The sequence below is a fragment of the Rhodanobacter ginsengiterrae genome (assembly GCF_050026815.1).
GTDB lineage: Bacteria > Pseudomonadota > Gammaproteobacteria > Xanthomonadales > Rhodanobacteraceae > Rhodanobacter > Rhodanobacter ginsengiterrae.
Genome location: NZ_JALBWO010000036.1, coordinates 1 through 54,769, shown reverse-complemented (window position 1 = coordinate 54,769; position 54,769 = coordinate 1). Strand labels below are relative to the sequence as shown.

The following is a 54,769-nucleotide window of genomic DNA, read 5'->3' as shown; positions in this document are numbered from 1 at the left end:
TCAGGCCGTGCTCGGGTTCGACCACGTCGCCATTGCCGGAGATCAGCAGCGACACTTCCTTGTCGGCCACCGCCAGCATTGCCTCGAGCTTGCCGAAGCGGCGATCGGTGCGCCATTCCTTGGCCATCTCCACCGCGGCGCGGGTGAGGTTGTTGTTGTGCTTCTCGAGCTTCTGCTCGAACAACTCGAACAGCGTGAATGCATCGGCGGTGGCGCCGGCGAAACCGGCCACCACCTCGCCGGTCTTGCCGAGCCGGCGCACCTTGCGCGCATTGCCCTTCATCACCGTGTTGCCCAGCGTGACCTGGCCGTCGCTGCCGATCACGACGCGGCCTTCGCGACGGACGCAGACAATGGTGGTGGCGTGGAAGGATTCCATACAAATCTCCAAGGTTGAACGAACCAGATGGGGACGAGCGACCGAGGCTTCAACGTGCGAGCTGGAAGTGAGTGGAGAGGAGTGAGAAGTGAGAGAAAGCAGGTTGCGCAGCGCGCTCTCCTCTCACTTCTCACTCCTCTCCACTCACTCCTCGCTTTTCGCCCCTCGCTTCATCCGCGCCCGCGGATGGGCGGCGTCATACACCTTCGCCAGATGCTGGAAATCGAGATGGGTGTAGATCTGCGTGGTGGCGATGTCGGCGTGGCCGAGCAGCTCCTGTACGGCGCGCAGGTCGCCGGAGGACTCCAGCATGTGGCTGGCGAAGGTGTGCCGCAGCAAGTGCGGATGGATGTGCCTGGGAATGCCCTGCTGCAGCGCCAATGTCTTCATGCGCAGCTGCACGGTACGCGGATTGATCGGGGCGTCGCCGCGTCCGCGGAAGATCGGTCCGTCCGCCGGCATGCCCTGCTCGGCGCCCAGCGCGCGCAAGGCGGCGATGGCGTGGCGGCCGACGGGCACGATGCGGGTCTTGCTGCCCTTGCCGAGGACGCGGACTTCGCCTTCGTCCAGGCTGAGGTCGATCCAGCGCAGTCCGACCAGTTCGGACAGACGCAGACCGCTGGAATAGAACAGTTCCAGCATCGCGCGGTCGCGCCGCGCCAGCTTGCCGCCGCTGTCGGTTTCGACCAGCGCGCTCGCCTCGTCCACATCAAGCACCTGCGGCAGCTTGCGGCGAACCTTCGGCCCGCGCACGCCGAGCAGCGGATCATGCGCCAGTGCGCCTTCGCGACTGAGCTGGCGGAACAGGCTGCGGCAGGAGGACAGCAGGCGCTGCAGGCTCTTCGGCGCCAGGCCATCATCCTTGCCCGGCGTGCCGCGGTGTTCGCTGGCGATGAAGCTGCGCATCCGGCTTGTGTCCAGCGCATCGAATGAACCCAGCCGCTGTTCCTGCATGTAGCGCAACAGCTTGGCCAGGTCACGACGGTAGCCGGCGATGGTATGCGGCGAGGCATGCCGCTCACCACCGAGGCGGGCCAGCCACGCTTCGACCTGTTGCGCGGGACTCATCGACGCCTCAGGAGACGTCCCGCGAGCGCGCCAGGGCGGCAGTGATCGTGGCGGCGATCATTTTCAGGAACAGGTTGCCCATGCCCGGCTGGAAGCGATCCGGGCTGGCGCTGCCGATCGCCAGGATGCCGCTGTCGCCCAGCCGCATCATCGCCACCGACTGGATCTGCGCGGCATCGGCACCGAACAGGCGCTCGAGTTTCTCGGCCGACAGCCGCCCCGACACCGGTTCGTTCTTGTGCAGGAATTCGGCGAACTCCGGCAAGGCAGCCGCTCCCTCGGGAATCTGCTGCATCCAGTCCGTACGCGGCAACCGGGGTTCGTCGCCGAACAGCAGCAGGCGCACCTGCTCGGTGTGAAAGTCCGCCGACAGCTTGGCGATCACCGTGCGCACGGTCACTTCCATGGTGTTCGCCCGCAGCAGGGCCACGGTCAAAGCATGCACCCGCTCCATCAGCTGTTCATTCTCGGCCGCGATCGACACCAGTTCGGCCAGCTGGCGTTCCAGCTCCGCGTTCTTGTCGCGCAGACTCTGCAGCTGATACACCGCCAGCGACGACACGGCGCCCTGTGCGCGCGGCATGGTCAGTTTGGCGGCAAGCTCGGGATACTCGCTGAGAAACTCCGGATGGCGCTTCAGATAGGCGGCCACCACCCGGGCCTGGGTGGCATCGTCGAGCAGGGTTGCGGTCATGCGCGGGATTCCTCGAACCGTGGCGCGGCGCGCGCAGGATGCGGCCGTCTGGCTGGAGTGTGCGATGGACCGGGGCGCGCTTCAACCGCCGATAGCTGGAACCGGCCACTCGCCCTCGAAAACGAAAGCGGCCGGGCCGGTCATCCGCAACCGGTGGCCGGCGCCAGCCCAGTCGATGCGCAGGCTGCCGCCAGGCAGCTCGACGACGACCGCGTCGTCCACTTCGCCGCGCTGATGCAGTACCGCCATCGCGGCACAGGCGCCGCTGCCACAGGCGCGCGTCCAGCCGGCGCCGCGCTCGTGCACGCGCAGGCGCAGGTGGCCGCGGTCCAGCTGCAACACGAAGCCCGCGTTGACTCGCTCGGCAAAGCGCGGATGGGAGGTCAGCAGCGGACCGAGTTGCTCCAGCGCGGGATCGGCGAGGTCGGAGACCGACACCACCGCATGCGGATTGCCCATCGACACCGCGCCGAACTCGATCGTCCGCTGCCCGGCAACAATCTGGTAGCGATCTGCCCTCGCCGCCGCCGCCAGCGGAACGCGGGCCGGCTCGAACACCGGCTCGCCCATGTCCACGGTGACTTTGTGCGGGCCGAGCAGCGTCACCGACACCGGGCCGGACGGACTTTCGATCAGCACCGGTTCGCCGATCGCCAGCGCGCCGGCGCGGTGCAGCCATGCCGCCACGCAGCGCACGCCGTTGCCGCACTGTCCCGACGACGAACCATCGGCATTCCAGATGCCGTAGTAGAACGCGCAGGCCGGGTCGCGTGCCGGCTCGATGCTCAGCAACTGGTCGAAGCCCACCCCCGTGTGGCGATCGCCCAGCGCGCGGATCTGCTCCGGCTGCAGCGCGAATGCCTGCTGCCGGCAATCCAGCACGACAAAATCGTTGCCGATGCCGTGCATCTTGGAAAAGTGCAGTTGCATGGGTGGGCGCCCGTTCAGCGCGGCTGGCTGGCCGGCACGACTGCTGCCGGGGCGGCAACGGTGGACGCCCCGGCCGGATGGGTCGGCAGCACCAGCGGGCCCTTGTTGCCGCAACCGGCAAGCGCGACAAGGACCAGGCAGGACAAGAACAGCAGGCGGGCTCGGGACATGATCAGGTTTCCTGTTGACGCGCGCAGTATAGCGAGGCGCGGCCGGCCAACCGCGGCGGCGCCCGCTATCATGGCCCGATGATCGCCGTTGGCGACGACGAGGGTGGAGACGATGGACTGGAGCGCACTTCTGCGTCTGCCGACGACCATGCTGCTGGTGCTGGCGGCGGTGCTTGCCCTGATCACCCTGGTGCAGCTGGTGGCCGTGCGGCAGCGTCTGCATGGCGGCCGTCGCCTGGCAGCCAGCTGGCGCGCGCTGCTGTGCCTGGTCTGCTTCGTGCTCACCTTGCTGCTCGCCGGCAGCGGTTACGCCTTGCGCGGCTACCGCCTGCTCGGCGAGGAGGCGCCGGTGGTGGAGATCGACGCGCGCATCCTGTCGCCACAGCGCTGGTCATTGCTGCTCACCTGGCCCGATGGCAGCACGCGCCAGCTGGAACTGGCGGGCGACGACTGGCGCATCGAGGCGGTCGTCTTGAAGTGGAAGTTGCCCGCCTTGCTGGCCGGCGTGCCGCCGCTGTATCGGCTCGATCGGCTGTCCGGTCGCTACGACGACGCAGCCCAGGAGCTGAACGCGCCGCGCACGGTGATCAGTTTCGGCGACACCGGCGCCTTTGATCTGCTCAACCTGAAAAAGCGCTACTCGCGCTGGTTGCCCGAGGTGGACACGGTGTATGGCAGCGGTGCCTTCCTGCCGCTGGTCGACCAGGGACACTACAGCGTGAGCCTGATGCGCACTGGCGCGCTGGTGGCACGCCCCGACGAGGCGACCGAGCGACGCATCGGGCAGCCGTTGGGTGGTTGATCCGTGTGATTGATCCGCGCCGCGCTCAATCGCGTATCCCGACCTCGTTGTCGACGCACCACTGACGCATCGCCTCGCCCTGTCGGCGCTGCTGGTACGCGTGCCACGCGCTCAGCATGTCGCGCCGTTCCAGCAGATGCTTGAAACGCCGATAGGCACCCCGGTGATGGAAGATGTCGCGAACCTGATCCTGCGCATCCGGCAGGCACTCTGCCGTGAAATCGCGCACCAGCTGCTGGCCAAGATCGAGGTCGTGCCAGTGTGGGATCGGAAGGTACTTGTCGGTGTCCTCCACATCGTCCGGCAGCGCCTCCAGGTTGTCGCCGATCTCCGAGTGGAAATGGAACTCCCCCGTCGGCACACAGAGATAGGCCGTGTTCTCGCCAGGCGCGCTGCTACCGACGTACTCGAACGCGTAAAACAGGTCAGCCGTGCGGATGGGGATGCGGTTCATGGCGTCGCTCCATGTGCTTCACGTCAGGCCGGCTGACGTGTCAGTTGCGGCCCGGTCCGATCATGCGCCCGCGCCCGCATTCAGCCCAGCGGCTTCTCGTATCGCCACGCATCGGCGCCGTCCTGGTAGTACTTCGCATAGCGGCCGATCCGATGGAAGCCTTCCCGTTCGTACAAGCCGATGGCAGCGGCGTTCCCGTCGCGCACTTCCAGCCGCAGGGCCTTGCAGCCACGGCGACGGGCAGCGTCGGCGGCGGCTTCGAGCAGCGCAGCGCCGACACCCTGGCCGCGTACCTCGGGCTGGGTTGCCAGCGAGTAGAGACGCGCCACGCTACCGTGTTTGCGAAAGAACAGCACGGCACTGCCGAGCAGGCCGCGATGGTTGCTGGTGGCCACGATCACCACGGCAGAGTCGCTGTCCAGATGGCGGCGATACTGCGCGCGACTGAGCCGGTCGCTGCTGAAGCTGCGCTGTTCCAGAGCCACCAGATCGTCCAGGTCCGAGGTGGCCGCGCGGCGTACGCGCGTGGGTGCGGGCGCTGGCGGCGTGTCCGCAGATTCGGGCAAGGCGCGGCGAGCGTGGGCAGGCGAGGGAGTGGAGGCAGGAGTCGGCACGCACGGACTCTAGCAGCCGACGAGCCGGTGGTGTGCGGGAACACGCTGTCGTCGGCGCCTTTCCCGTTTAATCACCCTTCAGCGCTTTCCCTTGTACCGCGCGGGCGCTGTGCCAAACTGCGCGCCTTGCCTGTCCGCCCAAGCTCCCTTGCGGGGTTCGGACGCCATCGCCACTTCGTCCGAGTGAAGTCATGACCCGTCTGGTCATCGTTGTCGAAAAAGCTTCCGACTGGGGTTCGTACTATCCGTCCGTCGACGTCGTGAGCGCGATGGACTACCTGCGCAAACCGGTCGACAGCGACGACGAGCGCACCCACGTGCTCAACCTGTGCCGCAGCTACAAATACCTCGGCACCGGCTACTACGTGTCGCTGCTGGCCGAGGCGCGCGGGCACAAGGTGATGCCTTCGGTGCGCACGGTGAACGACCTGCGCCGGCGCTCGCTGTACGGCCTGGACATCGACGACCTCAATCAGAAGCTGACCCACTTCCTGCCGGCCGGTGGACGCGACACCACCGATTTCGGCATCCTGGTCTACTTCGGCGAGACGGCGTATCCGGCGCTGCAGGACCTGGCCCGGCAGGTGTTCGAAATGTTTCCCTGCCCGCTGTTGCGCATCGAGTTCGAGCGCGATCGCGTGTGGCAGGTCAGTTCGATCAAGCCGGTCGGTCTGCATACCCTGGACGATGCACAGGAGGATGCGTTCGCCGAGGAGCTGGACCGCTTCTCGCGCAAGCTGTGGCGCAAGCCGCGCGCGCGCCGCCAGTTCCGCTACGACCTGGCGATGCTGGTCGACCCGGCCGAGCAGATGCCGCCATCGAACAAGAAGGCACTGAAGGCATTCGTCGCTGCCGGCAAGGAACTCGGCATCGAGGTCGACCCGATCGGCAAGAACGACTACCAGCGGCTGGCCGAGTACGACGGCCTGTTCATCCGCGAGACCACCGCGTCGGACAACCACACCTACCGCTTCGCCCACCGCGCGGAGAAGGAAGGCATGGTGGTGATCGACGACCCCACGTCGATCCTGCGTTGCACCAACAAGATCTTCCTCAACGACCTGATGGTCTCGCGCAAGCTGGCGGTGCCGCGCACCGAGATTCTGTATCGCGACGACAGCAAGGGGACCAAGGAAGTCGTCGCCAAGCTCGGCTTCCCGCTGGTGCTGAAGATTCCCGACGGCTCGTTCTCGCGCGGCGTGGTCAAGGTCGAGGACGAAGCGGCACTGGCGGCCGCCGCCAGCGGCCTGTTCCAGCACAGCGCACTGCTGCTGGCGCAGGAATATGTCTATACCGAATTCGACTGGCGCATCGGCGTGCTCAATCGCGAGCCGCTGTACGCGTGCAAATACTTCATGTCACGCGGCCACTGGCAGATCTACAACCACGGCGCGAAAGGCACGGCGAAATCCGGCGGTTTCGAGACGATCGCGATAAGGGACGCGCCAGCCGAAGTGGTCAAGCTGGCGCTGAAGGCCACCCAGGCGATCGGCGACGGTCTGTACGGCGTCGACCTGAAACAGGTCGGCAACCGGCCGGTGGTGATCGAGGTCAACGACAATCCGTCGATCGATGCCGGTGTCGAAGATGCTCACCTCGGCGACGAGCTGTACCTGCGCGTCATGCAGGAGTTCCTGCGCCGGATGGAGCGCAAGCGCCAGGGCGGCAACGCCCGCTGACCGGCGTGCCTTCTCCCTTCCGGGTGGGGAGGCGTTGCTGTTTCCGCACTAATGCCAGATCGCGCCGCACATCACGGGCCGACGCGGCCGGCGCAGTGCCAGCAGTTGCCGCGGCAGCGCGGGTTCCAGCACCAGCAGCACAACCAGCGGTGCAGCAAGCAGCCAGAACGCCGGCGTCCAGCCGAGCAGTGCGGTATGCGCCGGCACCAGCGTGCTCAGCAGCAGTGCGCTGCCGGCGAACAGCCACAGCACGGCGGCGCCGAGCAGACGTTGTTGATGCGGTGAGGTCGGGACTTGCGTGCGCATGAGAGGTCTCCTCGGGAAGGTGCCGGCAGCTTGGGCGGCACCTATCTCACCGGTTGCGACCGCCGCCCGCGCCGTGTGTCGAATGTCGCCCGTCCACGGCCCGCTGCGTAGAATGGATACCGGACTTCACTCAAGGTAAGCGCATGCCAGTTGCCCAGTTCGCCGTGTTTGGCCATCCGATCGGGCACAGCCTGTCGCCGCGGATCCACCATGCATTCGCGCAGCAGTTCGGCATCGAACTGGAATACCGCGCGATCGATGCGGCGCCGGCCGACTTCGCCGAGGGGGTACGGGGTTTCTTCGCCGACGGTGGCCGCGGTGCGAACGTCACCTTGCCGCACAAGGCTGCCGCGTTTGCACTGGCCGACCAGCACAGCGCGGCGGCCACCCGCGTCGGCAGCGCCAACGTGCTGACCGGGCTGGCCGATGGCCGCCTGGCCGCGCACAACACCGATGGTGCCGGCATGGTGCGCGACATCACCGAACGCCACGAGCTGGACCTGCGCGGACACACCGCGCTGCTGCTGGGCGCCGGCGGCGCCGCGCATGGCGTGGCGTGGAACCTGCTGGACGCTGGCGTGGAAACCCTGACCATCGTCAACCGCTCACCCGCCGCGGCTGACGTGCTGGCCGATGCGATCGGCGAACCAGCGCGGGCATACACACGTTATTGGGACGACCTGGCCGACATCGGCAGCTACGACCTGATCGTCAACGCCACCTCGGCCGGCGTACTGGGCAAGGCTTTGCAGCTGCCGCTTTCGCTGATCGGTGCGCGCGCGCTGTGCTACGACCTGTCCTACGGCGCCGCCGCCAGCAGCTTCCTGACGTGGGCAAGAGCTGCCGGTGCACGTTACGCGGTCGACGGCCTCGGCATGCTGGTGGAAACCGCCGCCGACGCGTTCGAACTGTGGCACGGCCAGCGACCGGACACCAACCCGGTCTATCAGTCCCTGCGCCAGCAGACAGCGTGACGTCGGCGGTTTGTCGGGTCGGCTGCGGCGCCTGCTGCATCGCGCCGTCGATTTCCTCGCCGATTCCCGGCATGCCGAACGGCAAGCCGGCCGGTGTGCGCTGCGTGCAACTGACTGCGGATAATCGTTGCACGATCTTCGGACACCCCGAACGTCCCGCGATCTGCGGCAGCCTGCGCGCCGAGCCGGTGATGTGCGGCAGCAACCGCGCACATGCGCTGGCCTGGCTGGCCCAACTCGAAGTGGCCACCACGACAGTCTGATGCGGCACGCCACATGGCTGAAACAAAGCGCCGCCAAGATACCGCCAGCCGCCGGGAGCGCGTCGATGACGGAAGCTCCAGCGCGCGGCCATCGTCTGTGCAGCAGGTGTCATGTCCCGCTTTCTTTCCGCCGTATCGCATCGATACGCGCTTGCGATCGTCTCGTTGCTGGTGCTGGCCGCGGCCGTCGGGATCTTCTGGCATAGCCAGGCGGCGGCGAACGCCTCGATCAATGAAACCACTTCGTCCGTGGGCGAGCTGCCTGCGGCAGCGGCCGACGGTGCGCGGAGCGGCAGCGCCATCCTGCTCGGGCTGGCCCGCGACGCGATGCAGGACGGGCGACTGGTCGCGCCGGCCGGCAGCAACGCGTTCGAGTTCTACCTCAGCGTGCTGCAGCTGGAGCCGGACAACCGCACTGCCCAGGAAGCCCTGCGTGAATCGTTTGCACGCGCCTCGGTAGAGATTGAGCGCACGATCAACCACAAGGACCTCGAAGAGGCGAGGCGGGAGATCGATCTGCTGCGCGAGTTCGACCGCAACAATTTCACCCTGTCCCTGCTTGGCGGCAAGCTCGCCGCCGCACGCACCATCCTGACCAGGCAGCACGAGGCCGAAGCCGAACGCATCCGCCAGACCCATGCCGCGGCGCTGTGATCGCAGGTCCAGGATCAACCCGGCAGCGGCCCCGCCTTCTTCAGCAACAACGCGATCAACCCGGGCTGCATGAAGCCGTAGTCGTCGGGGATGTCCAGGCAGAGGATCTTCTTGCCCCGAAGGTGTTTGCGGTGGCGCATCTGCAGCCACCGTCGATGGACCGCTTCCATCACCACGATGAGGTCGGCCCATGCCAGTTGTTCGGCCGACACCGTGACCTCGGCATCGTCGGCGAGACCCGCCGAATCGACCTCAAGCTGCGGCCAGACGCCGAATACCCGTTCGGCGGTGGGACTGCGCAGGCGGTTGCGGCTGCACAGGAACAGTACGCGGCGAGGTGTCGTCACGCGGCCAGGTAGGCGTCCTTCAGCCGTACGTAGTGGTCGGCCGAATAATGCAGGTGTTCGATCTGAGCGTCGCTGAGCAGGCGCACAAAGCGCGCCGGATTGCCCAGCCACAGCTCGCGTTCGCCGACCACCTTGCCCGGCGACAGCAGGCTGCCGGCGCCGACGAAACCGTACTTGTGGACGACCGCGCCATCCATCACGGTGGCATGCATGCCGATCATGCAGTAGTCGCCGATGGTGCAGGCGTGCACCACGGCGGCATGGCCGATGGTGACGCCCTCGCCGATCAGGCACGGATAGCCCGGGCCGTAAGGGCCGGCGTGGGCGACATGCACGATGCTGCCATCCTGGATACTGGTCTTCGCCCCGACACAGATGTGGTTGACGTCGCCACGCAGCACCGTGCCGGGCCAGATCGAGACGTCGTCGCCCAGCACCACGTGGCCGATCACGCTGGCGGCGGGGTCGACATACACGCGCTGGCCGAGGGTGGGCGCAACGCCCTTGAAGCTGCGCAGGGAATTCATTCGCGCATTCTAGCGACGTGGCATCGTCGTCACATCATCGTGCTTGATTTCGCCCCACGTGATCGCCACGCTGATGGTCCGAACAGGAGCCTTCATGAGTCACGACAACCCCCTGCTGGCCGACGACATCCTGCCGGCCTTCTCGCAGATTCGCCCCGAGCATGTCACCCCGGCGATCGACGTGCTGCTGGCCGACTACCGCGCCGGTATCGACGCGCTGCTGGCGCCCGGCGCGCCACGCGATTTCGCCACGGTGATGCTGACCCAGGAACGGCTGGAGCAACGGTTGGCGCGGGCCTGGGCGCCGGTCTCCCACCTGCATTCCGTGGCCGACAATGAAGCCCTGCGCAAGGTCTACGCGCCGGCCGAGGAAAAGCTCACCGACCACGCGATCGAGCTGGGCCAGAACCGCGATCTCTACGCCGCGGTGCAGGCGCTGGCCGATGCGCCGGCATTCCAGGCCCTGCCGCGGCCCGAACGCGCGCTGGTCGAACATGCCTTGCGCGACTTCCGGCTGTCCGGCGTGGCGCTCGACGAACCGGCGCGCTCGCGCTTTCGCGAGATCGGCGTGGAGCTGTCCAGACTCTCCACCGAGTTCTCCAATGCCGTACTCGATGCCAGCGAGGCATGGCATGAACACGTTACCGACGAGCGCGACCTTGCCGGCATCCCGGACTCCGGTCGCGCGGTGCTGCGCCAGTACGCCGAGGACCAGCAGCTGGACGGCTACCTGGTGACCCTGAAGCAGCCCAGCGTGCAGGCCGTACTCACCTATGCCGACAATCGCAGCCTGCGCGAACGGGTGTACTGGGCTTATCAGACGCGCGCGTCCGATCAGGGTCCGGACGCAGGCAAGTTCGACAACAGCGAGCGCATCGAGCAGATCATGGCGCTGCGTCACGAGGCGGCGCAGCTGCTTGGCTTCGCCAACGCCGCCGAGGAATCGCTGGCCACCAAGATGGCCGCTTCGCCCACCGAAGTGCTGGAATTCCTGCACGACCTGGCCGCCCGTGCGAAACCGGTGGCGCAGCAGGAACTGGCCACGCTGCGCGCCTTTGCCCACGCCGAATTGCAACTGGACAACCTGGAGCCCTGGGACGTCGGCTATGCCTCGGAAAAGCTGCGCCAGCGCCAGTACACGCTGGACGAAGAGCAACTGAAGCCGTACTTCCCGCTGCCGGCGGTGCTTGAGGGACTGTTCGGCCTCACCGAAAGGCTCTACGGCATCACCCTGTCACAACGCGATGGCGTCGACGTGTGGCATCCCGAGGTGCGCTATTACGATGTACGCGATGTTGCCGGGCGGGTGTTCGCCGGCGCCTATATCGACCTGTACGCGCGCAACGGCAAACGCGGCGGCGCATGGATGGATGTCTGTCGCGCACGCTTCGACGACGGCACGGAAAACCAACTGCCGGTGGCCTTTCTCACCTGCAATTTCGCCCCACCCACCGACGGCAAGCCGGCCTTGCTCACGCATGACGATGTGCTGACCCTGTTCCACGAATTCGGCCATGGCCTGCATCACCTGCTCACCGACATCGCACTGCCTTCCATCGGCGGCATCGACGGCGTCGAATGGGACGCCGTGGAACTGCCCAGCCAGTTCATGGAGAACTTCGGCTGGAACCGTGCAGCGCTGGACCTGTTCGCCAGACATCACGAAACCGGCGAGCGGCTGCCGGACGAACTGTTCGAACGCATGCTCGCTGCGCGCCACTTCCACGCCGGCCTGTTCCTGGTGCGCCAGCTTGAGTTTGCCCTGTTCGATTTCCTGCTGCATCTGGAGTACGAGCCGGCGCAAGGTGCGCGCACGCTCGCCGTGCTGGAGCGGGCGCGCAAGCAGGTTGCGGTGCTGCATCCGCCGGCATGGCAGCGGTTTCCCCATGGCTTCAGCCACGTGTTCGCCGGCGGCTATGCAGCGGGCTACTACAGCTATCTGTGGGCGGAGCTGCTCAGCGCCGATGCCTTCGGCGAGTTCGAGGAGCGTGCGCAGGAGAGCGGCAGCGTCATCGATCGCGCCACCGGCGAACGCTTCCGTCGCGAGTTCCTGGCCGTGGGCGCCAGTCGGCCGGCGCTGGAAAGTTTCATCGCCTTCCGTGGCCGCAAACCCAGGCCGGAAGCGCTGTTGCGCAGCCACGGTCTGGCCTGACCGGGCCAGACGAGAGCAAGGCCAGGGTCGGGGTCACTGCCGTGACCCTGCTGCACCGGGTCAAACGCCGGGCAAGAAAAAACCCGCCGAAGCGGGTTTCTTCAAGACCGCTCAATTCCCGAGGGAATCAGGCGACCTGGACTTCCTCAGCCTGCAGGCCTTTCTGGCCCTTGGTGACGACGAACGTGACGCGCTGGCCTTCCTGCAAGGACTTGAAGCCCGTGCCCTGGATCGCGCGGAAATGCACGAACAGGTCGTCACCGCTTTCCGGGGTGATGAAGCCAAAACCCTTGGCGTCGTTGAACCACTTGACTGTACCGCTCTGACGATCCGACATGTAACATTACCTTTGAAGCTATGGATGATTTGCGGCTCTTGGCGACATGCGCCGAACCGCAATAGAAGCAGGAGTTCGCCTTTACGCGGAACTCTTGCTCGACCAGCATACACCGGTTGCTGGCGTTTTGGTGGGTTTTTTGCGCAGACGTCCCCGAACCTGCATTCCGGCTCACCGAAAACCGCCCCCGAGTGCCTGAAGGTGGCGCCGTGGCGCCATTTCCGGTCGTTTCGTGGTTGGCTGCCGCGGTCCGCCACAACCCGTGCTGACGCTTGCCTTTACAATGTGGCGATGAAGATCGCCTCGTGGAACGTCAATTCGTTGAAGGTGCGCCTGCCACACCTCACCCAGTGGCTGGCCGATGCACAGCCCGACGTGGTGGCGCTGCAGGAAACCAAGCTGGAAGACGCGAAGTTTCCGGTCGACGAACTGGCTGCCGCGGGCTACCGCGCCGTGTATTCGGGCCAGAAAACCTACAATGGCGTGGCGATCCTGGCTCGCGACGAAGTCCACGGCGGTTTCGGCGACATCGTCACCGACATCCCCGGGCTGGACGATCCGCAGCGCCGCATCCTCGCCGCGACCATCGGCGGGCTGCGCGTGGTGGATCTGTACGTGGTCAACGGCAAGGCGGTCGGTGACGAGAAATACGCCTACAAGCTGGACTGGCTGGCCAGGGTGCGCGAATTCCTGGCGCGCGAGCAGGAGCGCCACCCGAACCTCGTGGTACTCGGCGACTTCAACATCTGCCCGGACGATCGCGATGTCTACGATCCGGTCGCCTGGGGCGAGGATATCCTCTGCTCGCCGCCGGAGCGCGCCGCGCTCAAGGCGATCACCGACCTCGGCCTGCACGACAGTTTCCGCCTGTTCCAGCCCGAAGCCGGGCACTTCAGCTGGTGGGACTACCGGCAGGCAGCTTTCCGCCGCAACATGGGCTTGCGCATCGATCTGATCCTGATCGGCGAGGCTTTGAAATCCGCCGCCACCGCGGCGACGATCGACCGCGAACCGCGCCGCTGGGAGCGACCCTCCGACCACACGCCGGTGACGCTGGAACTGGACTTATGAACGACATGACCAAAGCCGAATGGCCCAGCTCGCTGGATGACAACGAACTGGAAGAATTGGACCGCTACCTGCGCGCGCACAGCGGCGAAGGCGACCTGCTGCTGGATGGCGTGCACGGCCTGCTCAGCGCGCTGACGGTCGGACCGCTGCTGGTGCTGCCCGATGAGTGGCTGCATGAAGTGCTGCACGAGCCGTTCGCCGATGAAGGCGAGGGCAATCGCGTGCTGGCGCTGCTGGCCAAGCTCAACGATTCGATCAGCGCCGAGCTCGACGTCGATGCCTACGAGCCGATCCTTGGCGAAGTGGAGATGGAAGGCGGCCCGATGCTGTCGGCCGCCGGCTGGTGCGAAGGTTTCAGTCGCGGCATCGACCTGCGCGCCGCGCTGTGGGAAAACCGCCTGGCCGAGGATCCGCAGCTGATGGAACTGCTCGGCCCGGTGATGGCGCTGGCGGTGGACGAAGGCATCCTCAGTGCCGACACCGAATTCGAAAAGCTCAGCGAAGAAGAGTACGACGAGTGCCTGGCCCAGGTGCCGGCGGTGCTTGGCGCGGTGAACCAGTATTGGCAGGCCAAGCCCGCCACCGAGGCCGAAGTGGAGACCATGGTGCTGCAGCAGCGCCCGGGCAAGGAAGAAGAGTCCGTGCCACCGCGCCAGCGCAGCGGCCACTGGGTGCACTGAACAGATCCTGCGGGAAGCTGTGAATTCAGGGAGTCGTCGTGTCCGAAGTCGGCCTGTACACCCCCCTCAATACCCTCAAACCGATCGCCACCGGGATCTGGATTGTCGACGGCCCGCTGGTGCAGATGGCCGCGCTCGGCATGCGTGCCCCCTTTCCCACCCGCATGACCGTGGTGCAACTGGCCGAAGGTGACTTGTGGTGCCATTCGCCGATCGCCCCTGATGCAGCGCTGTTCGCCGCGGTCGATGCGCTCGGCCCGGTGCGCCACCTGGTCTCGCCCAATTTGCTGCACTACGCGCATATCGCGGCGTGGAAACGGCGTTATCCGCAGGCAACGGCGTGGGCTTCGCCGGGCGTCCGCCAGCGCGCCGCCAGCCAGCGCATCGAAGTCGCCTTCGACGCAGATCTGGACCATGCGCCGCCATCGGATTGGGCCGTCACGATCGACCAGCTGCGTTTCCGCGGCAGCCGGGTCATGCAGGAAACCGTCTTCCTGCATCGCGCCAGCGCCACGCTGATCCTGACCGACCTGATCGAGAATTTCGAAGCGGAGAAACTGCCGACGGCGATGCGCTGGATGGCGCGACTCGGCGGCGTGATCGATCCCGACGGCAAGGCGCCGCTGGACTTGCGCCTGACCTATGCCGGACGCAAGGCCGAAGCACGCGCCTGCCTCGCGCGCATGCTGGCATGGCAGCCGCAACGGGTGATCCTGGCCCATGGCCGCTGCTATCTCGAAAACGCGTCGGCCGAGCTGGCACGAGCATTCCGCTGGCTCGACTGACCCCGGCGTTGCCCCGCTGGAACGATCCGTTCCCGTGTCGGCGCTTGGACAAATGGCCGAACGGGGCCATCTTGGTGGCCATCCTTCCCTTGCCGGAGCACGCCATGAACGACCGCCACATCACCCGCCGCATCCGCGGCACCGACACCTCCGACGGCGCCGGCGTGAAGCTGAAGCGCGTCATCGGCCAACCCGGGCTGGACATGCTCGATCCGTTCCTGCTGCTGGACGAGTTCCGCTCCGACCAGGCCGGTGACTACATCGCCGGCTTTCCCGAGCATCCGCACCGCGGCTTCGAGACGGTGACCTACATGCTCGCCGGCCACATGCAGCACGGTGACAACCACGGCAACCGTGGAGATCTGGTGCCGGGCAGCGTGCAATGGATGACTGCCGGCCGCGGCATCCTGCATTCGGAAATGCCGCAGCAGGAAGACGGCCTGATGTGGGGCTTCCAGCTGTGGGTGAACCTGCCGGCGAAAGACAAGATGACCGCGCCACGCTACCAGGACATCGGCCCGGAGCGCATTCCGGTGGTGCATCCGGCCGAAGGCGTCGAGGTGAAGGTGATCGCCGGCGAACTGGCCGGTGCCACCGGTCCGGTCGAAGGCATCGTCACCGCGCCGGTCTACCTCGACATCAGCCTGCAGCCCGGCGCGCAACTGACCCTGCAGTTGCCCGCGGGCCACCACGGTTTCGCCTATGTGTTCGAGGGCGATGCGGCGCTGGTCGGCGGCGAGCTGCTGCAGCGCAGTGAGCTGGGCGTGTTGTCCGAAGGCGGGCAGCTGCAACTGGCCGGCGCGGATCAGCCGTCACGCCTGCTTGTGGTGGCCGGCAAGCCGCTCAACGAGAGCGTGGCGCGCTACGGGCCGTTCGTGATGAACACGCCCGAGCAGATCCATGAGGCGATCGCCGACTTCCGCGCCGGCAAGTTCTGAGCACAAGTACCTCGCCGTCCTGGTTGTCGCGACAGGACGGCAAGGCCACCTATTCGCCGCGCAGATCCTTTCCGGTGAGGCGCAGATTCCGTTGCAGATACTCGCGCAAGGCGGCGTCCGGCGGCGCCGCACTGGCGCCGGCCAGGTGACGTTGCAGCAGCCGCTCGATCAGATAGAACATCGCTTCCTTGGCCAGCGGGTCCTCGTTGCTGTGACCCGCTTCGGCGTCGACCAGCAGACTGACATCGCGGCCCAGCAACTGCAGCTGCGCGGCATAGGCGATCACGCCACGGATCGCCACCCGGTGATCCTCGCCGCCGGCAATCAGCAGCAGCGGGCGCTGCATGCTTGCTGCGTTGGCCAGCGGCGACTGGGCATGCAGGCGCGCCATCGTGGCATCGTCGCCAAGGTCCAGTGACAGGGTGCGCAACCAGGCCGGAAACGGGATGTAGCGCGACAGGTTCAGCACCTCCTCGCTGCGCGCAACCCAGCGAACGAGAGTGTGCAATTCGACGGGAAGGTGATCGGCAGGGTGCGGCGCAGGCCGGGACCGCCCGACACACCGTTGAAGTTGAAGTCCAGGCAGATCGCCTTGCCGTGCGGGCCCTGGCTGGGGCGCAGGGTGGCGCTGATGTCGTCGGTGGCGATGGCTTGCCAGGCCGACGGTTGGGTGAAGTCGTCGAGGGTGTGGGGGACGGTGGCGTGTACGGGGTTGAGCATGAAGAGCAGTGCGAGCAGGGCTGCACGGCAAGAGCGAACCCCCGCCCGGCCTTCATTCGGACCATCCATGGCCCTCACCCTTCGGGCGGCGGGCGCCGTGCAAATCGGCATTCCTGCCGATTTGCCCCCTGCACGCAGGGAGAGGAGCGCATGGCGGTACCCGTCGGGGCTCACGGCGTCATGTCCTCAACCCTTCACGCTGCCCAGCAGCAGCCCCTCGAGGTAATAGCGTTGCAGCGACAGGAACAGCAGCAGCACCGGCAGCACGGTGACCACCGAGCCGGCCATCATCAGTTCGCTGTCCTGCGAATGTTCGCGGGCCAGCGAGGCCAGTCCGATCGGCAAGGTGTAATGCTCCTGCCCGGTCAGCACGATCAGTGGCCACATGAAATCGTTCCAGGCGGCGAGGAAGGTGAAGATCGCCAGGGTCACGACGATCGGCTTCAGCAGCGGCAGCACGATCTGCAGGAAGATGCGGCCCTCGCCGGCGCCATCGATGCGCGCCGCCTCGAGCAGTTCGTCGGGGATGCCGCGCGCGTACTGGCGCACCAGGAAGATGCCGAACACGGTGGCCAGCGCCGGCACCACCACGCCGGCATAGCTGTTGACCAGACCCATGTACTTCAGCAGCAGGAAAAGCGGCAGCATCGCCACCTGGGCGGGAATCACCAGTGCGCCAAGCAAGGCCTGGAACAGCCGCTCGCGACCGGCGAAGCGCAGCTTGGCGAAGGCGTAGCCGGCCAGCAGGTTGCAGGCCAGCGACAGCGCGGTGATGGTGCCGGCGACCAGCAGGCTGTTGAGCAGGTAGCGGCCCATGCCGGCATGCACGAACAGCTCGAGGTAGTTGCCCCAGCCGGCATGGCGCGGCAGCAACGGCGGCGGCAGCGCGCTGGCGGCGCCGGGCGCCATGAACGACACCGACAGCATCCACAGCAGCGGGAACAGCGCGACGGCGGCCACCCCGATCAGCAAGCCGTTGATCAACGCCCTGGCCAGCCGCGGGTTCATGCCTGCCCTCCGTCAGAATGCTCACCCTGGCGCGACAGCTTCAGCATCAGCAGGGTCGCCGCGAACATGATCAGGAACAGCAGGAACGCCACCGCCGACGCGGAGCCGAGGTTCCACCACTTGAAGCCCTCGTCGTACATCAGATACAGCACGCTGACGGTGCTTTGCAGCGGGCCACCCTCGGTCATCACGTAGGGTTCGGCGAACAGCTGGAAATAGCCCGACACGGTGAGGATGCCGACCATCAGCATGGTCGGTTTCAGCATCGGCAGGGTGATGTGGCGAAACTGCCGCCAGGGCGATGCGCCGTCGATGCGCGCGGCTTCGTACAGATCCGGCGGGATCGCCTGCAGGCCGGCGAGGAAGATGATCATGTTGTAGCCGAAGTTCTTCCACACCGCGAACGCGATGATGGTCGGCATCGCCCAGTGCGGATCGCCCAGCCAGTCCACCGGATGAATGCCGAGCAGACCCAGCACATAGTTGGCCATGCCGTACTTGGTGTTGAACAGGTAGCGCCAGATCACCGCGGTGGCGACCACCGTGGTCACCACCGGCGCGAACAGCGCAGTGCGGAAGAACGGCTTGGCCTTGGCCAGCGGCGAGTTGAGCAGCAACGCCGCACCCAGCGACGCGCCCATCGACAGCGGCACACCCACTGCCACGAAATACACCGTATGCCCCAGCGCCGACCAGAACAGCGGTCGATGCAACAGCTCCCAGTAGTTGCCCAGCGCGACGAAGCGCAGGTTGCGGATGTCGGCCAAGGCGTAGAGGTCGTAGTCGGTCAGGCTTAGCGCCAACGCCGCCAGTACCGGCAGCAGGAAGAACACGCCCAGCACCACCAGCGCCGGCGCCAGGAACAACCACGCGGTGCGCTGCCCGTTCATCGCGCGGGCGCCTTCGGCTGCGCGCCGTGATCGAGCACCCAGCGCCGCTTGGCCAGGATCGCGTCGGCGCGGCGATCGATCTCGGCGGCGGCCTGGTCGATCGTCAGCCGGCCGGCGATCGCCTCGGCGGCTACCAGCTGCATCTCGTTGGCGATGCGCTCCCACTCCGGCACCGCCGGTGCGGGCTTCACCTGTTCCAGTTGCTGGCGGAAGGCGCGTGCCTGCGGATCGTCGCGCAGCGCGCCGCCTTCCCATGAGCTGCGCCGCGGCGGCATGTCGCCAAGCAACTCGTAGAACTGCTGCTGCACCGACGGTTGCGACAGGTATTCGATCAGCTGCCAGGCGGCATCCTTGTGCCTGGAGCGGCGAAAGATCACCAGGCTGGAACCGCCGGCCACGCCGATCCCCGGGCCGTCCGGACCGGGCAGCGGGGCGGTGGCCCAGTCGGCCTGTTGCGCCGCCGACAGGCGCGAGCGGAATTCGCCGATGTTCCACGGGCCGGACAGGTAGAACGCGTACACGCCGCGGCCGAACTCCGTCCACGGATTGCCGGCCTCGACATTGGTGATCGCCGGCGCCTGCTGCAACCGGAAGGTGTCGACGTAGAACGCCAGCGCGCGCTTGAAACCGGCGCTTTCGAAATTGCCGTAGCGACCGCCATCGCGAAGCAACGGATCGGCCTGTTGCAGCGCCAGCGACATCAGCTGTTCGTATTCGTTGGTCGGCAGCAGGATGCCGTAGCGATGCTGCGCCGGATGGCTCAGCGCGGCGAGCTGTTGCCGCCACTGCGCCCAGGTACGCGGCGGCGCATCGAATCCGGCCGCCTTCAGCAGATCGCGGCGATAGAACAGCAGCCGCGTGTCGACGTACCACGGCACGCCGACCAGGGTGCCGTCGATCACGTTGGTGGCCCAGATGCTGACGAAGTAGTCGTGCGGTTGCACCACCGCGGAATGGTCGACCCGCGTTTGCAGCGGCTCCAGCGCATCGAGTGCCGCCAGTTCCGCCAGCCAGGTATTGCCGAGTTGGCTGATATCCGGCGTGGACCCGCCGGCGAAGGCGGTGAGCAGCTTCTGGTGCGCGGCCGTGAGCGGTAGCTGCTGCACTTTCACGCGAATGTCCGGATGCGCGCGCTCGAACGCCGGCAGCAGCTTGGTGATGGCTTCGCCTTCGCGGCCGATGGTCCAGAAGGTGAGTTCATGGCTGTCGGGCGTCCGCGCACAACTGCCCAGCAACATGCTGCACAGGGCAAGGCTGGCCAGCCATCGTCCACGCTGGCCAGCCTGCAGGATCATGGCGTCGGCGCCGCCGCGTCCAGCCAGCCGCCTTCGAAGCCGGCGCGCTGAAGTCCCTTGCGGATGTACGGGTTCTTCTTCATCACCTTCCACACGAAGTCGCTGCGCCAGTTCTCGATCATCAGCACGATCGGCCCCTGGTCGATACCCAGTTGCTCGCTGTCGACCCAGCCCATCGGCAGCACTTTGCCGGTGCGCAGCTGCGTTTGCACGTGAAAGCTGGGGTTGAAGGCATCGACGAAGCCGTGCCGGTTGTAGATGGCGCTGCCGTAGCGGCGCTTCATTTCCTCCAGTGCGGGAATCACCAGCTCCGGCGCGAACGCGATCGAGCCGGCGGCGGCGGTCGGCACGATGGTGCCGTCGTCGACCAGGTAGCCGAGCCCGGCGCCACGCGCGGTATAGCCGTAGAACTGGCGCCGTTGCCGGCCAGCCACCACGATGCCGCCCGGTCCGTTGCTGGCGGTCAGTCCCCACACGTTCGGCCCGTAGCCGGTCCAGCCACCGGGGTTGTCGATCGCGTATTGCCGCTGGGCGATCACCGCGCGGCGGCTGTTCTCGAAATAGTCCAGATCATGCTGGCGGTTCCACGCGTCGCGAATGCCGCGAAAGTCGATCCACACATGGCTGTACTGATGGCCGAACAACGGGCCGAAGTTCAGCAGCTGCTGGCCGCCGAACTCACCCCAGCTGCGGTCGTAGGTGCCGGTCCACGCGGCCCATGCATCGGCGCCGACCGGGTGGGTGGGCGAACCCAGCGCCAGCACGTAGATCAGCATGCCCTCGTTGTAGCCCTCCCAGTCGTGCGGGATGAACTTGCCGCCCGGCGTCCAGCCCATGCTGATCAGCGGCGGACGCACCTGCGCCCACGGCCAGTCGACGCGGCGGTAGATGCGGTCGGCCAGCGTGCGGATTTCCTTCTCGGCCGGCGTGTTGCGATCGTAGTACGACTGCGCGAACAGCACGCCGCCCAGCAGCAAACTGGTGTCCACCGTGGACACTTCGGTCCAGCGCGCGAAGCGCCTGCCGCTCTTCATGTCGAGGAAGTGATAGAAGAAGCCGTGGTAGCCGCTGTCGTCGTCCTCGCTGTCGCCTTGCGGCGCGGTATCGAAGAAGCGCAGGGTGGCAAGCGTGCGCTCGACCGCCTGCTCACGGCTGATGTAGCCACGCTCCACCCCCACGCCATAGGCGGTCAGGCCGAAACCGACCGCGGCGATGCTGGAGAACGATTCGCCCGGGTAGTGATCGGGCACCAGACCATTGGCGGGATCGGCGCTGTCCCAGAAGAAGCGGAAGGTGCGTTGTTCGAGATCGTTGACCAGCGCGGGTACGTGGTGCGCGCTGCGGGTTGCGGTGGTGGCGGGAGCGGGCCGGGCCTGCCAGGCCGGGCTGGCGGGAGCCGCCAGCGCCAGGGTCAAGCCGAGAAGAAGCGAGGAAAGCCATGCGGGCCGGTGGGGAAACATCATGATCGGTCTGCTGTACCTGGTGGATCGACGCCACCTGAACCTGCTGAGGGAGGCAGGTTCAGGTGGACGTCTGGACGTCCGTCCGCACGGGGTGGACGGGTGAAGCGGTCATGCCATGGTTGCGCGTGGATCAGAACGAATAGCGGGCACCCACCTGGAAGCGACGGGTCTGGTTCGGGTCGGCGCTGGTGGCCTTGCCGAAGTCCGGATTCGGGTTCAGCGTGCCCCAGTTGTACTGATTGTTGATGTAGCCGTTGTCGACATCGCGGTTGAACACGTTCATCACGTCGAAGCGCAGTTCCAGCGCCTGGCTTTCGCCCCAGCGGAAGGTCTTGGCCACCGACAGGTCGAGGTTCAGGTACTTCTGGCCGTACTTGCCGTTCTTGTAGAAGATGCAGTTGTAGTCGCAACCCGGCACGTTGGCGAAGTAGTCGTAGGGCAGGCCGGAACCGTAGGTGAAGATGCCGCTGAGGCGGGTATCCCACGGGCCGCGCACGATGCCGTTCAATACCAGGTGCTGCTTCTCGCCCACATGGTCGGCGTAATAGCCGGCCGGTGCGACATAGTCGAGCGAATAGTTGTCGCCGCCTTGCTGGCGCGCGCGCTGGTAGGTATAGGCCAGGCCTACGCCCCAGCCCGACGCTTCGGTGTAGGGCTTGTCGATGCTGACCAGCACGCTGCTGGACTGGGTCTTCTTGTTCGTGTTGTGCAGCACTACACCGTACGGGCTGCCCGGCATCTGATTGAGCACGAAGCCGGGTTCCGGCAGGCGATTCCAGATCCAGGTGAACTGGTCGTAGCCGAGCACGCGGGCCAGCGTCAGCGAGGCGTTCCAGTCACCCATCACCTGGCGGATGCCGAGGCTGAACTGGTCGGTGTGCGGTGGCTTGGTGTTGTTGTCGACCACGTCGATTTCCGAGCTGAAGCCGGCCGCACCGGACGCCAGCAGGCCGTTCAAGCCTTGCGCGGTGAAATAGCTCGGATCCCACGCGATGGTGCCCGGAGTGACACCGCCCGGGCTGAACCTGAAGGTGTAATTGGGTACCAGCGAATGCAGTTCCTCCTGGCTGATCCAGTCGAACGGCGTGCGGTCGTAGTAGCGACCGGCGCCACCGAAGATCGTGGTGCTCTGGTCACCGTCCTTGCTGACGTCCAGCGAGAAGCCCAGCCGCGGCTGGATCGCCCCCTTGTAGGCGTCGCGGTTGTGGCCGTTGCTGATGTAGTTCTGCAGGCCCAGGTATTCCAGCGTGGGGATTTGCGCGTCCGGCGTGACGTAATCCTTGTTCAGCGCATTGGTCTCGTAGTCCCAGCGCAAGCCAAGGTTCAACTGCAGGCGTTCGGTGATGTCCCAGTCGTCCTGCACATACAGGCCCAGCTGGTTGGTGTGCAGGTTGGCGCTGGCGCCGGTGGGCGAATAGACCGCCTGGTACGGGCTGTTGAAGCCACCGGGGTAGGCCGCATCCTCACTGAAATAGTAGGTCGGCACGGTCGCGCTGTTCTGTTCCAGCGTGATGCCGTAGGCGGCGTACTTGATGCCGGCCTTGATGGTGTGGTTGGACAGGCCGAACCAGGTGAAGTCGTCGCGGAAGGTGCGCTGGTTCTGGCCCTTGTCCTGCTGGTCGCTGCCGGCGCCGATCACCGCGATGCCTGGGTCGTAGATGGAGCGCACGCCGCCGGACACGGCCGAGGTCGGATGCCATTTCGCGTTGCCAGCGTCGAGCAGCAGGTCGTTGGTGTAGTTGTCGCCACGCGTCTGCCATTTCAGCAACAGGTCGTCGACGTTGTTCTTGCGGTTGCTGCGTGCGGTATAGGCCGTATTGCCGCCGAAGCCGAGCTGCTCGCTGTCGCGCCGGGTGGTCAGGCTGAGGTCGATGTTGTTGTCGTGGTTCGGCTGCCAGCTCAACTTGCCGAAGAAGGTCCTCTCGTTGAACGGTGCCGAGAACGTGCCGTTGTATTGCGCGAAGCGTGGGTCGTTGATCTGCACGGTGTTGTTGGCGGTGTCCTTGCGTTCCTCGTAATTGATGAAGAACTGCGCCACGTCCTTGATGATCGGGCCGCCCAGGGTGAAGCCGCGCTGCTCGCGCTTGTAGTCGGGCTTCTTGACGTGGTTTTTCTTGTCGAACGAGTTCTGCGCGATCATCGACTGGTTCTGGTAATAGTCGTAGGCCGAACCATGGAAGTCGTTGGTGCCCGACTTGGTGACCGCGGTGATGATCGCCGTGCCGGCCTGCTCGTACTCGGCCTTGTAGTTGTTGGTCAGCACGCGGAATTCCTGCACGGCTTCCTGCGAGAACGGGTTGCCGCGGGTGGAATCCTGCCCGGCGATGCCGCCCTTGAGCACGTTGTTCTTGAGGCTGGCACCGTCGATGAAAACGTTTACATTCTCGGCCGATTGACCGCCCGCAGAAAAGGTTTTCAGGTTGGGGTCACGTGAGGTGGTCACGCCGGGAACCAGCTTGGCGAAATCGAGGAAGTTGCGCTCGTTCTGCGGCAGTTGCTGGATCTGCTTCTGGCTGATGTTGGTGGCCACTTCCGAGGTGCGGGTTTCGACCAGGGTGGTGGCGCTCACCGAGACGCCCTGCAGGTTGGTGGCGTTGCTGGTGCTGGGTCCAGCCGTGCCGGCGCTGGCATCCAGGTTGAGGCTGAGCGCCTGGCCGACCTGCACGGTGATGGTGCGGCTGGCGCTGCTGCCGTTGCCGCTGGCCACGATGGTGTAGCTGCCCGGCGCCAGGCCGGCCAGGGTGTAGTTGCCGTCCGCACCGACTTTGGTCTTGCTGACGAAGCCGTTGGCGGTATTGGTGGCCACCACCTGGGTGGGCATTTCTCCCTGTGGTGCGCTGACATGCCCGCGCAGGACCGCCGTGCTGGTCTGGGCGTGGGCGCCCGGCAGCGTGAGCGCGGTGACCAGCAGGCCGGCGAGTGCCAGCGAGATGTGCCTGGATAACGTGCGTTGATTGACCATGACCTGACCCTCTCCCGTAATCGTTGCAAGATGGTGGAACGCTCTGCCTTCATGCTGCCGTGCTGGTGCGGGCGAACCGCCATCGGGGTTGCCTGCGTCGAACCGACCTTGTCGGGTACGGTTCCTTCCGGCGCGATCCAGCGCCGATGTTCGATGTACCGGTCAGGCCGGCGGCAGGGCGGAAGACGCCCGCACCACCAGTTCGGCGCCGACCAGGCGACGGGTGCCGGCACGCACGCCGTCAGGGTTGTCGAGCTGCTCGCCCAGCCAGGCCATGGCCTGGCTGCCGAGTTCCGCGATGTGTACCTGGATGGTGGTCAGCGCCGGCGTCACGTAGCGCGCCATCGGCACGTCGTCGAAACCCGCCACGGCGACGTCCTGCGGCACGCGCAGGCCGGCCTCGCGCAACGCCGCCATGCAGCCGATCGCCATCATGTCGTTGGCGGCAAACACCGCATCCGGCCGCGGCTGCATCGCCAGCACCTGCTGGCCGGCGCGAAACCCGGATTCCTCGCTGAAGTCTCCGCGCAACATGCTCACCGGGCTGTCTGGAGCACCGCTGGCCAGGGATTCGCGGTAGCCAAGCTCGCGCTGGGTGGCGTCGCGGTTGCCGGATGGCCCCTGGATGAACACGATGCGCCGTCGACCCAGCGCCAGCAGGTGCTCGACCATCAGCCGCGCACCGCCATCGTTGTCGACCGACAAGGCGCAATAGTCGGTGCCGGACAGCCTAGTGTTCATCAGCACGGTAGGCAGGTTTTGCGGCAGATTCTGCCGCAGGAAGTCGGCATCGGCGTGCGGCGACATCAGCAGCAGGCCGTCGACCCGCCCCTGCATCGCGCGCAGCGCCGCGGCCGCCTCCGCCGCGTCATCGTGGGAACTGGACACCAGCAGGTGCAGCCCGCGCGCCCGCGCGGCCAGGTCGATGCCACGGATCAGTTCGGAGAAGAACTCGCCATACAGGTCCGGCAACAAGGCGCCCACGGTGTTCGTGCGGCGGGTAATCAGCATGCGGGCGGCCGCGTGCGGCACGTAGCGCAGCCGCTGGGCGGCGGCGAGAATGCGCGCGCCGGTCTCGGCGGTAACTCCCTGGCCTCCGTTCAACGCACGCGATACCGAGGCCACCGATACCCCGGCCTCGCGCGCCACATCTTTGATGGTTGCTGTCGACATGAAGGTTGCCCCACAGACACGGAAACCGTGTCGCGGCGCCAACGTAAACGTTTTCATGGAGCATTGTAAAGAGCTTGTAAAACGTGAAGGTCTGCTGCGCTGCGGCAGGCCCGGCCAGTTGCCGGCGCCGGTCTTTGGCAGAGGCCTTGTGCCGGGCGGCAAGCGAATGAGCCGTTTGTTTGAGCAGTGCAGCAATCGACGCGTTGGCACGATCCAGGCATGTGTTTTCAGGGACCTGGTGATTCTGTGACCGGCGTCCGCCGAGCGCCGCATGCTGCCACTTGTTAAGTTTTGCGTTACGCCGTTAAATGAAGGTTAATCTTTGTGGACTCAGGCAGCTGTATCCTGAAGCTTCAAAACTTTTCAACAAATCATAGACAACTTGCTGTTTTTCCAGATCATGACCACCCTTCTGACCCTGCTGCTCCTTGTTTCCGCCGTGCTGGCCGCCAGCGCGGTGCGGCATGTGCCTGCGGGTCAGGTCTACAGCCTGTATCGCCGCGGCAAGCTGGTGCGGGTGCTGCAGGCGGGTACGCATCTGGTGCTGCCGCTGCTGGATCGGGTGGCCCACAAGATCAACCTGGCCGGGCAGACGCTGCGGCTGGACGCGCCACTGGAAGATGCCGGCGACCTGCGCGGCACCGTGTACTGGCAGGTGCTGGAGCCGGAACGGGCCGATGCGGTGTTCGAGCAGGTCGATCAGCTGATTCGCCGCGGTGCGCGCGAAGCACTGCGCAACGAGCCGGCCGCCGATGGCGCGAATCGTCGCGACCTCGGTGCACGGGTGAAACAGTCCTTGAACAGTGCGCTGCGCGAGCGCGGCATGATGGTCACGCGGGTCGAGTTGGACGCGGCCTGAAGTCGGGGATGGCGCCAGGGCGTCCGAGAACGCCCGCGCCGCAGGGGAATTGCTGCTATTGAGCCCGCTTCGGCGGGTTTCTTTTTTCCGGCGGGGTTGGCACGGCGGCCGCCGGCCGTCGATACTTTGCGGCCCCACGTCACCTGAGTGAACCGATGACCAGCCGCGACGCCCTGCAGGCACGACTCGAACAAGGCGTCGCCGCGCTGGGTCTGCAGCTGCCCGACGAGGCGGTGTCCCGGCTGCTCGACTACCAGGCCTTGCTGCAGCGCTGGAACGCCGCCTACAACCTCACCGCCGTGCGTGACCCGGCCGAGATGGTCACCCGGCACCTGCTTGATTCGCTGGCGATCCTGCCGTACGTGCAGGGCCAGACCCTGGCGGATCTGGGCACCGGTCCCGGCCTGCCCGGCATCGTGCTGGCGATCGCCGCGCCAGGTCGGCAGATCCTGCTGGTCGATTCCAATGGCAAGAAGGTGCGCTTCCTGCGCGAGGCGATTCGTGCGCTGAAGCTGGAAGGTGTTCGCGCGGAACAGTCGCGCGTCGAAGACGTCCAGGGTCAATTCGACTGCGTCACCGCGCGGGCGTTCGCCAGCCTCGCCGACATGCTCGGCTGGGGCGGCCATCTGCTGGCGCCGCAGGGGATCTGGCTGGCGATGAAGGGCAAGCGGCCGGACGACGAATTGCCGGGCATTCCAGCCGGATTCGAAGTGCGCAGCACGCACGAGTTGGCCGTGCCCGGACTTCCGGCCGAGCGTCACCTGCTGGTGCTCGGTCGCGCCTGATTCACCGGATCAATCGTCCAGAATGGCGCCGTTGCTTTCGATCACCTGGGCATACAGCTTCGCGGTGGCCTTGGGCGTGCGCTGCTGGGTGGCGAAATCGACGTGGTACAGGCCGAAGCGCTTGGAGAAACCCAGCGACCACTCCAGGTTGTCCATCAACGACCAGGCGTAATAGCCCTTCAGGTCCACCCCGGCCTCGATCGCCTTGTGCAGTGCCTTCAGGTGCTTGCGCAGGTAGTTGCTGCGCAGCGGGTCGTCGAGCTCGCCGTTCTCGGCCACCGGCGGGTCGTAGAACGCGGAACCGTTCTCGGTGATGTACAGCGGGATGTCGCCGTAGCGCTGCTTGAACCAGGTCAGCGTGTCGGTCAGGCCCTGCTCGAACACCTCCCAGCCGGTTTCGGTATAGGTCTTGTTCGGCTGGCGCACCGGCACCGCCTGCAACGGATAGGCGTTCGCGTCGTGCTTCACCACCGCGCGGGTGTAGTAGTTGATGCCGACGAAATCGACCTTCTGATGGGTCAGTTTGAAATCGTCTTCGGGGAAATCCGGCCAGGCGTCGCCGAAGATTTCCTTCAGCTCCGGCGGGTAGCTGCCGAGCAGCGCCGGATCGGCGAATTGCTCATTCATGTAGGCGTGCGCACGGCGCGTGGCGGCGAGGTCCTCGGCGCTGTCGGAGTGCGGGTATTTCGGCTCGATGTTGAACACCACGCCGATCTCGTGCTTGCCGTGGGCGCGATAGGCCTGCACGCCGGCGCCGCTGGCGCGCATCAGGTTGTGCGCGGCGATCGGCGCCTCGTATTTGTTGCGATGGCCCGGCGCCAGCGCGCCGTGCAGGTAGCCGCCATCGGTGACCACCCAGGGCTCGTTGAGTGTGGCCCAGCGCGGCACGCGGTCGTCCAGCGCCTTGAACATCACCTCGGCGTATTCGGCAAACCAGTGCGCGACGTCGCGATTGAGCCAGCCGCCACGGTCGTCCAGCGCCGCCGGCAAGTCCCAGTGGAACAGCGTGGCGTTCGGCACGATGCCGTTCTCCAGCAGTTCGTCGACCAGCCGCGAGTAGAAATCCAGCCCCTTCGGATTGACCCGGCCAGTACCCTCGGGCAACACCCGCGCCCAGTTGATGCTGAAGCGGTAACCCTGCAGGCCGAGCGCCTTCATCAGCTGCACGTCGCCCTTGTAGCGGTGGTAGTGGTCGCAGGCCACGTCGCCGGTGTCGCCGTTGGCCATCATCCCCGGCGTGTGCGCGAAACGCTGCCAGATGCTGGGGCCGGCGCCATCGGCCAGCGGCGAGCCTTCGATCTGGTAGGCCGAGGTGGCGGCGCCCCAATGGAAGCCGTCGGGAAAGCGGAAGCTGGGGCGGGTCATCGGGATACCTGCAATCAAAGTGCTTGATGTAAACGATTACATGGGCAGAATAGCCGAATGTTTCGCCGCTGTGCAGGGCAGTGCATGCTGTGGCGGCAGCAGAAGACGATTCCCGGTCGTGATGGCCGCCCCCACCGGAGATACCCATGGCGGTCGTGCGTCTGGACCAGTTGCGCAAGGTCTACCCCAACGGTCACGTCGGCGTGGCCGGCGCCAGTTTCGAGATTGCCGACGGCGAACTGCTGGTGCTGGTGGGGCCGTCGGGCTGCGGCAAGACCACCTTGCTGCGGATGATCGCCGGCCTGGAAACGATCAGCGGCGGCACGCTGTCGATCGACGGGCGCATGGTCAACGAGCTGGCACCGAAGGACCGCGACATCGCCATGGTGTTCCAGAACTACGCGCTGTATCCACACATGACGGTGGCCGAAAACCTGGGCTTCGGCCTGAAGCTGCGCGGCCACCCGCAGGCCGAGATCGACCGGCGGGTGGCCGCTGCGGCGAAAACCCTCGAGCTGGAAAGCCGGCTGGCCGCGCGCCCGGCCGGCCTGTCGGGCGGACAGCGCCAGCGCGTGGCGCTGGGCCGCGCCCTGGTGCGCGATCCGAAGGTGTTCCTGCTCGACGAACCGCTGTCCAATCTGGATGCCAAGCTGCGGCTGTCGATGCGGGTGGAGATCGCGCGACTGCATCGCCAGCTCAAGGCCACCATGGTCTACGTCACCCACGACCAGATCGAGGCGATGACCCTGGGCCAGCGCATCGTGGTGCTCGATGGCGGCGTGATCCAGCAGATCGACACCCCGATGAACCTGTACGACAAGCCGGCCAACCTGTTCGTCGCCGGCTTCGTCGGCAGCCCGGCGATGAACCAGTTGCACGGCACGCTGAGGCGCGAGGCAGGCTGGACGCTGGTCACCGCCCACGGCACGATTCCGCTGGGCGAGCCGGCGCAGGCCGCCGCCTGGCAGCCCTGGCGCGACCGCCCGGTGGTGCTGGGCATCCGCCCGGAAGACCTGCAGCCGCCGCCGGCCGGCACGCCGGCGTTCACCGCGCTGCTGGAAGTGCTCGAGCCGGTCGGCAACGAGGTCTTCCTGAATCTGCGCTACGGCGGTCAGGCACTGGTCTCGCGGGTGTCGCCGCGAACCCTGCCCGAACCCGGCAGCCAGGTGCCGTTGAGTCTGGTCGCCGAACGGCTGCACCTGTTCGACGCCGAGAGCGGCAGCCGGATCGGCGCCTGAGGCCGGCCGCGCCCGGGCAGGCAAGCTGCGGCGGCAATGCTAATCTAGCCGTCCTTCGCGAACGGTAGCTATCCATCCATGGCCCGCATCATCGCTGTCGCCAACCAGAAAGGCGGTGTCGGCAAGACCACCACGGCCGTCAACCTCGCCGCGGCGCTGGCCGCGGCGAAGCGCAAGGTATTGCTGATCGATCTCGATCCGCAGGGCAACGCCACCATGGCCTCGGGCGTCAACAAGCGCGACATCCAGGCCAGCGGCTGCGAAGTGCTGCTGGAGGAAGTGACGCTGGCCGCCGCGATCGTGCCCACCGAGGCGCACTACGACCTGCTGCCCGGCAACGGCGACCTCACCGCGGCCGAGCTGAAGCTGATGGATGCGCTGGCGCGCGAGCATCGGCTGAAGGACTTGCTGGCCACGGTGGCCGACAACTACCACACCATCCTGATCGACTGCCCACCCTCGCTGAACCTGCTGACCCTCAACGCGTTGACCGCGGCCGACGGCGTGCTGATTCCGGTGCAGTGTGAATATTTCGCGCTGGAGGGCCTGTCCAGCCTGCTCGACACGGTCAAGGCGGTGCGCCACCGGCTCAACCCGAAGCTCGAGATCGAAGGCCTGCTGCGCACCATGTACGACGTGCGCAACAACCTCGGCAACGAGGTGTCGGCCCAGCTCACCCAGCATTTCGGCGACAAGGTGCTGCGCTCGATCATCCCGCGCAACGTGCGCCTGGCCGAAGCGCCCAGCCACGGCCAGCCGATCCATCTGTACGATCGCAGCTCGCGTGGCGCGATCGCCTATATCGGCCTGGCCGGCGAGATGATCCGCCGCGAGCGGGGGCTGTCGCGTGCGACGGCGGCCGACCCGATCGACGACCTCGAACTGCCCGCGCCCGCGCCGGCGAACGAAGACAGCGGCCCGACGCTCAAGGCGCCGGCCGCCAATCACCAGGATTAAGGCATGGCTGCTGCGAAGAAACGTGGATTGGGACGCGGGCTCGATGCCCTGCTCGGCGGCGACGGTGAGGGCACGCCGTCGGTGCTGAGCCAGGAAGGCGAGTTGCGCATGCTGCCGATCCAGCAGATCCAGCCGGGCAAGTACCAGCCGCGGCGGCACTGGAACGACGAGGCGCTGGACGAACTGGCCGCCTCGATCAAGGCGCAGGGCCTGATCCAGCCGGTGGTGGTACGCGAACTGGGCAAGCACAGCTACGAGCTGATCGCCGGCGAGCGTCGCTGGCGGGCGGCGCAACGCGCCCAGATGAGCGAAATCCCCGCGCTGATCAAGCAGGTGTCCGAAGCCGCCGTGCCGGCGATGGCGCTGATCGAGAACATCCAGCGCCAGGACCTCACCCCGCTGGAAGAGGCCGATGCGCTGAAGCGGTTGATCGACGATTTCGACCTCACCCACCAGCAGGCCGCCGACGCCGTCGGTCGTTCGCGCGCGTCGGTGTCCAACATGCTTCGTCTCACCGAGATGCCGGAGTCGATCAAGAAGCTGCTCGACGAAGGCAAGCTGGAGATGGGCCACGCCCGCTGCCTGCTCACGCTTGATGAAGCGATCGCCGTGCCGTTGGCGCGCCAGGCCTCGACGCTGGGCTGGTCGGTGCGCGAACTCGAAGAGGCGGCGCGACGCGCGCAGACCGCGCCCAAGGGCAAGGCAAAGAGTGCGCCGGCACAGGATCCGAACATCGGTGCGCTGGAACGCGAGCTGGGCGAGCGCTTCGCCACCCGCGTCGAGCTGGCCCAGGGCCGCGGCGGCCGCGGCAAGCTGGTGATCCACTACCACAGCAACGACGAACTGGACGGCATCCTCACCAAGATCCGCTGATTAAGAACAGGAGTGAGTTGAAGAGGAGTGAGAAGTGAGAAAAAGCGTTGCGCTGCCCCGGCTTCTCTCTCGCTCCTCACTCCTCTTCACTCACTTCTCTGCCCGCCGAAGCTGCCAGGCAACACCCCGCACCACACCGCAAGGTTATCGACATGCCGCAACTTTCCGTCGTCGTCCCCGTCTTCAACGAGCGTGACAACATTCCGCCGCTGCTGGCCGAAATCGCCAGCGCCCTGCGTGGCCAGGTGGATTACGAAGTCATCTACATCGATGACGACTCCAGCGACGACAGTCGTGCCGTGCTGGCCGCGCAGAAGTCGCTCCATCCGGAACTGCGCGTGTTGCACCATGTGACCCGCAGCGGCCAGAGCACGGCGGTGTGGAACGGCGTGCGCGCCGCGCGGTCGCCGTGGATCGCCACCCTCGATGGTGATGGCCAGAACGATCCGGCCGACATTCCGAAGCTGCTGGCTGCGCGTGACGCGGCGCCGGCCGAGGTGCGCCTGTTCGCCGGCTGGCGGACTACTCGTCGCGACAGTTTCAACAAGCGGATTTCCTCGAAGGTCGCCAACGCGGTGCGCTCGCGCATGCTGCGCGATGCCACCCCGGACACCGGCTGCGGACTGAAGCTGTTCGAGCGCGAGGTGTTCCTGCGCCTGCCGTATTTCGATCACATGCACCGCTACCTGCCGGCGCTGGTCAAGCGTGCCGGCTTTGCCAACCAGAGCGTGCCGGTGGGTCACCGCCCGCGCACCGCCGGCGTGTCCAAGTACGGCATGCTCGACCGGCTGTGGGTTGGCCTGGCCGACTTGCGCGGCGTGGCGTGGCTGATGCGTCGCGGCAAGGTGACCGGGGTCGAGGAACTCTGATCCAGATCACCTCGGCGGAGGCCGAAGCTCGTATGCTGGGCGGTGTCCCCGGCTGATCCGGAGCATCGGGAGCGCGCCCATGAGCATTGCCGTCAAACGCGTCTACGAGCTGGCCACCGCGGCGGACGGTTATCGCGTGCTGATCGATCGACTGTGGCCGCGTGGCCTGAAGAAGGATGCCGTGCCGCTGGACCTGTGGGCGAAGGAGCTGGCGCCGTCGACCGCCTTGCGGCAATGGTTCGGGCACGACCCGGCGCGGTGGGACGGTTTCCGCCATCGCTACGCCGGCGAACTGGACCGGCTCGCCGAGCACTGGCAGCCGCTCGCCCAGCGCGCCACGCGGCACCCGCTCACCCTGCTCTACGGCGCGCGCGATGAGGAACACAACAACGCGGTGGCGCTGAAGGCCTATCTGGAAAACTGGCTGCACTCGCACGGTCCGCGCTGACCCGCCGCGGCTCAGGGCTCGCGCTGGGGTGTGCCCGCCCGTGGCCAGCTGGCCAGCGTGGTGCGTGCCTGCAGGCGGCCCATCTCGATCAGTTCCCGCGCCCGATAGAACTCGTAGGCGCTGGCGATGTTGCGCGGCAGTTCGATCAGCAGGTCCGGCTCGTAGGCGGCCAGCCGCAGCCGCGCCAGGTTCGCCTGCATCAGGTCCATCGCCTGGGCCAGCAGGTCGAGCGTGCCCGGCTCGCGTGGCTGGTTCTCGCCGTGCGGAATCATCCGTCCGATGAACTCGCCGATACGCTGGCGATAACCGGACTGCGCATGGGCGTCGCGGATCGGCGGTTCGGGCGGGGGGCGGGTCAGCGCCGGCCCGTCCACGCTCACCGCAATCGTGTAGTCGGCGTTCTCGCGGATCAGCGGCGTCACCGGCACCGGGTTGAGCAGGGCGCCATCGACCAGTCGCCGGCCGTTGATCAGGTGCGGCCGAAATACCGTGGGAATCGAGATCGATGCGCGGATCGCATCGAACAGGCAGCCCCGGCTGAGCCACACCTCGCGCCCCCTTTCGAGGTCGGTGGCGACCGCGGTGAAGGCCAGCGGCAGTTCCTCGATCTGCACGTCGCCGATCAAGCCGCGCATGGTCTCGATGATCTTCTCGCCCTTGATCAGTCCGCCGCCGGTGAAGGTCCAGTCGACCAGCCGAAGCACATCCAGCTTGGCCAGCGCGCAGACCCATTCGCGGTAGACCGCCAGCTTGCCGGCGGCATGGATGCCGCCGATCAGCGCGCCCATCGAGGTACCGGCAATCGCCACGATCTGGTAGCCCTGCGCTTCGAGCTCCTCGATCACGCCGATATGCGCCAGCCCCTTGGCGCCGCCGGCGCCCAAGGCCAACGCCACGGTGGGCTTGCGCGTTCCGGCGTGCGGCTCGCTGACGCCGGACGGGCCATCGATGAGTTGTGCTTTCATGGCAGGCATTCAATCACGAAATACAGGCGTTGCCGTGGGCAAGCTGCGCGGACGGCGAGCGAGCGTGGCGACGGCTGGTTAGTATGAACAAGGCCGCGGCAACAGATTTGCGGCAACGAACCCGGAATCCTGCATGACCCATTTCCCATCCCGCGCGACACGTCTGCCGGCCCGCACATGCGCGCCAAGGCGCGCCGCATGAGTTGGCAGGCATGGGCGACCGTGGCGGTGATCGTGCTGGCGATGGCGCTGTTCGCCAGCGAGAAACTGCGCATCGACCTGGTCGCGTTGCTGGTGCTGGCGACCCTGGTGATCCTCGGCATCGTCACCCCGGTGGAAGCGCTCAGTGGCTTCAGCAACGAAGCCACGGTAACGGTGGCGGCGATGTTCGCCTTGAGCCTGGGCATCGAGCGCTCCGGCGCGCTGGATCCGTTGAGCCGCTGGCTGATGCGGATCAAGCGGCCCTGGGTGCTGACCCTGGCCTTGATGCTGGCGATCGCGCCGCTGGGCGCCTTCGTCAAGAACATCGCGCTGGTCGCCACCTTCCTGCCGCTGGCCCTGCGCGTGTGCCAGCGCACGCACACCTCGCCCGCTCGCGTGCTGATGCCGATGGCCTACGCCGCGCAGATGGGCGGCGTATGCACGCTGATCGGCACCTCGTCCAACCTGCTGGCCGACACGCTGGCGCAGAAGCACGGCATGGACGCGATCGGCGTGTTCGAGTTCACCCGCATGGGCGTGATCCTCGCGGTGGTCGGCATCGTCTACCTGATGCTGGTCGGGCGCTGGCTGCTGCCGCGCGAAGTCGACACCCAGATGCCGGTGCAGGAAGACATCGGCAAATACGTCACCGAGCTCGAAGTGACCGAACAGTCCTCACTGCTCGGCGGCAGCATTGCCGATGCCCGGCTGGGCGAGCGCTATGGCGTCTATCCGCTGGAGCTGCTGCGGGGCGAGAAGCGCATGTGGTCGCCGCGCAGCCAGGAGATCACCGTCGGCGACGTGCTGCTGGTGCGCGGCGACTGGGAAAAGATCGAGGACTTCCAGCGTCGCGCCGGCCTGCGCAATGCGCCGGACCGGCGTTATGCCAAGGGTGACGGTCGCTCGCGGGTGATGGTCGAGTTGATGATCGCGCCGGCCAGTCCGATGGAAAATCGTCGCCTCGACGAGACCGGCCTGAAATGGCGTTACGACGCGGTCGCGCTGGCCATTCACCGGCGCGGCCAGCTGCTGCGCGACAAGCTCAGTGACGTCAGCCTGGCGGTGGGCGACGTGCTGCTGGTGCTGGTCGACGACGAGGCCTTGTCCAACCTGCGCAACGACGAGGCCTTCATCGTGCTGAGCGAGCGCGAGGAAGCCCATCGCACGCCGCGCAAGGCGCTCTACGCCGCGGCCATCATGGCCGGCGTGGTGGTCGCCTCGGGCTTGCGTTGGCTGCCGATCCCGATCGCCGCGATCTGCGGCGCGGTGGCGATGGCGCTGACCGGCTGCTTTGGCCGCAAGGACGTCTACGAAGGCATCGACTGGAAGATCATCGTGCTGCTGGGCGCGATCCTGCCGCTGGGCATCGCGATCGAGCGCAGCGGCCTGTCGCAGCAACTGGTGCAGATGGGACTGGGCGCGGTCGGCGACCACGGTCCGCTGGCTGCCTTGCTGATGATCTACCTGCTTACCGCCCTGCTCACCGAGTTGATGGGCCACAACCCTTCGGTGGTGCTGATGGTGGGCATTGCGGTGTCGGTTGCCCACGCCATGCACGTGGACCCGCGGCCGTTCGTGGTCGCGGTGGCGTTCGCCGCCGCCACCTCATTCGCCACCCCGGTGGGCTACCCCACCAACACCATGGTCTATTACGCCGGCGGTTATCGCTTCACCGATTTCATGAAGGTCGGCATCCCGCTGATCCTGATCTTCTGCGCGCTGTCGATGTGGCTGATTCCGCAGTTCTGGCCGTTTCATCCGTAGAAGCGGGGAACGGGGAACAGGCAGAGCGTGGAGCTGCAAAGCTCTTGTTCCCCGTTCCCCGCCCTATTGATATCCGCCCAGCGCCAGCTGCAGCAGGATCTTCATCTCCTCGCGCAGCGACATCGGCGCCATCACTTCCGCATCCGGGCCGTACTTGAGCACGTCCATCAGCAGCTCCTTGGAGTTGGAATAGGGCAGCTTCAGTTCGTACCTGCCGTCGGGCAGCCACTCGCCCTTCTGCTGCGAATGCCAGTGCTCGTCGGCCACCCAGCGCGCCGCGTGCGATGAGAAACGGATCGTTGCCCAGGCCTTCGGCTTGCCGGCGAAGATGCCGTAGCTGGAGGCGAGCAACTCGTTGAGGTCGGCATCGGTGACGTCGATGGCGGTTGCCTCCAGCGTCTGCGCCTCGACGATGCGGTCGACCGCGAAGCTGCGCAGCGCCTCGCGATCGTGGTCCCACACGTCCAGATACCAGTTGTCGCGGTAGTGGGTCAGCCGCTGCGGCGACACCGTGCGCCGGCTGTCCGCATTGGTGGTGCGTGCGCGGTAGCGGAAGCGCAGCTGCTTGCGCTGCAGCACCGCCCCGGCCACGGTGCGGAACACTTGCTGGTCGAGCTTGCGCTCGCCCCAGGGAATCACCCGGATCCGCTCGATCGGCAAGGCCTTGCCGTTGTCGTGGTTGGACAGCAGGCCCTCGATGCGCGACTTGAACGGCGCCAGCGCACCGGCCAGCACGCCGGGTCCGGTACGGCCGATCAATTCGTTCAGCGCCAGCAGTGCGGCCAGTTCATCGGAGGTCAGCCACAAACCTGGCAGCTCGAACTTCTCGCCCTCGCCCAGCTCGTAGCGGAAGGCCGCCTGGTCGTTGCCGGCGCTTTCGATCGGCGCACGCAACGCATCGCGCAGGAAGGCCACGTCGCGATACAGCGTGGCGCGCGAGCATTCCAGCTCGCCCAGCAGTCGCGACAACGGAATCGGGTAGTGCGCCGATTTCAACAACCGGTGCAGGGTCAATATGCGTTCGTAGCGATCCATGGGGCGGCATTTCGTCTGGATAAGGCCTTGTGTAGCATGGTGGCGGCCTGTGCTGCCCGCAAGTCATCGCGGGCGCTGTCGAAACCCTTACCGGATGCCCCATGCTGCCCAGCCGCGAATCGCCATCCGACATCACCCGCGAGCACGCCAACGCTCCAGCCGTGGGGTTGCTTCCAGCCTGCGCCGAGATCCTTCTGCGGGTGCTGGCGATCAGTGGCTACGGCTTGTGGATCTGGCTGGGGATGGGCCTGGTGCTGGGCATGAACCGGATCGGCAATGGCGCCATGCAGATGCCGCTGCTGCTCGGCACCGCGCTGGTGTGCGCCGGACTGGGATTGGGCCGCATGCGCCTCTCGGCCACCACGGAATGGTATGGCGGCCCGTCCGCCGAACGCCGCTGGCCCAGGCGCGCGGCAGGGATGGCGCTGGCGTGCTTCCTGCCGGTGCTGCTGCTGCTCGCGCTGGGCGATGGCCATGGGCATGTGCTGGCGATGCGTCTGGCCGGAGTGGCCTTGCTGCTGTGCAGTCTGGCGAGCCTGGTGCACAGCGCGTACCGTTTCCGCAGCCAGCTCACGCCCGACCTGCAGCGGATGGCCTCGACCTTGCCGGTGAGCCGGCTGGTCACGGCGTGGTACTGCGGCGGGCTGTGGCTGTGGCTGTGCATCATGGTGCAAGGTGGCCCGGAACCCGGCCAGGGCGCTTCGGTCTGGATCCTGTTGCTGCTGGCGCTGGCCCTGCTGCTGGGCTTGCTTGAAGGCATGCGCTGGCAATCACTGGGACCGTCCCGCGACGACGACCATGACATGCACTTGTCGCCGCTGCGCCTGTTCGCCGCGCTCTTCGTCTACGTGCTGCCCTGCGCTGCCCTGCTGCTGACCGACCGTTTCGGCGGAGGCCTGCTGGCCGCCGCACTGGCCGTACCGAGTTGCCTGCTGGGCAAGATGCTCGAGCAGCATGTCTATGAAACCGCGCTCGCCGGTGGTTTCCCGACGATCGGCTGAGCCGGCCCGGTTGGCCCGGCGGCAACGTTCATTGGCAGTTCAAACCGGGGCGTTAAGGTAGCGGCCTCACCATCTTTTAACAAATGGATTGTCCCGATGAAAAAGACCCTGATCGCCGGCCTGCTGCTGGCCGCTTTCGCGAGCTTCGCCGTCCAGGCCCAGGACACTGACACCCAGGCTGCCAACAACGGTGGCTGGACCGGCTCGGGTGAATTCGGTTTCGCCTCCTCCACCGGCAACTCGCGCTCGGAGAACATCAACGCCAAGCTCGGCTTGAGCCAGGAAAACGACCAGTGGAAGAACAATTTCTTCCTCGATGGCCTGCGCTCGAAGAGCCAGCAGACCGTGGTCGACACCAACGGCAACACGCTCAAGCAGTTCAACACCACCGCCAACCGCTATGACGGCGGCGCCTCGGTCGGCCTCAAGCTCGACCCGCGCAGCTACATCGTGGGCGCGGCGCGCTACGAGCACGACGACTTCGGTGCCAACCTGTGGCAGGGCATCGTCTCGCTGGGCTACGGCTACATCGCGCTGAAGGACGGTCGCAACGAGCTGTCGTTCGAAATCGGTCCTGGTTACAAGCGTTACCGCCCGGCCGATGTCGACGTGGTGGTCAACAACGCGGTGGTACACCAGCAGCAGCCCACGCAGAGCGAGATGGTCGGCCGTGGCCTGATCAACTACAAGCTGAAGCTCACCGAGAACACCGCGTTCGAAGACACCTTCCTGATGGAAGCGGGCTCCAAGAACACCTACCTGCAGAACGATGCGGGCCTCGCCGTCAGCATGACCAAGAAGCTGGCCTTGAAGGTCGGCTTCCAGGTGCGCCACAACAGCGACGTGCTGGCGGCCACGAAGAAGACCGACACGCTGACCACCACGAATCTGGTTTACAGCTTCTGATTGGAGAGCGGGAACGGGGAACAAAAGCGCTGAGCTTCGCGCTCTTGCCGTTCCCCGTTCCCGCTGTTACCCCAGCATCTCGCCCGCGCCCAGCGCCAACAGCGCGGCGGCCACCTGTTGGCCAAGCGCAACCGCCTGGTGCCCCGGGCCGCTGGCTTCGGCGTGCAGCAAGCGGCCGCTGCTTGCGTCGCCAACCATCCCGCGCAAGTGCAGGCCGTGCTCGCCGAGCATGCACCACGCCCCCACCGGCACCGTGCAACTGCCGCCCAGCGCGTGGTTCATCGCGCGCTCGGCGGTGATCGTGAGCCGGGTGTCGGCATCGTCCAGTGCGCCAAGCAGAGCCAGCACGCCGGGTTGATCGCCGCGCGCCTCGATCGCGATCGCTGCCTGGCCCGGCGCCGGCAACCAGTCCGGTGCGGCCAGCCGCGAACGGATCCGCGTGGCCAGGCCCAGTCGCTCCAGGCCGGCACAGGCCAGCACGATCGCGTCGTAATCGCCGGCATCGAGCTTGCCCAGCCGGGTGCCCACATTGCCGCGCAGGTCAAGCAGCTGCAGATCCGGGCGCAGGGCGCGCAACTGGGCCTGCCGCCGCAATGAGGATGTGCCCACGCGCGCGCCGTGCGGCAGCGTCGTCAGGTCCGCGTAGTTCTGGCTGACGAAGGCGTCCGCCGCGTCGGCACGTGGCAGGATTGCCGGCAGCACGAAACCGGCTTCCAGTTCCGCCGGCACATCCTTCAGCGAATGCACGGCCAGATCCGCGCGGCCTTCCAGCATCGCCACTTCCAGTTCCTTCAGGAACAGGCCCTTGCCGCCGATCGTGGCCAGCGGCTTGTCCAGGATCTCGTCGCCGCGCGTGCTCATCGGCACCAGTTCCACCATCAACCCCGGATGCGCCGCACGCAGCAGCGCCGCGACATGCTCGGCCTGCCACAGCGCGAGTGCGCTCTTGCGGGTGGCGATACGCAGGGTGGATGGGTTCATCGGGGCTCCGCAAGGTTCAACAAGCCGCCATTGTCGCGTAGTTTCCACGCCGCGGCGCAACGGCGAATTGGCGCAGGCGGCTGCAAAACCGTCAGTGGCCCGGCTACGATGGGACAAACTCACGGGAGCAGACCATGCAAAGCGGCAATCCGGCGCTCAACAAGAACACCTTCCTCGACGCAGCCAGCGGCGCGGTCTTCACCCGCAGCGACGATGCAATGACGATCAATGGCACGGTCAACAAGACCGGCTTGCTGTTGCTGCTGGTGCTGGTCGGCGCCTTCGTCAGCTGGAGCCGGTTCAGCGGTCCGGGCAGTCTGCCGACGATGATGCCGCTGGTGCTCGGTGGCTGCATCGGTGGTCTGGTGCTGGGACTGGTCACCGTCTTCAAGAAAACCTGGGCGCCCTATACCGCCCCGTTGTACGCCGTGGCCGAAGGCCTGTTCATCGGCGCGCTGTCGGCGATCTTCGAAATGCGCTATCCCGGCATCGTGATCCAGGCGGTCGGCCTGACCTTCGGCACCATGGCGGCGATGCTGCTGGCCTATCGCAGCGGGCTGATCCGCGCCACCGAGAAGTTCAAGCTCGGCGTGGCCGCGGCCACCGGCGGGATCCTGCTGTTGTACCTGGCCAACTTCGCGATGGGCTTCTTCGGCCATTCGATGGGCTTCATCAATGGCAGCAGCGGCCTCGGCATCGCCTTCAGCGCGGTGGTGGTGGTGATTGCCGCGATGAACCTGATTCTCGATTTCGACCTGATCGAAACCGGCGCGCAGTCCGGCGCACCGAAGTACATGGAGTGGTACGGCGCGTTCGCGCTGGTGGTCACCCTGGTCTGGCTGTACCTGGAGCTGCTGCGCCTGCTGTCGAAGCTGCAGTCGCGCAACTGATCCTCTGAAAGCCACCAGGCCGGCGGATCATGGCGATCCGCCGGCCTGTTCGTGTCTGCGGTCTTACTTGCCCAGCAATGCCTTCGCCCGCTTCACCACGTTGTCCACGGTGAAGCCGAATTCCTGCAACAGCTTGTCGGCCGGGGCGGACGCACCGAAGTGGTCGATGCCCAGCACGTCGCCGTGGGCGCCGACGTAACGGTCCCAGCCTTGTGTCACGCCCATCTCCACCGCCAGCCTGGCGGTGACATCGGGCGGCAGCACGACATCGCGGTAACCCTGCGGCTGCTGGTCGAACAACTCCCAGCTCGGCATCGAGACGCAGCGCACCGCCACGCCGTCCGCTCGCAGCTTGTCGGCGGCGGCCAGGATCAGGCCGACTTCCGAGCCGCTGGCGATCAGGATCAGCTGCGATTTGCCGCTATCGGCTTCACGCAGGACATAGGCGCCCTGGCGCAGGCCATCGGCGCTGGCGTGTTGCGTGCGGTCCAGCGTCGGCACGTTCTGGCGGGTCAGCGCCAGCAGCACGGGGTGCTTCTTCGATGCCACCGCGACTTTCCACGCCACCGCGGTCTCGTTGGCGTCGGCGGGGCGAATCAGGGTGAGGTTGGGGATCGCGCGCAGGCTGGCCAGTTGCTCGATCGGCTGGTGGGTGGGGCCGTCCTCGCCCAGCGCGATGCTGTCGTGGGTGAATACGTGCACCACGTGCAGCCCCATCAGCGCGGCCAGCCGGATCGACGGGCGCATGTAGTCGGAGAAGATCAGGAAGGTGGCATCGAACGGAATGAAGCCGCCGTGCGCGGCCAGCCCGTTGCTGATCGCCGCCATCGCGTGCTCGCGCACGCCGTAGTGGAAGTTGCGCCCGGCGCGACTCCAGCCGCCGCCGTCGGAGCCCTCCATGTCCTCGCCCGGCGTGGCCGGCGGATTGAAGTCGCCCAGACCCTTCAGCGCGGTGAACGTGGACGGATCGAGGTCGGCCGAACCGCCGCACAGCGCCGGCAGCTTCGTCGCGAACGCATTCATCACCTTGCCGCCGGCCACGCGGGTGGACAGCCCCTTCGCATCGGCGGGAAACACCGGGATGTCGGCATCCCAGTCTTGCGGCAGCTCACCCTGCAGGCGCGCCTGCAGCTCGTTCGCCAGCTCGGGGAAGGCGGCCGCGTAAGCCTTGAAGCGTTCGTTCCACGCCGACTGTGCCTGCGCGCCGCGATCCTGCGCTTCGCGCATGTGCGCCAGCGCCGGCGCCGGCACCAGGAAATCCGGCTCCACCGGCCAGCCCAGGTTCTGCTTGGTCTTCTTCACATCCTCCACGCCCAGTGGCGAGCCGTGCGCTTCGTGGCTGTCCTGCTCGGGCGAGCCGAAGCCGATGTGCGTGCGCACCAGGATCAGCGATGGCCGACTGGTGTCTTCGCGGGCAGCGCGCAACGCAGCGTGGATCGCCGCGACGTCATTGCCGTCGTCGACGTGGATGGTCTGCCAGCCATAGGCGTCGAAGCGTGCACCGCGATCTTCGGAGAAGGTCATGTCGGTGCCGGCGGACAGCGTCACGTAGTTGTCGTCGTACAGGCAGATCAGCTTGCCCAGCTTGAGATGGCCGGCCAGCGAGGCGGCCTCGCTGGCGACGCCCTCCATCAGGTCGCCGTCGCTGACGATGGCAAAGGTGTGGTGGTCGATGATCGCGTGGCCATCGCGGTTGTAGGTCGCGGCGAGTTGCGCTTCGCCCAGCGCCATGCCCACCGCATTGGCCATGCCCTGGCCGAGCGGACCGGTGGTGACTTCGACGCCGGGGGTGTGGCCGTACTCGGGATGCCCGGGCGTCTTGCTGCCCCACTGGCGGAATTGCTTGATGTCATCCAGCGACACGTCGTAGCCGGTGGCAAACAGCAGGCTGTACAGCAGCGCCGAGCCGTGCCCGGCGGACAGCACGAAGCGATCGCGGTCGGTCCAGTGCGGATCGGCCGGGTGGAACTTCAGGTGCTTCGTCCACAACACGTAGGCCATCGCCGCCGCGCCCAGCGGCAGTCCCGGATGGCCGCTGTTCGCCTTCTGCACCATGTCGACCGAGAGGAAACGAAGCGTGTTGATGCATTGCTGGTCGAGGTCGTTGGACATGGTGTTCTCCGATGGTTGAAATGTGTAGGAGCGCACCCTGTGCGCGATGCTCTCCGTGAATCATCAAAAGCTCGCGCGCGACCGCAGGAACTTCCATGTGGACAGGATGCGCTCCTACGCGAGTGCGCTGTCGACGATCTTTTGCGCTTCGGTCAGCAGCGCCTGCAAATGCTCTTCGCTCTTGAAGCTTTCGGCGTAGATCTTGTAGATCGCCTCGGTGCCGGACGGCCGCGCGGCAAACCAGCCGCTGGCGGCGATCGCCTTGATGCCGCCGATCGCCGCGCCATTGCCGGGCGCCTTGTCCAGTACCTGCTCGATCTTCTCGCCGGCGAGCCGGTCGCTTTTCAGTTGATCCGGCGACAGCTTCGACAACTTCGCTTTCTGCGCCGGCGTGGCAGCGGCTTCGAGGCGGTTGGCGTACGGCTTGCCGAGTTCAGCGGTGAGCCCATCGAACAGTTCACCCGGGTCCTTGCCTGCACGCGCGGTGATCTCGGCGGACAACAGCGCCGGCACCAGGCCGTCCTTGTCGGTGGTCCACACCGAGCCGTCGTGGCGCAGCAGTGAGGCGCCCGCGCTTTCCTCGCAGCCGAAACCGAGCGAGCCGTCGAACAGGCCCTCGGAGAACCACTTGAAGCCGACCGGCACTTCGTACAGTTTGCGTCCCAGCCGTTTCACCACGCGGTCGATCAGCGCGGTGGTGACCACCGTCTTGCCCACCGCCGCCTGGTCGCTCCACTGCGCGCGGTGGCGATACAGGTAGTCGATCAACACCGACAGGTAATGGTTCGGTTCCATCAGTCCGCTGGAGCGGGTGACCACGCCGTGGCGGTCGTGATCGGTGTCGCAGGCGAACGCCACGTCGTACTGGTCCTTCAGCCCGATCAGTCGCTGCATCGCGTACTTCGACGACGGGTCCATGCGGATCTTGCCGTCCCAGTCCACCGTCATGAAGGCGAACTGCGGATCGACTTCCGCGCTGACCACGGTGAGGTCGAGCTTGTAGCGCTCGGCGATCGGCGCCCAGTAATGCACGCCCGCGCCGCCCAGCGGATCGACGCCCATGTGCACGCCGGCGCTGCGGATGATGTCGAAGTCGATGATGCTGGCGAGGTCGGCGACATACGTGTTGAGGTAGTCGTGCTGGTGCGTGGTCGCCGCCTTACGTGCCTGCGCGAACGGCACCCGCTTCACTTCCTTCAGCCCGCCTTCGATCAGCGCGTTGGCGCGATTCTCCACCCACTTGGTGATGTCGGTGTCGGCCGGGCCGCCGTTGGTCGGGTTGTACTTGAAGCCGCCGTTGTCCGGCGGATTGTGCGACGGCGTGATCACGATGCCGTCGGCGAGCCCGTTCCGGCGTCCCTTGTTGTAACAGAGGATCGCGTGCGAAATCGCCGGCGTCGGCGTGAACTCGTCGCCGCTGGCAATCATCACGGTGACATCGTTGGCCGCCAGCACTTCCAGCGCGCTCTGGAACGCCGGCTGCGACAGCGCGTGCGTGTCGAAGCCCATGTACAGCGGACCATCGATGCCCTTGGACTTGCGGTACTCGCAGATCGCCTGGCTGATCGCCAGGATGTGCCACTCATTGAAGCTGCCGTCGAGCGAGCTGCCGCGATGACCCGAGGTGCCGAAGGCCACGCGCTGCGCCGGTACGGAAGCGTCGGGCCGGATGTCGGCGTAGGCGGCCAGCAGTTTCGGGATGTCGACCAGGATCGACTTCGGTGCCGGCTTGCCGGCAAGCGGACTGATTTTCTGACTCATGCCTTTCCTGCGCTCGCGCCATCGCGCAGTTGGCGATAGCGGCGAATCAAGCGATTGGTGGAGCTGTCGTGGGCCAGCTTCGGTTCGTCGCTGGCGATCAGCTCGGCGATGGTGGTCCTGGCCAGCTGCTTGCCCAGCTCCACGCCCCACTGGTCGAACGAATCGATGCCCCAGATCACGCCCTGCACGAATACGCTGTGCTCGTACAACGCGATCAGCGTGCCCAGTGCGTGCGGGGTCAGCTTCGCCGCGAGAATCGTCGTGCTGGGCCGGTTGCCCTCGAACGTGCGATGCGCCACCAGTGCCTCCGGCGTGCCCTCGGCGCGCACTTCGTCGGCGGTCTTGCCGAACGCCAGCGCTTCGCCCTGGGCGAGCAGGTTCGCCATCAGCAGGTCGTGCTGGTCGCCGCCACCTTGCGCGGGAATCGGGTTCAGCGTCTGACCGAAGCCGATGAAGTCGCACGGCACGATGCGCGTGCCCTGATGCAGCAACTGGTAGAACGAATGCTGGCCGTTGGTGCCCGGCTCGCCCCAGTAGATCGGGCCGGTGTGGTAGTCGACCTGCGCGCCATCCAGCGTCACGTGCTTGCCGTTGCTCTCCATCGTCAACTGCTGCAGGTAAGCGGGAAAGCGCTTCAGGTATTGCTCGTATGGCAGCACCGCGACGGTGGCGGCGTCGAGGAAGTTGCTGTTCCACACGCCGAGCAGGCCCATGATCGCCGGCAGGTTGCGTTCCAGCGGGGTGTGGCGGAAATGTTCGTCCATCGCATGGAAGCCGGCCAGCATCTCGCGGAAACCGTCCGCGCCGATCGCCAGCATGGTCGACAGGCCGATCGCCGAATCCATCGAATAGCGGCCGCCGACCCAGTCCCAGAAGCCGAACATGTTGGCGGTGTCGATGCCGAATTTCTCCACCCCCTCGGCGTTGGTGGAGACCGCCACGAAATGCTTCGCCACCGCCTTGTCGTCGCCCAGCGCAGCCACGCTCCAGGCACGCGCGGCATGCGCGTTGGTCAATGTTTCCAACGTGGTGAAGGTCTTCGAGCAGACGATGAACAGGGTCTCGGCCGCGTCCAGGTCGCGCACCGCCTCGGCAAAGTCGGTGCCGTCGACATTGGAGACGAAACGGAAGGTCATGTCGCGCCGGCTGTAATCGCGCAGCGCCTCGTAAGCCATCACCGGGCCGAGATCGGAGCCGCCGATGCCGATGTTGATCACGTTGCGGATCGGCTTGCCGCTGTGACCCTTCCACGCACCACTGCGTACCTTGTCCGAGAACGCGGCCATGCGGTCGAGCACGGCGTGCACGTCCGGTACCACGTCGTGGCCGTCGACCAGAATCTTCTCGCTGGGCGGGGCGCGCAGCGCCGTGTGCAACACGGCGCGGTCCTCGGTGGTGTTGATCTTGCGGCCGCTGAACATCGCCTCGATCCGCTGCGGCAGCTGGCGTGCTCCGGCCAATTCGCTCAGCAGGCGCAGCGTGTCGGCATCGACGCGCTGCTTGGAATAGTCCAGATAGAGCCCGACGGCTTCCACCGCCAGCGCTTCGCCACGCTTCGGGTCGGCGGCGAACAGTTCACGCAGATGCCTGTTGCCGGTCGCGGCAAAGTGCTGCTGCAAGGCCTGCCACTGCGGCAGGCGGGTCAGGGCGCCCTGGCTCATTTCAGCTCGGCCCCATTCGACTTCGCGGCCAGCTGCCGCGCCTTGTCGGCGATACCGTCGAGCAGGTGATGCCAGGACTTCACGAACGACTCGGCGCCTTCCTGCTGCAGGGTGAGGGCCAGCTGGTCGATGTCGACGCCGGCCTTGCTGATGCGCGCCAGCATGACGTCGGCGTCGCCGCCATCCACATCCATCACTCCATGCAGTTCGCCATGGTCGGCAAAGGCGTGCAGGGTCTTCTCCGGCATCGTGTCGACGGTGTCGGGCGCGGCGAAGGCGCTGATGTACAGCGTGTCCGGTGCGGATGGATCCTTGGTGCCGGTGCTGGCCCACAGCAGGCGCTGCGGCATCGCGCCGACAGCGGCGAGTTTCTGCCAGCGCGGCGAAGCCAGCATCTGCCGATAGGCGCGGTAGGTCTGCCGGCCCACCGCAATGCCCAGCTTGTTGTGCAACTCATCCGGCAGCTGCTTGTTGCTGGCCACGTCCCAGCGGCTGATGAACAGCGAGGCGACCGAACCCACCTTGGGATCCAGTCCGGCGGCAAGCCGACGCTCGATGCCGCGCATATAGGCATCGGCCACCGCCTGGTACTGCGCGCAGGAAAACAGCAAGGTCACATTGATCGGGATGCCGAGGAAGATGGCCTCCTCGATCGCCGGTACACCCTCGGGGGTACCGGGAATCTTCACGAAGAGATTCTCGCGCCGTGCCTGCTGGTGGATCTGCCGGGCCGCGGCGATCGAGCCGGCGGTATCGGCGGCCAGCAGCGGCGAGACTTCCATCGAGACCCAGCCATCCACGTGACGGGTGGATTCGAACACCGGCTTGAACAGGTCGGCGGCGCGACGCAGGTCTTCCAGCGCCAGCTCGGTGAACAGCGCTTCGCCTTCCAGGCCGGCCAGCGACTTGGCATGGATGCCCGCGTCGTAGGCATCGCCGCCGCTGATCGCCGCGTCGAAGATGCTCGGGTTCGAGGTCAGTCCGGTGATCGAGTCCTCGGCGATATAGCGCGCCAGCGTGCCGTCATCGAGCAGGGTGCGGGTGATGTTGTCCAGCCACAGGCTCTGGCCGAGTTCGTGCAATTGTCGGGTCGCTTTCATGCTTGCTCCATGACTCCAGTTCGATTCGAGGCGGTGGGTTTCAGTCTGCCGGAAGGTTGATGACGGGCGCGTCGGGCAGGAAATCCCCAAGCTTACGCTTGCGCAGATCACCGATGCACGCGATGCGCATGTCGGCCGCCGCGCGCACCTCTTCCGGCGCCTGCGCGGCGTAGTGGCCCTGCTCGACGAACACCGTGGTCAGCCGCGGGCCCAGCCGCTGCTTCATCTCGGCCAGGATCTGCGGCTTGTCGTCCACCATCACGTAATGCGCGGCCGGGTAACGCTGCTGCATCGCCACCAGCATCTGCTGCTTGTGCACGTAGACCAGCACCTCGCCACGCAGCGCCTGCCACAGGCCGGCGCGCTGGATCTTGCGCGGCTGGAACACCACGTCGCCATCGGACAGGATCGCCGTGGTGCCCAGCGTGCGCAGGTGCGCCACGGTTTCCAGCGCGTGCGGATACAGCCGCTGGGCGAACGGATACTCCAGCAGGTAGTTCGACATCTGCAGCAGCGACGGGTCGTTGTCCAGCCCGCTGCGGAAGCGCTGCAGCGCGCCCAGGTAATCGGCGAAGCCGGTCTGCTGGCGCAAGTCCTCGTAGATCGCCCAGTAGCGCTGGCGTTCGGTTTCGCCGAAGGCTGCGTCCAGCGTGTCGCCGAGGTCGGCGCCGAAGCGGTCGTTGTCGAGCAAGGTGTTGTCGACATCAAGCAGGAACACGATGCGGGCGGCGCTCAACACGACGGGCTGTCCGTCATCACCGGCTGGTGCCAGCCACCGTCGGCCGCGATCAGCGCATCGGCCTGCTTCGGACCCCAGCTGCCGCGTCGGTAGGGAATCGCCGGATGATGATTCAGCAACACCGGCTCGACCACCACCCACGCCGCTTCGACCGCGTCCTCGCGGGTGAACAGCGCGCCGTCGCCGGCCATCGCATCACCGAGCAGGCGCTCGTACGGCGACTCCGCGCCGCTCTGCTGCTCCATCAGGTACAGCTCGCGCTGATCGCCGACGAATTGCTTGCCCGCGCGCTTGACCCGCGCCGCCAGCGCCACCGCGGTGTTCGGCGAAAGCCGGAAGCGCACATAGTTGGCGCGACCGGCCTGCGTGGCCGCATCGTCGAACAGCTTCTGCGGCGGCGGCTTCAGCTCCACCACGATCTCGGCGACGGTCTCGGGCAGGCACTTGCCCGAGCGCAGATACCACGGCACGCCGCCCCAGCGCCACGAATCGATGAACAGCCGCAGCGCGCAGTAGGTCTCCACGTCCGAATCCTTGGCCACGCCGGGCTCCTTGCGGTAGCCGCGGTACTGGCCGCGCACCACGTCGTCCGGCTGCAGCGGGCGCATCGCCTGGAACACCTTGGCCTTCTCCGCATGCACCGCGCCGAAGCCCTGGTAGGCCGGCGGCTCCATCGCCAGCAGTGCCACGATCTGCAGCAGGTGATTCTGGATCACGTCGCGCAGGCAGCCGGTGTTGTCGTAGAACGAACCGCGTTCCTGCACGCCGAACTGCTCCGCCAGCGTCACCTCCACGCTGGCCACGTTGTTGCGGTTCCAGATCGGCTCCAGGAACGAGTTGGCGAAGCGGAAGTACAGGATGTTCATGATCGCCTCCTTGCCCAGGAAGTGATCGATGCGAAAGATCGCGTCGTCGGGAAACACCGAGCGCAGCGTGCGATTGAGCTCCTGCGCCGAGGCCAGGTCATGCCCGAACGGCTTTTCCACCACCACCCGCGCATCGTTGGCGCAACCGGCCTGCTGCAAGCCCTGCACCACCGTGCCGAACAGGCTCGGCGGGATCGCCAGGTAATGCAGCGGCCGTCGGGCCTTGCCGAGCGCCTGTTTCAACTTCGCAAAGGTGGCGGGGTCCTTGTAGTCGCCATCGACATACTGCAGCCGTGCCGCGAGCTGGTCGAAGCTGGCTTTGTCGAATTTCTCGCCGCTGTCCTTCGCCGCCTGCCTCACGCTGTCACGGGCGCGCTGCCGCAACTGCTTCACGCTCCAGTCCGAATGCGCCACGCCGATGATCGGCACGTCGAGGTCGCCATCGCGCGTCATCGCCAGCAACGCAGGGAAAATCTTCTTGTAGGCCAAGTCGCCAGTGGCGCCGAAAAAGACCAGAGCGTCCGAACGAGGAGTCGGCATGGTGGGGTGTGTCTCCGTGTGGCTGAAGGGCAGATCATGGCTGGCGAATCGGTGCGCACGACACAGCTCGTCGCGGCACTGGCGCACAGCTTACTTTTCAAGCCTGCCCGGCGACAGGTTAAGTCGATGCATAAAGCGCGCCCCGACCGGGTTGATGCCGGCATCGCAGAAACTTGCAGTTCGCCAGGCCCCGGCCCCCACCAGGGTGCCCGCCGAGTGGCAAGACGGAAGCGCCGCAACTAGCCCGATGTCTGACGAAACTGCAGCACATTGCCTTCCGGATCGTGACCGTCACAGACGACAGCCTGCTGAAATCGCCACTCCTGCTCACGGGGATTCAGCTGCCCGCCAAGTCTGGCCGCCGCCTCGCGAACTGCCGCGATGCTGGGCACGTAAAAGACCGGCTTGATGGCAACGTCCGTCCGTCGCATCGGCGGATCGGCCACCTCGATCGTGGACCCGATCGCCGACGGAATGGCCAGCACCACCAGCTGGAAAACCGGTGACTCCAGAACCAGGTGATCCGCTTCCGCGTGCACCACCTCGAAGTCCATGGTGCCTGCGTAGAACTGGCCGACCCGCAAGATGTCCTTCGCGTAGATGACCGCACCGGCCTTCGGTTGACTGGGCATGGATGCTCCCTGTGCTCGACGCACGCAGAGATGGTGCAGTGGCAAGCGGTGACTGTCCGCTAGCCGTGCGCGGGCCACGGCCGCAGCCGCGGCTCAATGCCGTGCAACGGCACCCTGGTCTTGCAAGGCTTTGACAAAGTTCAGCGTCACGTCCTCGACCACCTGCCCGAAGGCCAGCGCCGCCGTGGTGGGCGTGCTGCTCACCGGCGCCGATGCCTGCCCCACGCTGGTATAGATGGCGTGGTGATAGCTCATCCGCTGCTGCTTGCCGGCGGCATCGCGATAGATGAAGGTGAAGTCGTACAAGTCCGGCACGTTGGCGCCGCTGGCACCAAACGTGAGCCCGGCACTGAAGCCCCTGGAACGTGCAGCCTTGATGTCCGCAATGTTGTTGGCGACCACTTCGACGACAGCGCCTCCGGTGGATTCCGCTGGCGCGGTGAACACCCCGGTGGCGCGAAGCGTGCGCTCCACGAGGTCATGAAGCCCGGCATCCACCGCCGGGAAAGCTTGTCCGTTGCGCTCGAACCGGGCCAGCACCCGCACCGGCACCTGCCCGGCGGGGTGCTGGATCTGCGCATAGCTCGCCACGTGGTACTGCGGGTCGACATAGCTCCTGGTGGTGATGCACGCGCTGAGCATCACGCAGGCAGTGATGGGAAGGGCGAGTTTCCAGATGAACTTCATGTGTGCTCCCGGTTCATCGCAGTCTTGTGACATCTGCGGCAGGAGTCAAACCTCGGCACGGACGGCAGCTGCGCCCGGGGAACGGGAACAAGCCGTCAGGCGTCCGCCATCGTCGCTCAGGCAGGCAACTCACTGCCCCGGGGGCGGCTCCCAGAGTTCGACCTTGTTGCCCTCGGGATCCATCACCCAACCAAATTTTCCGTACCCGGAGTCGTCCACCTTCTCCAGCACGTCGCATCCTTCGTCGCGAAGCGCCTGCAGCAAGCCGGCCAGGTCCTCGACGCGATAATTGACCATGAAGCTCGACTTGCTCGGTGCGAAATGCCCACCGTCCGTGGCGCCGATGGACCACGCGGTCGTTCCCCCGGTCGGATTTCCCGCTGCATCGGTCCAGCTGAACGCGGCGCCTCCCCACTCCTGCACGTCAATGCCCAGATGCTGCTTGTACCAGGCGCGCAGCGCGACAGGATCGTTCGCGTTGAAGAAGATCCCTCCGATACCCGTAACTCGTTTCATGGGAGCCTCTCAAGTGCAGGAAAGTTGGAGCGAGCGGCGCTTGCGACGCCTTGGGAACTATCGGTTCGGCTTGAATGGAACTATCGGTTCGGCTTGAATGAATGAGTAAAAAGAGACTTCCTCCCCTTTCGGCCGCGAGGGCCATGATGGTGATGCTGGTCAACCGTCACTCGAAGAGGAAGTCTCCATGAGCACTATAACCATCGGCGTGGATTTGGCGAAGAGCGTGTTTTCGGTGTGCGAGGTGGATGGCAGCGGCCGTGTGCTGCGCCGGTTCGATCTCAAGCGGGATGCCTTTGCGGCGTGGCTGGCGCAGGTGCCGGCGGGCAGCGTAGTGGCGATGGAGGCGTGCAGCGGGGCGCACCATGGGGGGCGGCGTTGCCTGGAATATGGCCTGCAGCCACGCTTGATGGCGGCGCAGTTCGTCACGCCATTCCGCAAGAACCGCACCGCGAAGAACGACCGCAATGATGCCGAAGCGATCGTCACCGCCGCCCGTCAGGGCAATATGCGCTTCGTGCCGGTCAGGACCGTCGAACAGCAAGCACGGCTGTCGTGCCATCGGGTACGCGAGGATTACAAGGCGGAAGGCTTGTCGATCGGCAACCGCCTGCGTGGCTTGCTGGCCGAATTCGGGATCGTGGTGGCAAAAAGCGATCTGGCCCTGCACCGTGTACTGGCGGACCTGGATCAGTGCACGGCGGTGCCGGGAGAGATGCGCGAGCTGCTGCGTGACCTCAGCGCACACTGGGCGCAGGTCCGCACGGCCGTCGACACGTGCGGTGCACGCATCGACGCCCATGCGCGGATGGACGAGCGGTGCATACGGCTGCGCGCCATCGTCGGGATCGGTGCGATCACCGCCGACGCAGCGATCGCCACACTCGGCGATGCCAAGGATTTTCGCAATGGCCGACAGGTGAGTGCGTGGCTAGGACTGGTGCCGACGCAACATTCCAGTGGCGGGCATGCTCGCCTGGGGGCAATCAGCTGTCGCGGCGATGGCTATCTGCGCACGCTGCTGATCCAGGGTGCGCGCAGCAGTTTGAATCGTGCCAAAGCGGTCACCGTGGAAAAGTCCACGCCTGAACAGATCTGGATACGCCAGTTGGCCAGTCGGATGCCGTTCGGCAAAGTGCTGGTGGCCATCGCCAACAAGCATGCCCGGCAGCTATGGGCGATGCTGGCGCATGGCGAAACCTACGACGCCGACGCGTGGCTGAAGCATCCGATGGTGCAGCGCCCGGCCGGCAAACACGCGATCAGGATGACAGCCGTGGTGTGAGCACAAGGATACCTTCAACCAGTTCAACGTCAGCGCGAAGAGGTAGTAACGGGTCAGACCCACCCGGAGAGAACCTGGCTAACATTCTGGACGTCTAAACGTGTTCTGGTTGATCGCCATACACCGACGACACCGCTGAATGAATGAGGTCTCCGGGCGCGGTTTATACCCAGGTCCGCGTCAGCACCATCGACGCAACAAGACCGTTTACGGAAATGCAGTCTGGCAACGTTCAACGCCACAAGCACTGACACGCACAACGCAACACCCAGGACAACATCATGACCAGCGAAAGCCTGAAAGCTCAAGGCAAGAGCATCAAGCGCGCGGTATTGACAGGAAGTCTCTTACGGAACTGTTAGACGCTTACCTTGGCACGCCTGCTTTTTCGCAATCTTGAGCTTCGGTACGTTTTGCAGACTGATAATTAGCCTCGTCCTTGGCCTGCAAGTACGCGGCACTAACAAAGCCTGCTTGTACGCAAATTTGCATAGCATCGCCTTGGCGTTTGGCGATGTTGTATTGATTTACAGCATCGACAGCTACCTGATCTTCAATTTTCGCCATGCTAGAAGCAGTTTGACTTTCTAGGCCGCCACCGGCGAACCACCAGATAGCCGCGGCACCTAGGGCAAGTGCGCCGAACACTTGGCCTGCGGACGAGTTGTTGGTTTGTTTATTGGGTTGCCCGCATTTGGGGCATGCAGTCGCTTCTTTCGCGATGTCAGTTCCGCATGCTTTACATTTAATCAACGCCATGATTCCCCCTGCAGCGTCTAACGCTTGAGTTGAGCGGCGGCGGAGCCGTCCGCCTCGAACGAGTGGTTAAGGCTCACCCGCGGGGTCGCCACCGGATAAGACTTGGAAGTTCGCGCGACGGCCTTCTGGCGTAGTACGAGGAGCAGATGTGGCTGCTGCTTGCCACGCCTGAACCAATTGTTGGAACGTTTCGTTTTGCACTGCCTCAGGCCGAGCAAGCATTTGCGTAGTTGCGTTGCCGATAAATTCTTTGACAGCTGGATTAGCTGCCATAACTAGCTCGGCAAAAACCTGGAACGCCGCATGGAAACCTTGAAGGCATTGTTGAGTATGTAGCCCGAGGTTGGCTTGTGCCAAATTTGCTTCAGTTAGCGCGTTGAACTTTGTGGCCAACTCCGCCAACTGCCGCTGCTGGGCCAAGACATGTTCAGCCAGTTGTTCGTTGGTCACCGTGACTATCTCCCTGTGAGCCCTAACGTAGCTGTAGAAAAACTCCCTCGCAGCCTATCATTCGCGATGCCCGCAAAAAAGGCGGGAAACGAGGCGAAGCGACGATGGCGCGATACCGACACTACGACCCCGATCAGACCAAGATGATCCCGGTGAGCTACGGGAGGCAGTTGCTGCCTGGCACCTTCGAACACGCGCTAAGTTACCTGATCGACCACGAGATCGACCTTGGGCGATTTGCCGCGCGCTTCAAGAACGACGAGACCGGGGCGCCGGCCTACGATCCGGCGGTACTGCTCAAGGTGGTGTTGTTCGCCTATTCGCGCGGCATCACCTCGTCGCGCACGATGGCGCGGGCGTGCACGGAGAACGTGCAGTTCATCGCGCTGGCGTGCGACCAGCAGCCGCACTTCACGACGCTGGCGCACTTCATAGCGACACTGGGTAAGGAAGTGGAAGCGGTATTCCGCGACGTGCTGATGGTGTGCAACGCCCAAGGGCTGATCGGCAAAGCCATGTTCGCCATCGACGGTTGCAAACTTCCGTCGAACGCGTCCAAGGAGTGGAGTGGCACGCGCGCCGACTTCGAGCGCAAGGCGGCGAAGATGGAGCGGGCCGTTGCCCACCTGGTCAAGGCACATGCCGAGCAGGATGCGAGCGAGGCACTCGATCCGAATGAGGATACCCAGCGTCGTCACGAGGAACGCACGCTGGCCACGTTGCGCCGTCATGCCGAGAAGTTGCGCGAGGCGCTGGCTACCACCACCGAACGGATCGGTACCAAAGGCAAGCCGATCAAGCTAAACCTGACCGATGCCGAAAGCGCCACACTCAAGAGCGGTCGAGGCGTGCTGCAAGGCTATATCGGCGTGGCGGCTGTCGATGACGAGTGCCAGGTGATCGTGGAGGCGCAGGCGCACGGCACCCCGCAAGAACACGATCTGCTCAAGCCGGTGATCGACGGTGTGCGCGAGCACTTGGCGGCGATCGGCGAGGCTGGTGCCGCCGATGAGTCCGCCTTCCTGGCGGACGCGGGCTACCACAGCGAGCGTGGCCTGAAAGCCTTGGCGGCTGACCGTATCGACGGCTATATCGCGGACGGCAACATGCGCAAGCGCGACCCGCGCTACGTCGACGCCGCTGTGCACAAGCCGGCGAGCCAGGCGAAGACCTTCCAGCCCAAAGACTT

57 protein-coding genes (1 of these 57 cut by a window edge) are annotated in these 54,769 nt (G+C 65.9%); 23 read left to right on the top strand and 34 right to left on the bottom strand.

All coding sequences use genetic code 11. From position 1 onward, the window contains the following. From hslV to lptM, 5 genes are all read right to left on the bottom strand, one after another. On the bottom strand, positions 1–379 hold the 5' portion of the coding sequence (hslV, locus tag ACQGNJ_RS02065; RefSeq protein WP_281013844.1) for an ATP-dependent protease subunit HslV. It extends 158 nt beyond the left edge of the window; only the first 379 of its 537 coding nucleotides appear in the window; its start codon is at positions 377–379; the stop codon falls past the left edge of the window. 144 nt (positions 380–523) lie between these two features. Beyond that, positions 524–1,447: a tyrosine recombinase XerC gene (locus ACQGNJ_RS02060; RefSeq protein ID WP_426687569.1), complete on the bottom strand. Its 924-nt coding sequence runs from the start codon at positions 1,445–1,447 to the stop codon at positions 524–526. Between the two features lie 7 nt (positions 1,448–1,454). Continuing rightward, positions 1,455–2,141 (bottom strand): DUF484 family protein, encoded by a 687-nt coding sequence (locus ACQGNJ_RS02055; protein WP_426687568.1) that lies wholly within the window; start codon positions 2,139–2,141, stop codon positions 1,455–1,457. An 81-nt stretch (positions 2,142–2,222) separates the two neighbouring features. After that, a complete protein-coding gene (gene dapF / locus ACQGNJ_RS02050) occupies positions 2,223–3,071 on the bottom strand; it encodes a diaminopimelate epimerase (RefSeq protein WP_426687567.1) in 849 nt (282 codons plus the stop codon). A 14-nt stretch (positions 3,072–3,085) separates the two neighbouring features. Further along, positions 3,086–3,241: an LPS translocon maturation chaperone LptM gene (lptM, locus tag ACQGNJ_RS02045; protein WP_426687566.1), complete on the bottom strand. Its 156-nt coding sequence runs from the start codon at positions 3,239–3,241 to the stop codon at positions 3,086–3,088. Between the two features lie 112 nt (positions 3,242–3,353). On the opposite strand from lptM, the gene ACQGNJ_RS02040 reads away from it, so the two are divergent. After that, a complete protein-coding gene (locus ACQGNJ_RS02040; protein ID WP_426687565.1) occupies positions 3,354–4,043 on the top strand; it encodes a hypothetical protein in 690 nt (229 codons plus the stop codon). 25 nt (positions 4,044–4,068) lie between these two features. Here the strand turns inward: ACQGNJ_RS02040 and ACQGNJ_RS02035 are convergent, their stop codons facing one another. Both ACQGNJ_RS02035 and ACQGNJ_RS02030 read right to left on the bottom strand, forming a co-directional pair. Then, complete coding sequence (locus tag ACQGNJ_RS02035; protein WP_426687564.1) at positions 4,069–4,497, bottom strand: UPF0158 family protein; 429 nt, start codon at positions 4,495–4,497, stop codon at positions 4,069–4,071. Positions 4,498–4,577: 80 nt separating this feature from the next. Further along, positions 4,578–5,063 (bottom strand): GNAT family N-acetyltransferase, encoded by a 486-nt coding sequence (locus ACQGNJ_RS02030; RefSeq protein ID WP_426687563.1) that lies wholly within the window; start codon positions 5,061–5,063, stop codon positions 4,578–4,580. A 239-nt stretch (positions 5,064–5,302) separates the two neighbouring features. On the opposite strand from ACQGNJ_RS02030, the gene ACQGNJ_RS02025 reads away from it, so the two are divergent. After that, on the top strand, positions 5,303–6,790 hold the full coding sequence (locus ACQGNJ_RS02025) for a RimK family protein (protein ID WP_426687562.1): 1,488 nt from the start codon (positions 5,303–5,305) through the stop codon (positions 6,788–6,790). A 48-nt stretch (positions 6,791–6,838) separates the two neighbouring features. On the opposite strand, the gene ACQGNJ_RS02020 is transcribed toward ACQGNJ_RS02025, so the two are convergent. Beyond that, positions 6,839–7,096 (bottom strand): hypothetical protein, encoded by a 258-nt coding sequence (locus ACQGNJ_RS02020; RefSeq protein ID WP_426687561.1) that lies wholly within the window; start codon positions 7,094–7,096, stop codon positions 6,839–6,841. 143 nt (positions 7,097–7,239) lie between these two features. Between ACQGNJ_RS02020 and aroE the strand changes: the two genes are divergently transcribed. The 3 genes from aroE (at position 7,240) to ACQGNJ_RS02005 (ending at position 8,987) form a co-directional block, all read left to right on the top strand. Next, complete coding sequence (gene aroE, locus ACQGNJ_RS02015; RefSeq protein ID WP_426687560.1) at positions 7,240–8,070, top strand: shikimate dehydrogenase; 831 nt, start codon at positions 7,240–7,242, stop codon at positions 8,068–8,070. Beyond that, positions 8,067–8,333 (top strand): YkgJ family cysteine cluster protein, encoded by a 267-nt coding sequence (locus ACQGNJ_RS02010; protein ID WP_426687559.1) that lies wholly within the window; start codon positions 8,067–8,069, stop codon positions 8,331–8,333. The genes aroE and ACQGNJ_RS02010 overlap by 4 nt, the downstream gene beginning before the upstream one ends. Before the next feature lie 111 nt (positions 8,334–8,444). Next, on the top strand, positions 8,445–8,987 hold the full coding sequence (locus tag ACQGNJ_RS02005; protein ID WP_426687558.1) for an energy transducer TonB: 543 nt from the start codon (positions 8,445–8,447) through the stop codon (positions 8,985–8,987). A gap of 14 nt (positions 8,988–9,001) precedes the next feature. Here ACQGNJ_RS02005 and ACQGNJ_RS02000 read toward each other — a convergent pair whose 3' ends face one another. Both ACQGNJ_RS02000 and ACQGNJ_RS01995 read right to left on the bottom strand, forming a co-directional pair. Continuing rightward, the gene (locus tag ACQGNJ_RS02000; RefSeq protein WP_426687557.1) at positions 9,002–9,334 is read right to left on the bottom strand and encodes a low molecular weight protein tyrosine phosphatase family protein; all 333 of its coding nucleotides are present in this window, start codon (positions 9,332–9,334) and stop codon (positions 9,002–9,004) included. Then, on the bottom strand, positions 9,331–9,861 hold the full coding sequence (locus ACQGNJ_RS01995; RefSeq protein ID WP_426687556.1) for a gamma carbonic anhydrase family protein: 531 nt from the start codon (positions 9,859–9,861) through the stop codon (positions 9,331–9,333). Before ACQGNJ_RS01995 ends, ACQGNJ_RS02000 begins: the two co-directional genes overlap by 4 nt. 94 nt (positions 9,862–9,955) lie before the next feature. Between ACQGNJ_RS01995 and ACQGNJ_RS01990 the strand changes: the two genes are divergently transcribed. Beyond that, positions 9,956–12,013 carry a M3 family metallopeptidase gene (locus tag ACQGNJ_RS01990; RefSeq protein WP_426687555.1) on the top strand — a complete coding sequence of 686 codons (2,058 nt, stop codon included), beginning with the start codon at positions 9,956–9,958 and terminating at the stop codon, positions 12,011–12,013. A gap of 127 nt (positions 12,014–12,140) precedes the next feature. On the opposite strand, the gene ACQGNJ_RS01985 is transcribed toward ACQGNJ_RS01990, so the two are convergent. After that, positions 12,141–12,350, bottom strand: a complete 210-nt coding sequence (locus ACQGNJ_RS01985) for a cold-shock protein (RefSeq protein WP_007809889.1) — start codon at positions 12,348–12,350, stop codon at positions 12,141–12,143. A gap of 291 nt (positions 12,351–12,641) precedes the next feature. Between ACQGNJ_RS01985 and xth the strand changes: the two genes are divergently transcribed. The 4 genes from xth (at position 12,642) to ACQGNJ_RS01965 (ending at position 15,824) form a co-directional block, all read left to right on the top strand. Then, a complete protein-coding gene (gene xth / locus ACQGNJ_RS01980) occupies positions 12,642–13,421 on the top strand; it encodes an exodeoxyribonuclease III (RefSeq protein ID WP_426687554.1) in 780 nt (259 codons plus the stop codon). Next, entirely contained in the window at positions 13,418–14,101 is a 684-nt protein-coding gene (locus ACQGNJ_RS01975; RefSeq protein ID WP_426687553.1) for a YecA/YgfB family protein, read from the top strand. Before xth ends, ACQGNJ_RS01975 begins: the two co-directional genes overlap by 4 nt. Positions 14,102–14,139: 38 nt before the next feature. After that, positions 14,140–14,886, top strand: coding sequence for a DUF4336 domain-containing protein (locus ACQGNJ_RS01970; protein WP_426687552.1), 747 nt, complete (start codon positions 14,140–14,142; stop codon positions 14,884–14,886). Positions 14,887–14,990: 104 nt separating this feature from the next. Continuing rightward, positions 14,991–15,824, top strand: a complete 834-nt coding sequence (locus tag ACQGNJ_RS01965; protein WP_426687551.1) for a pirin family protein — start codon at positions 14,991–14,993, stop codon at positions 15,822–15,824. A gap of 49 nt (positions 15,825–15,873) precedes the next feature. Here the strand turns inward: ACQGNJ_RS01965 and ACQGNJ_RS01960 are convergent, their stop codons facing one another. The 8 genes from ACQGNJ_RS01960 to ACQGNJ_RS01925 form a co-directional block, all read right to left on the bottom strand. Beyond that, positions 15,874–16,293 (bottom strand): alpha/beta hydrolase family protein, encoded by a 420-nt coding sequence (locus tag ACQGNJ_RS01960; RefSeq protein WP_426687550.1) that lies wholly within the window; start codon positions 16,291–16,293, stop codon positions 15,874–15,876. After that, positions 16,287–16,613, bottom strand: a complete 327-nt coding sequence (locus ACQGNJ_RS01955) for a hypothetical protein (protein WP_426687549.1) — start codon at positions 16,611–16,613, stop codon at positions 16,287–16,289. Before ACQGNJ_RS01955 ends, ACQGNJ_RS01960 begins: the two co-directional genes overlap by 7 nt. 117 nt (positions 16,614–16,730) lie before the next feature. Next, positions 16,731–17,552 (bottom strand): carbohydrate ABC transporter permease, encoded by an 822-nt coding sequence (locus ACQGNJ_RS01950; protein WP_426687548.1) that lies wholly within the window; start codon positions 17,550–17,552, stop codon positions 16,731–16,733. Next, positions 17,549–18,442 carry a carbohydrate ABC transporter permease gene (locus ACQGNJ_RS01945; RefSeq protein WP_426687547.1) on the bottom strand — a complete coding sequence of 298 codons (894 nt, stop codon included), beginning with the start codon at positions 18,440–18,442 and terminating at the stop codon, positions 17,549–17,551. The genes ACQGNJ_RS01950 and ACQGNJ_RS01945 overlap by 4 nt, the downstream gene beginning before the upstream one ends. Next, positions 18,439–19,737: an extracellular solute-binding protein gene (locus ACQGNJ_RS01940; RefSeq protein WP_426687546.1), complete on the bottom strand. Its 1,299-nt coding sequence runs from the start codon at positions 19,735–19,737 to the stop codon at positions 18,439–18,441. Before ACQGNJ_RS01940 ends, ACQGNJ_RS01945 begins: the two co-directional genes overlap by 4 nt. Further along, complete coding sequence (locus tag ACQGNJ_RS01935) at positions 19,734–21,200, bottom strand: glucoamylase family protein (protein ID WP_426687545.1); 1,467 nt, start codon at positions 21,198–21,200, stop codon at positions 19,734–19,736. The genes ACQGNJ_RS01940 and ACQGNJ_RS01935 overlap by 4 nt, the downstream gene beginning before the upstream one ends. A 130-nt stretch (positions 21,201–21,330) precedes the next feature. Next, a complete protein-coding gene (locus ACQGNJ_RS01930; protein ID WP_426687544.1) occupies positions 21,331–24,162 on the bottom strand; it encodes a TonB-dependent receptor in 2,832 nt (943 codons plus the stop codon). Between the two features lie 162 nt (positions 24,163–24,324). Then, a complete protein-coding gene (locus ACQGNJ_RS01925; RefSeq protein WP_426687543.1) occupies positions 24,325–25,335 on the bottom strand; it encodes a LacI family DNA-binding transcriptional regulator in 1,011 nt (336 codons plus the stop codon). A gap of 400 nt (positions 25,336–25,735) precedes the next feature. Between ACQGNJ_RS01925 and ACQGNJ_RS01920 the strand changes: the two genes are divergently transcribed. Continuing rightward, entirely contained in the window at positions 25,736–26,194 is a 459-nt protein-coding gene (locus tag ACQGNJ_RS01920) for an SPFH domain-containing protein (protein WP_426687542.1), read from the top strand. Between the two features lie 155 nt (positions 26,195–26,349). Next, positions 26,350–26,979, top strand: a complete 630-nt coding sequence (gene rsmG / locus ACQGNJ_RS01915) for a 16S rRNA (guanine(527)-N(7))-methyltransferase RsmG (protein WP_426687541.1) — start codon at positions 26,350–26,352, stop codon at positions 26,977–26,979. Positions 26,980–26,988: 9 nt separating this feature from the next. Here the strand turns inward: rsmG and ACQGNJ_RS01910 are convergent, their stop codons facing one another. Further along, on the bottom strand, positions 26,989–28,344 hold the full coding sequence (locus ACQGNJ_RS01910; protein ID WP_426687540.1) for a GH1 family beta-glucosidase: 1,356 nt from the start codon (positions 28,342–28,344) through the stop codon (positions 26,989–26,991). 146 nt (positions 28,345–28,490) lie between these two features. On the opposite strand from ACQGNJ_RS01910, the gene ACQGNJ_RS01905 reads away from it, so the two are divergent. From ACQGNJ_RS01905 to ACQGNJ_RS01885, 5 genes are all read left to right on the top strand, one after another. Further along, on the top strand, positions 28,491–29,582 hold the full coding sequence (locus ACQGNJ_RS01905) for an ABC transporter ATP-binding protein (protein ID WP_426687539.1): 1,092 nt from the start codon (positions 28,491–28,493) through the stop codon (positions 29,580–29,582). 78 nt (positions 29,583–29,660) lie between these two features. Continuing rightward, a complete protein-coding gene (locus tag ACQGNJ_RS01900; RefSeq protein WP_426687538.1) occupies positions 29,661–30,539 on the top strand; it encodes a ParA family protein in 879 nt (292 codons plus the stop codon). A 3-nt stretch (positions 30,540–30,542) separates the two neighbouring features. Continuing rightward, complete coding sequence (locus ACQGNJ_RS01895; protein WP_426687537.1) at positions 30,543–31,412, top strand: ParB/RepB/Spo0J family partition protein; 870 nt, start codon at positions 30,543–30,545, stop codon at positions 31,410–31,412. A 146-nt stretch (positions 31,413–31,558) separates the two neighbouring features. Continuing rightward, positions 31,559–32,281: a glycosyltransferase family 2 protein gene (locus ACQGNJ_RS01890; RefSeq protein ID WP_426687571.1), complete on the top strand. Its 723-nt coding sequence runs from the start codon at positions 31,559–31,561 to the stop codon at positions 32,279–32,281. Between the two features lie 79 nt (positions 32,282–32,360). Next, positions 32,361–32,729, top strand: a complete 369-nt coding sequence (locus ACQGNJ_RS01885) for a DUF488 domain-containing protein (protein ID WP_426687536.1) — start codon at positions 32,361–32,363, stop codon at positions 32,727–32,729. 11 nt (positions 32,730–32,740) lie between these two features. Here the strand turns inward: ACQGNJ_RS01885 and ACQGNJ_RS01880 are convergent, their stop codons facing one another. Further along, entirely contained in the window at positions 32,741–33,694 is a 954-nt protein-coding gene (locus tag ACQGNJ_RS01880; RefSeq protein WP_426687535.1) for a patatin-like phospholipase family protein, read from the bottom strand. A 198-nt stretch (positions 33,695–33,892) separates the two neighbouring features. Here ACQGNJ_RS01880 and ACQGNJ_RS01875 point away from each other — a divergent pair, with 198 nt between their 5' ends. Further along, entirely contained in the window at positions 33,893–35,659 is a 1,767-nt protein-coding gene (locus tag ACQGNJ_RS01875; protein ID WP_426687534.1) for an SLC13 family permease, read from the top strand. Positions 35,660–35,722: 63 nt separating this feature from the next. On the opposite strand, the gene ACQGNJ_RS01870 is transcribed toward ACQGNJ_RS01875, so the two are convergent. Continuing rightward, a complete protein-coding gene (locus tag ACQGNJ_RS01870; RefSeq protein WP_426687533.1) occupies positions 35,723–36,694 on the bottom strand; it encodes a helix-turn-helix transcriptional regulator in 972 nt (323 codons plus the stop codon). Positions 36,695–36,795: 101 nt separating this feature from the next. On the opposite strand from ACQGNJ_RS01870, the gene ACQGNJ_RS01865 reads away from it, so the two are divergent. Together ACQGNJ_RS01865 and ACQGNJ_RS01860 are read left to right on the top strand one after the other, a co-directional pair. Continuing rightward, entirely contained in the window at positions 36,796–37,695 is a 900-nt protein-coding gene (locus ACQGNJ_RS01865; protein WP_426687532.1) for a hypothetical protein, read from the top strand. Positions 37,696–37,791: 96 nt separating this feature from the next. Further along, on the top strand, positions 37,792–38,601 hold the full coding sequence (locus tag ACQGNJ_RS01860) for a DUF481 domain-containing protein (protein WP_426687531.1): 810 nt from the start codon (positions 37,792–37,794) through the stop codon (positions 38,599–38,601). Between the two features lie 66 nt (positions 38,602–38,667). On the opposite strand, the gene hemC is transcribed toward ACQGNJ_RS01860, so the two are convergent. Then, positions 38,668–39,582 carry a hydroxymethylbilane synthase gene (gene hemC, locus ACQGNJ_RS01855; protein ID WP_426687530.1) on the bottom strand — a complete coding sequence of 305 codons (915 nt, stop codon included), beginning with the start codon at positions 39,580–39,582 and terminating at the stop codon, positions 38,668–38,670. A gap of 134 nt (positions 39,583–39,716) precedes the next feature. On the opposite strand from hemC, the gene ACQGNJ_RS01850 reads away from it, so the two are divergent. After that, positions 39,717–40,472, top strand: coding sequence for a Bax inhibitor-1/YccA family protein (locus tag ACQGNJ_RS01850; protein WP_426687529.1), 756 nt, complete (start codon positions 39,717–39,719; stop codon positions 40,470–40,472). 63 nt (positions 40,473–40,535) lie between these two features. Here ACQGNJ_RS01850 and tkt read toward each other — a convergent pair whose 3' ends face one another. The 9 genes from tkt to ACQGNJ_RS01805 all read right to left on the bottom strand — a co-directional run bounded on the left by tkt (position 40,536) and on the right by ACQGNJ_RS01805 (position 51,086). After that, positions 40,536–42,584, bottom strand: a complete 2,049-nt coding sequence (gene tkt, locus ACQGNJ_RS01845; protein WP_426687528.1) for a transketolase — start codon at positions 42,582–42,584, stop codon at positions 40,536–40,538. Positions 42,585–42,698: 114 nt separating this feature from the next. Then, entirely contained in the window at positions 42,699–44,345 is a 1,647-nt protein-coding gene (pgm, locus tag ACQGNJ_RS01840) for a phosphoglucomutase (alpha-D-glucose-1,6-bisphosphate-dependent) (protein WP_426687527.1), read from the bottom strand. Continuing rightward, positions 44,342–46,006: a glucose-6-phosphate isomerase gene (gene pgi / locus ACQGNJ_RS01835; protein ID WP_426687526.1), complete on the bottom strand. Its 1,665-nt coding sequence runs from the start codon at positions 46,004–46,006 to the stop codon at positions 44,342–44,344. Before pgi ends, pgm begins: the two co-directional genes overlap by 4 nt. Beyond that, on the bottom strand, positions 46,003–47,106 hold the full coding sequence (tal, locus tag ACQGNJ_RS01830; protein ID WP_426687525.1) for a transaldolase: 1,104 nt from the start codon (positions 47,104–47,106) through the stop codon (positions 46,003–46,005). The genes pgi and tal overlap by 4 nt, the downstream gene beginning before the upstream one ends. A gap of 40 nt (positions 47,107–47,146) precedes the next feature. Further along, positions 47,147–47,845, bottom strand: a complete 699-nt coding sequence (locus tag ACQGNJ_RS01825; protein ID WP_426687524.1) for an HAD family hydrolase — start codon at positions 47,843–47,845, stop codon at positions 47,147–47,149. Then, the gene (gene zwf, locus ACQGNJ_RS01820; protein WP_426687523.1) at positions 47,839–49,251 is read right to left on the bottom strand and encodes a glucose-6-phosphate dehydrogenase; all 1,413 of its coding nucleotides are present in this window, start codon (positions 49,249–49,251) and stop codon (positions 47,839–47,841) included. The genes ACQGNJ_RS01825 and zwf overlap by 7 nt, the downstream gene beginning before the upstream one ends. Before the next feature lie 239 nt (positions 49,252–49,490). Further along, a complete protein-coding gene (locus tag ACQGNJ_RS01815) occupies positions 49,491–49,883 on the bottom strand; it encodes a VOC family protein (RefSeq protein ID WP_426687522.1) in 393 nt (130 codons plus the stop codon). Positions 49,884–49,976: 93 nt separating this feature from the next. Then, positions 49,977–50,570, bottom strand: a complete 594-nt coding sequence (locus ACQGNJ_RS01810) for a hypothetical protein (RefSeq protein ID WP_426687521.1) — start codon at positions 50,568–50,570, stop codon at positions 49,977–49,979. Positions 50,571–50,699: 129 nt separating this feature from the next. Then, a complete protein-coding gene (locus ACQGNJ_RS01805; RefSeq protein ID WP_426687520.1) occupies positions 50,700–51,086 on the bottom strand; it encodes a VOC family protein in 387 nt (128 codons plus the stop codon). 187 nt (positions 51,087–51,273) lie between these two features. Here ACQGNJ_RS01805 and ACQGNJ_RS01800 point away from each other — a divergent pair, with 187 nt between their 5' ends. Further along, on the top strand, positions 51,274–52,371 hold the full coding sequence (locus tag ACQGNJ_RS01800; RefSeq protein ID WP_426687519.1) for an IS110 family RNA-guided transposase: 1,098 nt from the start codon (positions 51,274–51,276) through the stop codon (positions 52,369–52,371). Between the two features lie 366 nt (positions 52,372–52,737). On the opposite strand, the gene ACQGNJ_RS01795 is transcribed toward ACQGNJ_RS01800, so the two are convergent. After that, a complete protein-coding gene (locus ACQGNJ_RS01795; protein WP_426687518.1) occupies positions 52,738–53,130 on the bottom strand; it encodes a hypothetical protein in 393 nt (130 codons plus the stop codon). Between the two features lie 66 nt (positions 53,131–53,196). Then, positions 53,197–53,580, bottom strand: a complete 384-nt coding sequence (locus ACQGNJ_RS01790) for a hypothetical protein (protein WP_426687517.1) — start codon at positions 53,578–53,580, stop codon at positions 53,197–53,199. Between the two features lie 104 nt (positions 53,581–53,684). Between ACQGNJ_RS01790 and ACQGNJ_RS01785 the strand changes: the two genes are divergently transcribed. Beyond that, a partial coding sequence (locus tag ACQGNJ_RS01785) for a transposase (protein WP_426687516.1) occupies positions 53,685–54,769 on the top strand: 1,085 nt, incomplete at its 3' end.

Coding starts and splice junctions, on each gene's coding strand:
- ACQGNJ_RS01870 (WP_426687533.1), bottom strand. CDS start 36,694: ATGGATCGCTACGAACGCATATTGACCCTGCACCGGTTGTTGAAATCG.
- aroE (WP_426687560.1), top strand. CDS start 7,240: ATGCCAGTTGCCCAGTTCGCCGTGTTTGGCCATCCGATCGGGCACAGC.
- ACQGNJ_RS01965 (WP_426687551.1), top strand. CDS start 14,991: ATGAACGACCGCCACATCACCCGCCGCATCCGCGGCACCGACACCTCC.
- ACQGNJ_RS01865 (WP_426687532.1), top strand. CDS start 36,796: ATGCTGCCCAGCCGCGAATCGCCATCCGACATCACCCGCGAGCACGCC.
- ACQGNJ_RS02055 (WP_426687568.1), bottom strand. CDS start 2,141: ATGACCGCAACCCTGCTCGACGATGCCACCCAGGCCCGGGTGGTGGCC.
- ACQGNJ_RS01925 (WP_426687543.1), bottom strand. CDS start 25,335: ATGTCGACAGCAACCATCAAAGATGTGGCGCGCGAGGCCGGGGTATCG.
- pgm (WP_426687527.1), bottom strand. CDS start 44,345: ATGAGTCAGAAAATCAGTCCGCTTGCCGGCAAGCCGGCACCGAAGTCG.
- ACQGNJ_RS01875 (WP_426687534.1), top strand. CDS start 33,893: ATGAGTTGGCAGGCATGGGCGACCGTGGCGGTGATCGTGCTGGCGATG.
- ACQGNJ_RS01920 (WP_426687542.1), top strand. CDS start 25,736: ATGACCACCCTTCTGACCCTGCTGCTCCTTGTTTCCGCCGTGCTGGCC.
- ACQGNJ_RS01910 (WP_426687540.1), bottom strand. CDS start 28,344: ATGACCCGCCCCAGCTTCCGCTTTCCCGACGGCTTCCATTGGGGCGCC.
- ACQGNJ_RS02005 (WP_426687558.1), top strand. CDS start 8,445: ATGTCCCGCTTTCTTTCCGCCGTATCGCATCGATACGCGCTTGCGATC.
- ACQGNJ_RS01885 (WP_426687536.1), top strand. CDS start 32,361: ATGAGCATTGCCGTCAAACGCGTCTACGAGCTGGCCACCGCGGCGGAC.
- ACQGNJ_RS01905 (WP_426687539.1), top strand. CDS start 28,491: ATGGCGGTCGTGCGTCTGGACCAGTTGCGCAAGGTCTACCCCAACGGT.
- ACQGNJ_RS01810 (WP_426687521.1), bottom strand. CDS start 50,570: ATGAAGTTCATCTGGAAACTCGCCCTTCCCATCACTGCCTGCGTGATG.
- ACQGNJ_RS01805 (WP_426687520.1), bottom strand. CDS start 51,086: ATGAAACGAGTTACGGGTATCGGAGGGATCTTCTTCAACGCGAACGAT.
- xth (WP_426687554.1), top strand. CDS start 12,642: ATGAAGATCGCCTCGTGGAACGTCAATTCGTTGAAGGTGCGCCTGCCA.
- ACQGNJ_RS01935 (WP_426687545.1), bottom strand. CDS start 21,200: ATGATGTTTCCCCACCGGCCCGCATGGCTTTCCTCGCTTCTTCTCGGC.
- rsmG (WP_426687541.1), top strand. CDS start 26,350: ATGACCAGCCGCGACGCCCTGCAGGCACGACTCGAACAAGGCGTCGCC.
- hemC (WP_426687530.1), bottom strand. CDS start 39,582: ATGAACCCATCCACCCTGCGTATCGCCACCCGCAAGAGCGCACTCGCG.
- ACQGNJ_RS01990 (WP_426687555.1), top strand. CDS start 9,956: ATGAGTCACGACAACCCCCTGCTGGCCGACGACATCCTGCCGGCCTTC.
- ACQGNJ_RS01975 (WP_426687553.1), top strand. CDS start 13,418: ATGAACGACATGACCAAAGCCGAATGGCCCAGCTCGCTGGATGACAAC.
- dapF (WP_426687567.1), bottom strand. CDS start 3,071: ATGCAACTGCACTTTTCCAAGATGCACGGCATCGGCAACGATTTTGTC.
- pgi (WP_426687526.1), bottom strand. CDS start 46,006: ATGAGCCAGGGCGCCCTGACCCGCCTGCCGCAGTGGCAGGCCTTGCAG.
- ACQGNJ_RS02060 (WP_426687569.1), bottom strand. CDS start 1,447: ATGAGTCCCGCGCAACAGGTCGAAGCGTGGCTGGCCCGCCTCGGTGGT.
- ACQGNJ_RS02020 (WP_426687561.1), bottom strand. CDS start 7,096: ATGCGCACGCAAGTCCCGACCTCACCGCATCAACAACGTCTGCTCGGC.
- ACQGNJ_RS01815 (WP_426687522.1), bottom strand. CDS start 49,883: ATGCCCAGTCAACCGAAGGCCGGTGCGGTCATCTACGCGAAGGACATC.
- ACQGNJ_RS02035 (WP_426687564.1), bottom strand. CDS start 4,497: ATGAACCGCATCCCCATCCGCACGGCTGACCTGTTTTACGCGTTCGAG.
- ACQGNJ_RS01795 (WP_426687518.1), bottom strand. CDS start 53,130: ATGGCGTTGATTAAATGTAAAGCATGCGGAACTGACATCGCGAAAGAA.
- ACQGNJ_RS01850 (WP_426687529.1), top strand. CDS start 39,717: ATGCAAAGCGGCAATCCGGCGCTCAACAAGAACACCTTCCTCGACGCA.
- lptM (WP_426687566.1), bottom strand. CDS start 3,241: ATGTCCCGAGCCCGCCTGCTGTTCTTGTCCTGCCTGGTCCTTGTCGCG.
- ACQGNJ_RS01995 (WP_426687556.1), bottom strand. CDS start 9,861: ATGAATTCCCTGCGCAGCTTCAAGGGCGTTGCGCCCACCCTCGGCCAG.
- tkt (WP_426687528.1), bottom strand. CDS start 42,584: ATGTCCAACGACCTCGACCAGCAATGCATCAACACGCTTCGTTTCCTC.
- ACQGNJ_RS01955 (WP_426687549.1), bottom strand. CDS start 16,613: ATGGATGGTCCGAATGAAGGCCGGGCGGGGGTTCGCTCTTGCCGTGCA.
- ACQGNJ_RS02040 (WP_426687565.1), top strand. CDS start 3,354: ATGGACTGGAGCGCACTTCTGCGTCTGCCGACGACCATGCTGCTGGTG.
- ACQGNJ_RS01985 (WP_007809889.1), bottom strand. CDS start 12,350: ATGTCGGATCGTCAGAGCGGTACAGTCAAGTGGTTCAACGACGCCAAG.
- ACQGNJ_RS01930 (WP_426687544.1), bottom strand. CDS start 24,162: ATGGTCAATCAACGCACGTTATCCAGGCACATCTCGCTGGCACTCGCC.
- zwf (WP_426687523.1), bottom strand. CDS start 49,251: ATGCCGACTCCTCGTTCGGACGCTCTGGTCTTTTTCGGCGCCACTGGC.
- ACQGNJ_RS01900 (WP_426687538.1), top strand. CDS start 29,661: ATGGCCCGCATCATCGCTGTCGCCAACCAGAAAGGCGGTGTCGGCAAG.
- ACQGNJ_RS01895 (WP_426687537.1), top strand. CDS start 30,543: ATGGCTGCTGCGAAGAAACGTGGATTGGGACGCGGGCTCGATGCCCTG.
- ACQGNJ_RS01945 (WP_426687547.1), bottom strand. CDS start 18,442: ATGAACGGGCAGCGCACCGCGTGGTTGTTCCTGGCGCCGGCGCTGGTG.
- ACQGNJ_RS02025 (WP_426687562.1), top strand. CDS start 5,303: ATGACCCGTCTGGTCATCGTTGTCGAAAAAGCTTCCGACTGGGGTTCG.
- ACQGNJ_RS01940 (WP_426687546.1), bottom strand. CDS start 19,737: ATGATCCTGCAGGCTGGCCAGCGTGGACGATGGCTGGCCAGCCTTGCC.
- ACQGNJ_RS01860 (WP_426687531.1), top strand. CDS start 37,792: ATGAAAAAGACCCTGATCGCCGGCCTGCTGCTGGCCGCTTTCGCGAGC.
- ACQGNJ_RS01950 (WP_426687548.1), bottom strand. CDS start 17,552: ATGAACCCGCGGCTGGCCAGGGCGTTGATCAACGGCTTGCTGATCGGG.
- tal (WP_426687525.1), bottom strand. CDS start 47,106: ATGAAAGCGACCCGACAATTGCACGAACTCGGCCAGAGCCTGTGGCTG.
- ACQGNJ_RS01800 (WP_426687519.1), top strand. CDS start 51,274: ATGAGCACTATAACCATCGGCGTGGATTTGGCGAAGAGCGTGTTTTCG.
- ACQGNJ_RS01880 (WP_426687535.1), bottom strand. CDS start 33,694: ATGAAAGCACAACTCATCGATGGCCCGTCCGGCGTCAGCGAGCCGCAC.